This is a genomic window from Streptomyces sp. NPDC021212 (genome assembly GCF_044332925.1).
Classification (GTDB): domain Bacteria; phylum Actinomycetota; class Actinomycetes; order Streptomycetales; family Streptomycetaceae; genus Streptomyces.
The window spans coordinates 168667-212494 of sequence record NZ_JBIRPZ010000015.1; the positions used below are offsets into that span (position 1 = coordinate 168667).

General features: G+C 71.5%; 42 protein-coding genes, 1 pseudogene and 1 riboswitch. Of the genes and pseudogenes, 20 read left to right on the plus strand and 23 right to left on the minus strand.

The features are described from left to right. Positions 1–163 precede the first annotated feature (163 nt). Positions 164–2215: a DHA2 family efflux MFS transporter permease subunit gene (locus tag ACH4SI_RS34025; protein WP_398302617.1), complete on the plus strand. Its 2052-nt coding sequence runs from the start codon at positions 164–166 to the stop codon at positions 2213–2215. 20 nt (positions 2216–2235) lie between these two features. Here the strand turns inward: ACH4SI_RS34025 and ACH4SI_RS34030 are convergent, their stop codons facing one another. Next, positions 2236–2751 carry a GNAT family N-acetyltransferase gene (locus ACH4SI_RS34030; RefSeq protein WP_398302619.1) on the minus strand — a complete coding sequence of 172 codons (516 nt, stop codon included), beginning with the start codon at positions 2749–2751 and terminating at the stop codon, positions 2236–2238. A gap of 132 nt (positions 2752–2883) precedes the next feature. On the opposite strand from ACH4SI_RS34030, the gene ACH4SI_RS34035 reads away from it, so the two are divergent. From ACH4SI_RS34035 to ACH4SI_RS34045, 3 genes are all read left to right on the plus strand, one after another. Continuing rightward, positions 2884–3534, plus strand: a complete 651-nt coding sequence (locus ACH4SI_RS34035) for a hypothetical protein (RefSeq protein ID WP_398302621.1) — start codon at positions 2884–2886, stop codon at positions 3532–3534. Beyond that, a complete protein-coding gene (locus ACH4SI_RS34040; protein ID WP_398302623.1) occupies positions 3531–4076 on the plus strand; it encodes a hypothetical protein in 546 nt (181 codons plus the stop codon). The genes ACH4SI_RS34035 and ACH4SI_RS34040 overlap by 4 nt, the downstream gene beginning before the upstream one ends. A 148-nt stretch (positions 4077–4224) precedes the next feature. Beyond that, a complete protein-coding gene (locus ACH4SI_RS34045; protein WP_398302625.1) occupies positions 4225–4764 on the plus strand; it encodes a GNAT family N-acetyltransferase in 540 nt (179 codons plus the stop codon). Positions 4765–4847: 83 nt separating this feature from the next. Here the strand turns inward: ACH4SI_RS34045 and ACH4SI_RS34050 are convergent, their stop codons facing one another. The 3 genes from ACH4SI_RS34050 to ACH4SI_RS34060 form a co-directional block, all read right to left on the minus strand. Then, on the minus strand, positions 4848–5561 hold the full coding sequence (locus ACH4SI_RS34050; protein ID WP_398302627.1) for a DUF1775 domain-containing protein: 714 nt from the start codon (positions 5559–5561) through the stop codon (positions 4848–4850). Positions 5562–5686: 125 nt separating this feature from the next. Further along, positions 5687–6262 (minus strand): sigma-70 family RNA polymerase sigma factor, encoded by a 576-nt coding sequence (locus tag ACH4SI_RS34055; protein ID WP_398302629.1) that lies wholly within the window; start codon positions 6260–6262, stop codon positions 5687–5689. A gap of 59 nt (positions 6263–6321) precedes the next feature. Next, positions 6322–6984, minus strand: coding sequence for a hypothetical protein (locus tag ACH4SI_RS34060; RefSeq protein WP_398302631.1), 663 nt, complete (start codon positions 6982–6984; stop codon positions 6322–6324). 157 nt (positions 6985–7141) lie between these two features. Here ACH4SI_RS34060 and ACH4SI_RS34065 point away from each other — a divergent pair, with 157 nt between their 5' ends. The 3 genes from ACH4SI_RS34065 (at position 7142) to ACH4SI_RS34075 (ending at position 10500) form a co-directional block, all read left to right on the plus strand. Beyond that, positions 7142–8587 (plus strand): PepSY-associated TM helix domain-containing protein, encoded by a 1446-nt coding sequence (locus ACH4SI_RS34065; RefSeq protein ID WP_398302633.1) that lies wholly within the window; start codon positions 7142–7144, stop codon positions 8585–8587. 270 nt (positions 8588–8857) lie between these two features. Then, the gene (locus ACH4SI_RS34070) at positions 8858–10165 is read left to right on the plus strand and encodes an ammonium transporter (RefSeq protein WP_398302635.1); all 1308 of its coding nucleotides are present in this window, start codon (positions 8858–8860) and stop codon (positions 10163–10165) included. Further along, complete coding sequence (locus tag ACH4SI_RS34075) at positions 10162–10500, plus strand: P-II family nitrogen regulator (RefSeq protein WP_358619393.1); 339 nt, start codon at positions 10162–10164, stop codon at positions 10498–10500. Before ACH4SI_RS34070 ends, ACH4SI_RS34075 begins: the two co-directional genes overlap by 4 nt. A 33-nt stretch (positions 10501–10533) precedes the next feature. On the opposite strand, the gene ACH4SI_RS34080 is transcribed toward ACH4SI_RS34075, so the two are convergent. The 8 genes from ACH4SI_RS34080 to ACH4SI_RS34115 form a co-directional block, all read right to left on the minus strand. Continuing rightward, the gene (locus tag ACH4SI_RS34080) at positions 10534–11739 is read right to left on the minus strand and encodes an NAD(P)/FAD-dependent oxidoreductase (RefSeq protein WP_398302637.1); all 1206 of its coding nucleotides are present in this window, start codon (positions 11737–11739) and stop codon (positions 10534–10536) included. Further along, on the minus strand, positions 11736–11936 hold the full coding sequence (locus ACH4SI_RS34085; RefSeq protein ID WP_398302639.1) for a ferredoxin: 201 nt from the start codon (positions 11934–11936) through the stop codon (positions 11736–11738). The genes ACH4SI_RS34080 and ACH4SI_RS34085 overlap by 4 nt, the downstream gene beginning before the upstream one ends. A 17-nt stretch (positions 11937–11953) precedes the next feature. Beyond that, a complete protein-coding gene (locus tag ACH4SI_RS34090; protein ID WP_398302641.1) occupies positions 11954–13198 on the minus strand; it encodes a cytochrome P450 in 1245 nt (414 codons plus the stop codon). A 100-nt stretch (positions 13199–13298) separates the two neighbouring features. Beyond that, positions 13299–14012 carry a sensor histidine kinase gene (locus ACH4SI_RS34095; RefSeq protein WP_398302643.1) on the minus strand — a complete coding sequence of 238 codons (714 nt, stop codon included), beginning with the start codon at positions 14010–14012 and terminating at the stop codon, positions 13299–13301. 55 nt (positions 14013–14067) lie between these two features. Then, a complete protein-coding gene (locus ACH4SI_RS34100) occupies positions 14068–14808 on the minus strand; it encodes a response regulator transcription factor (protein ID WP_398302645.1) in 741 nt (246 codons plus the stop codon). Positions 14809–14870: 62 nt separating this feature from the next. Beyond that, positions 14871–15221, minus strand: coding sequence for a TetR/AcrR family transcriptional regulator C-terminal domain-containing protein (locus tag ACH4SI_RS34105; RefSeq protein WP_398302647.1), 351 nt, complete (start codon positions 15219–15221; stop codon positions 14871–14873). Positions 15222–15466: 245 nt separating this feature from the next. Next, the gene (locus ACH4SI_RS34110; RefSeq protein WP_398302649.1) at positions 15467–16372 is read right to left on the minus strand and encodes an NADP-dependent oxidoreductase; all 906 of its coding nucleotides are present in this window, start codon (positions 16370–16372) and stop codon (positions 15467–15469) included. A gap of 519 nt (positions 16373–16891) precedes the next feature. Then, complete coding sequence (locus tag ACH4SI_RS34115; RefSeq protein ID WP_398302651.1) at positions 16892–17668, minus strand: alpha/beta fold hydrolase; 777 nt, start codon at positions 17666–17668, stop codon at positions 16892–16894. Positions 17669–17779: 111 nt separating this feature from the next. Here ACH4SI_RS34115 and ACH4SI_RS34120 point away from each other — a divergent pair, with 111 nt between their 5' ends. Then, positions 17780–18607: a helix-turn-helix domain-containing protein gene (locus ACH4SI_RS34120; RefSeq protein ID WP_398302653.1), complete on the plus strand. Its 828-nt coding sequence runs from the start codon at positions 17780–17782 to the stop codon at positions 18605–18607. A gap of 298 nt (positions 18608–18905) precedes the next feature. Here ACH4SI_RS34120 and ACH4SI_RS34125 read toward each other — a convergent pair whose 3' ends face one another. After that, entirely contained in the window at positions 18906–19232 is a 327-nt protein-coding gene (locus ACH4SI_RS34125) for an antibiotic biosynthesis monooxygenase family protein (protein WP_398302655.1), read from the minus strand. A 108-nt stretch (positions 19233–19340) separates the two neighbouring features. Here ACH4SI_RS34125 and ACH4SI_RS34130 point away from each other — a divergent pair, with 108 nt between their 5' ends. Continuing rightward, on the plus strand, positions 19341–20555 hold the full coding sequence (locus ACH4SI_RS34130; protein ID WP_398302657.1) for a helix-turn-helix domain-containing protein: 1215 nt from the start codon (positions 19341–19343) through the stop codon (positions 20553–20555). 583 nt (positions 20556–21138) lie between these two features. On the opposite strand, the gene ACH4SI_RS34135 is transcribed toward ACH4SI_RS34130, so the two are convergent. Further along, positions 21139–21549, minus strand: coding sequence for a DUF2000 family protein (locus tag ACH4SI_RS34135; protein ID WP_398302658.1), 411 nt, complete (start codon positions 21547–21549; stop codon positions 21139–21141). 67 nt (positions 21550–21616) lie between these two features. On the opposite strand from ACH4SI_RS34135, the gene ACH4SI_RS34140 reads away from it, so the two are divergent. The 3 genes from ACH4SI_RS34140 (at position 21617) to ACH4SI_RS34150 (ending at position 25601) form a co-directional block, all read left to right on the plus strand. Further along, positions 21617–22513 (plus strand): AraC family transcriptional regulator, encoded by an 897-nt coding sequence (locus ACH4SI_RS34140; RefSeq protein ID WP_398302659.1) that lies wholly within the window; start codon positions 21617–21619, stop codon positions 22511–22513. A 275-nt stretch (positions 22514–22788) separates the two neighbouring features. After that, a complete protein-coding gene (locus ACH4SI_RS34145; protein ID WP_398302701.1) occupies positions 22789–24852 on the plus strand; it encodes a bifunctional glycosyltransferase 87/phosphatase PAP2 family protein in 2064 nt (687 codons plus the stop codon). A gap of 86 nt (positions 24853–24938) precedes the next feature. Further along, positions 24939–25601, plus strand: a complete 663-nt coding sequence (locus ACH4SI_RS34150; protein WP_398302660.1) for a superoxide dismutase family protein — start codon at positions 24939–24941, stop codon at positions 25599–25601. Between the two features lie 15 nt (positions 25602–25616). Here ACH4SI_RS34150 and ACH4SI_RS34155 read toward each other — a convergent pair whose 3' ends face one another. Next, positions 25617–26849, minus strand: coding sequence for a cytochrome P450 (locus tag ACH4SI_RS34155; RefSeq protein ID WP_398302662.1), 1233 nt, complete (start codon positions 26847–26849; stop codon positions 25617–25619). A 238-nt stretch (positions 26850–27087) separates the two neighbouring features. Here ACH4SI_RS34155 and ACH4SI_RS34160 point away from each other — a divergent pair, with 238 nt between their 5' ends. Together ACH4SI_RS34160 and ACH4SI_RS34165 are read left to right on the plus strand one after the other, a co-directional pair. Then, the gene (locus ACH4SI_RS34160; RefSeq protein ID WP_398302664.1) at positions 27088–28257 is read left to right on the plus strand and encodes a steroid 3-ketoacyl-CoA thiolase; all 1170 of its coding nucleotides are present in this window, start codon (positions 27088–27090) and stop codon (positions 28255–28257) included. 111 nt (positions 28258–28368) lie between these two features. Then, positions 28369–28896 (plus strand): hypothetical protein, encoded by a 528-nt coding sequence (locus ACH4SI_RS34165; protein ID WP_398302666.1) that lies wholly within the window; start codon positions 28369–28371, stop codon positions 28894–28896. Positions 28897–28955: 59 nt separating this feature from the next. Here ACH4SI_RS34165 and ACH4SI_RS34170 read toward each other — a convergent pair whose 3' ends face one another. From ACH4SI_RS34170 to ACH4SI_RS34190, 5 genes are all read right to left on the minus strand, one after another. Continuing rightward, positions 28956–29777 carry an ECF transporter S component gene (locus ACH4SI_RS34170; protein WP_398302668.1) on the minus strand — a complete coding sequence of 274 codons (822 nt, stop codon included), beginning with the start codon at positions 29775–29777 and terminating at the stop codon, positions 28956–28958. Then, a complete protein-coding gene (locus tag ACH4SI_RS34175) occupies positions 29774–31402 on the minus strand; it encodes an ABC transporter ATP-binding protein (RefSeq protein ID WP_398302670.1) in 1629 nt (542 codons plus the stop codon). The genes ACH4SI_RS34170 and ACH4SI_RS34175 overlap by 4 nt, the downstream gene beginning before the upstream one ends. After that, positions 31399–32514 carry a CbiQ family ECF transporter T component gene (locus ACH4SI_RS34180; RefSeq protein ID WP_398302703.1) on the minus strand — a complete coding sequence of 372 codons (1116 nt, stop codon included), beginning with the start codon at positions 32512–32514 and terminating at the stop codon, positions 31399–31401. The genes ACH4SI_RS34175 and ACH4SI_RS34180 overlap by 4 nt, the downstream gene beginning before the upstream one ends. A gap of 281 nt (positions 32515–32795) precedes the next feature. After that, positions 32796–33434 (minus strand): SCO2322 family protein, encoded by a 639-nt coding sequence (locus ACH4SI_RS34185; protein ID WP_398302672.1) that lies wholly within the window; start codon positions 33432–33434, stop codon positions 32796–32798. Next, positions 33434–34681, minus strand: a complete 1248-nt coding sequence (locus tag ACH4SI_RS34190) for a prenyltransferase/squalene oxidase repeat-containing protein (RefSeq protein WP_398302674.1) — start codon at positions 34679–34681, stop codon at positions 33434–33436. Before ACH4SI_RS34190 ends, ACH4SI_RS34185 begins: the two co-directional genes overlap by 1 nt. A gap of 165 nt (positions 34682–34846) precedes the next feature. Continuing rightward, positions 34847–34925, minus strand: a riboswitch (cobalamin riboswitch). A 377-nt stretch (positions 34926–35302) separates the two neighbouring features. Between ACH4SI_RS34190 and ACH4SI_RS34195 the strand changes: the two genes are divergently transcribed. Together ACH4SI_RS34195 and ACH4SI_RS34200 are read left to right on the plus strand one after the other, a co-directional pair. Then, positions 35303–35557, plus strand: coding sequence for a hypothetical protein (locus tag ACH4SI_RS34195; RefSeq protein ID WP_398302676.1), 255 nt, complete (start codon positions 35303–35305; stop codon positions 35555–35557). A gap of 362 nt (positions 35558–35919) precedes the next feature. Beyond that, positions 35920–37047, plus strand: coding sequence for an LCP family protein (locus ACH4SI_RS34200; RefSeq protein WP_398302678.1), 1128 nt, complete (start codon positions 35920–35922; stop codon positions 37045–37047). 88 nt (positions 37048–37135) lie between these two features. Here the strand turns inward: ACH4SI_RS34200 and ACH4SI_RS34205 are convergent, their stop codons facing one another. Then, positions 37136–37531, minus strand: coding sequence for a nitroreductase/quinone reductase family protein (locus ACH4SI_RS34205; protein WP_398302680.1), 396 nt, complete (start codon positions 37529–37531; stop codon positions 37136–37138). Positions 37532–37631: 100 nt separating this feature from the next. On the opposite strand from ACH4SI_RS34205, the gene aac(3) reads away from it, so the two are divergent. Further along, positions 37632–38480, plus strand: a complete 849-nt coding sequence (gene aac(3), locus ACH4SI_RS34210; protein WP_398302682.1) for an aminoglycoside 3-N-acetyltransferase — start codon at positions 37632–37634, stop codon at positions 38478–38480. 7 nt (positions 38481–38487) lie between these two features. Here aac(3) and ACH4SI_RS34215 read toward each other — a convergent pair whose 3' ends face one another. Further along, on the minus strand, positions 38488–39531 hold the full coding sequence (locus tag ACH4SI_RS34215) for an MBL fold metallo-hydrolase (RefSeq protein WP_398302684.1): 1044 nt from the start codon (positions 39529–39531) through the stop codon (positions 38488–38490). A gap of 132 nt (positions 39532–39663) precedes the next feature. On the opposite strand from ACH4SI_RS34215, the gene ACH4SI_RS34220 reads away from it, so the two are divergent. Together ACH4SI_RS34220 and ACH4SI_RS34225 are read left to right on the plus strand one after the other, a co-directional pair. Next, complete coding sequence (locus ACH4SI_RS34220; RefSeq protein WP_398302686.1) at positions 39664–41130, plus strand: aldehyde dehydrogenase; 1467 nt, start codon at positions 39664–39666, stop codon at positions 41128–41130. After that, positions 41130–41387, plus strand: coding sequence for a ferredoxin (locus tag ACH4SI_RS34225; RefSeq protein ID WP_398302688.1), 258 nt, complete (start codon positions 41130–41132; stop codon positions 41385–41387). The genes ACH4SI_RS34220 and ACH4SI_RS34225 overlap by 1 nt, the downstream gene beginning before the upstream one ends. A gap of 97 nt (positions 41388–41484) precedes the next feature. Here ACH4SI_RS34225 and ACH4SI_RS34230 read toward each other — a convergent pair whose 3' ends face one another. Continuing rightward, the gene (locus tag ACH4SI_RS34230) at positions 41485–42111 is read right to left on the minus strand and encodes a response regulator transcription factor (RefSeq protein WP_398302690.1); all 627 of its coding nucleotides are present in this window, start codon (positions 42109–42111) and stop codon (positions 41485–41487) included. 429 nt (positions 42112–42540) lie between these two features. Here ACH4SI_RS34230 and ACH4SI_RS34235 point away from each other — a divergent pair. Then, positions 42541–43750, plus strand: a pseudogene (locus tag ACH4SI_RS34235) (IS200/IS605 family accessory protein TnpB-related protein); the annotation flags it as partial. Positions 43751–43828 lie beyond the last annotated feature (78 nt).

Here is a 43828-nt window from a genome sequence, read left to right on the forward strand (position 1 = left end):
AGCGATTATGCGCATCTGATCGCCTTCCGCGCATGCGTTCGCCGTCAGGAGGGATGCCGTGTACGTCACGGGACGAACCGGCCCGGACGACCGTAACAGGGCATAAAGGGTGTCTTGGGGAGAGGATGGGAGGGCGAGCAGCCGAGGAGTCCGAGGAGTCGTCATGGCGCAGGACGCCGGCCGCCCCACTCCGGTTCCGGACCCCGTGGTCGCGGGCCCCGAGGAGGGGCGGCCGAAGCGCACGGTCCTGGTGGCCATCGGCGCGCTGCTGCTCGGAATGCTGCTCGCGGCGCTCGACCAGACCATCGTCTCCACCGCGCTGCCGACCATCGTCAGCGACCTCGGCGGCCTTGACCACCTGTCCTGGGTGGTGACCGCGTATCTGCTCGCCTCCACCGCCGCCACCCCGCTGTGGGGCAAGCTCGGCGACCAGTACGGGCGCAAGAAGCTCTTCCAGGCCGCGATCGTCCTCTTCCTGGCCGGCTCGGCGCTGTGCGGGCTCGCCCAGAACATGGGCCAGCTGATCGCGTTCCGAGGGCTGCAGGGGCTGGGCGGCGGCGGGTTGATCGTGCTGTCGATGGCCATCGTCGGCGATATCGTCCCGCCCCGTGAACGCGGCCGCTACCAGGGCCTCTTCGGCGCCGTCTTCAGCACCACCAGCGTGCTGGGGCCGCTGCTCGGCGGGCTCCTGGTCGACCAGCTCAGCTGGCGCTGGGTGTTCTACGTCAACCTGCCCGTCGGCGTCGTCGCGCTCCTCGTCATCGCCTCCGTCCTGCACATCCCGGTCAGCCGCACCCCGCACACCATCGACTACCTCGGCACCGGCCTCATCGCCGGGGTGGCCGCCACCCTGGTGCTGATGGCCTCGCTCGGCGGCGTCAGCTTCGGCTGGGGATCCTGGCAGATCCTCGGGCTCGCGGCGCTCGGCGCCGTCCTGCTGATCGCCTTCGTACGGGTGGAGCGGCGGGCCGCCGAACCGGTGCTGCCGCTGAAGCTCTTCCACAGCCGCACCTTCACGCTCTGCGCGGTCATCGGCTTCGTCGTCGGCTTCGCGATGTTCGGCAGCATGATCTACCTGCCGACCTTCCTCCAGGTCGTCCAGGGCGTCTCGCCGACCCTCTCCGGCGTGCACATGCTGCCGATGGTCCTCGGCATGCTGCTGTGCTCCACCGTCTCCGGCGAACTGGTGAGCCGCACCGGCCGCTACAAGGTCTTCCCGATCCTGGGCACCGCCGTGACCGGTATCGGGCTGCTGCTCCTGCACCAGCTGCGCGAGACCAGCGGGGTCGTCGAGACCAGCGCCTACTTCTTCGTCTTCGGCTGCGGACTCGGACTGGTCATCCAGGTGCTGGTGCTGATCGTGCAGAACTCGGTGAGCTACCAGGACCTGGGCGTCGCCACCTCCGGCGCGACCTTCTTCCGCTCCATCGGCGCCTCCTTCGGCGTCTCCGTCTTCGGCTCGATCTTCGCGGGCAACCTCACCCCCAAGATCGCCGACGCGCTCGCCGGACGGCCCCTGCCGCCGGGCGTCACCCCCGCCGGGCTCGCCGCCGACCACCGCGTCCTCGGGCGGCTGCCACCGGGCGACCGGGCCGGGGTGGTGCACGCGTACGCCCTCTCCATCACCGACGTGTTCCTCTACGCGGTCCCGGTCGTGCTGCTCGCCTTCGTCCTCGCCTGGTTCCTGCGGGAGGAGCCGCTGCGCGGCAGCGTCACCGCGCCCGAGGCCAGCGAGGTGCTGGCCAGCAACCCCGTCGAACGCTCCTCGTACGACGAATGCGCGCGGGCCCTGTCGCTGCTGGGCTGCCGCGAGGGCCGCCGGAAGATCTACGTCGACATCACCCGGCGGGCCGGGCTCGATCTGCTCCCGGCCGCAAGCTGGATGCTGCTGCGCATCCGCCACTACGGCTCGGTCGAGCCCGCCGTCCTGGCCACACGCACCCCCGTACCGCTGCGGGCCATCACCGGCGCGGCGCGCCAGATCGAGGAACGCGGGCTCGGCACGCGGTACGGGCTCGACCTGACCCTGACCCCCAAGGGCCGGGAGGTCGCGGACCGCCTCTTCCGGGCGCGCGAGGCGTCGCTGGCCGAGCTGCTGGGCGACTGGTGGTCACCGGACCGGCCGACGGATCTGGTCGAGCTGGTGGACGAGCTGACGCGGGAGATGTGCGGTTCCGACGCCGAGCGCCCCTGGCGCCGGGAGCCGCCCCGGTGAGCCGTGCCGGTCCGGGTGGGTCATACGAGGTCCTTGGCCATCCACACCTCGGCGTACGGCCCCTCGCTGAACGCCGGTACGTTCCGGTAGCCGTGGCGTGCGTACAGCGCCCGCGCCTCGACCAGGTCGCGCCGGGTGTCCAGCACGATCCGTGACGCGCCCAGCCCGGCCGCGGCCGTATCGACGGCGGCGAGCAGCGCGGCGCCCCCGCCGAGCCCGCGCTTGCCGGGGCGCAGGAACACCCGCTTCAGCTCGGCGGTGCGGTCGGCGCGCACGCCCCGCCGCCGCAGCCCCGCGCAGCCGGCCACGTCGCCGCCGTGCCGGGCCACCAGCAGCACCCCGTCCGGCGGGGCCAGGTCGTCGCTGGGCATCTCCCGCAGCGCCCGCTCGACCTCCTCGGACGTCGCGTCGCGCCCCTCGTGGAGCCGGTAGTAGCGGTCGGCCACGTCGGTCATGTACTCGCGCAACAGCGTGGCCGCGACCGGGTCGGTGACGGGATGTGCGACGACGGTCCAGGGGGACGGGCTCACGGGCATGAGCGGCATCCTGACACCCGCCCGTCGTCGGCCGCATCCGGATTTGACGCAGTTTGAGCGCGGGGGAGCGGGCTACCCGGCGCCGTAGAGCCCCCGAACAGGGGGGCACCTGCGGGAAGGCAGAAGCAGACCATGTCAACTGGCGCGATCATCATTGTGGTTGTCGCTGCGGTCCTCGTCGTGGCCGTGCTCGCCGCGGGCATCGTCGTACGTGCGCGTGGGGGCGGCGGGAAGAATGCTCTGCGACGCCACTTCGGACCCGAGTACGACCTGAACGTCGCCGAGCACGCGGGCGACATCAGGGCGGCGGAGCGCGAACTCGACGAGCGGCTGCAGCTGTACGGAGACCTCAAGACCGAGCCCCTCTCCGGGGAGCTGCGCGAGCGCTATCTGGCCGAATGGGTGGGCACCCAGGAGCAGTTCATCGAGTCGCCGGAGTACGCGGTGGCCGGGGCGGACCAACTGCTCGCCCGCCTCGCGCGGGACCGGGGCTATCCGTCCGACCGGTACGAGGAGCAGGTCGCGGCCCTGTCCGTGCATCACGCGGACTCTGTGCAGGGCTACCGGCAGCTCCACGTCGCGGCCGCCCGCGCCCGTGAGGGCCGGGCCGACACCGAGGAGCTGCGCGAGGCCGTGGTGCACGCCCGGCCCTTCTTCGAGGAGCTGGTGAAACCGCCCCACCACGCGCCCGACGGGCACCAGGGGCATCACGGGCACCATGGGCACGCCGGCAGGGGTGGCAGGAAGACCCATGCCTGGCACATCGGGAAGGCCGGTGCATGATGACGGACCACGGCCCGGAGCGGAAACGCGGTCTGGACGCGAACCGCGGCGTGGAAGCGAACCGCGGACCGGACGCGAACCGCGGACTGGAAACGAACCGCGGACCGGAGTGGAGCGGCGGCCTGGAGGCGGACTACGGCGCGGACCACGGCCCCGAGCACAACAACGGCCACCGCCGGCACGGCCTGGAGAAGCACGAAGTGCCGCCCCCCGGCGCCGTGCCGATGGGCGACGTCACGGATCGGACGACCACCCCGGACGGCCCCAGCTTCCCCGTCCTGCCGACGAGCGAGCACGACAAGCTGAACCAGCGTCTGCGGTACGCGGTCAGCAGCTTCGTGGACGCCCCGCGCGGCTCGGTGGAAGAGGCGGACGCCCTCCTCGAAGAGATGTCGGCCCGGCTGGTCGATCTCCTCGCCGAACGCCGCCGCACCCTCCGCGCCGCCTGGCACGAAGGCGCCGCGGGCACCGCGGAGACGGAGGAGCTGCGCCTGGCCATGCGCGGCTACCGCAACGTTCTGGAGCGGCTGCTCGCCGTCTGAGCCCTCCGCCTCCCCTCCCGGCCGCCACCCGGACCTCGCTCCGGGTGGCGGCCTTCTTCGCGTTCGGGCGCGGCCGGCCTGCGATGATGCGGCGGTCAGTCACGACGTCGCGCCGGACGCACGCCGGTTCCGGGAGAGGAAGCCCGCCATGCCGCCGATAGACCTCCTGTCCGCCGAGACGTTCCCCGACAGCGTCAAGGGCCTCGCCGAGGTCCTGGCCGACGCCGTCGACGACAGCTCCTCCATGGGCTTCCTCGCCCCCTTCGGCCACGGCGACGCCGCCGCGTGGTGGCACGCCCAGGCGCCCGCGGTGGCCGACGGCAGTCTGCTCGTCTGGGTCTGCCGCGACCCGCAGAGCGGGGGCGGCATCGTCGGCACCGTCAGCCTGGCCATGCCCCACAAGCCCAACGGCCGTCACCGCGCCGAGGTCCTCAAGCTGGCCGTCCACCGCGCCGCCCGCGGCCGGGGTGTGGCCCGGGCGCTGCTGGCCACCGCGGAGGCGGCCGCCCGAGCCGCCGGCGTCACGCTCCTGATGCTGGACACCGTCACCGGCAGTCCGGCCGAACGCGTCTACCTCGCCGAGGGCTGGACCCGCTACGGCATCGTCCCCGACTACGCCGCCGACCCGGGCGGCTCCCTGGAGGACTGCAGCTTCTTCTACAAGCGGCTGACGAACCCCGGTTGCTAGGCCCTGTCCCAGGGGCCCGCACTCCTCGGGCACCGATCCCGGCACCAGGTAGCCCCCGAGTCACCCCGGGGGCTGCTGCTCCGTCAGCTCTGGCGGCGCTGTTTGAACACCCACAGGCCCGCGCCCGCGACGACCAGGACACCGACGCTGATGCCTATCGCGGTCGCGGCGCCCGCGTTGCCGTTCTTGTCCTCGTCCGCCTTCTGCTCAGTCTTGCCGCTCTCGCCGGACGCCTTGTCCGATGCCTCGTCGGACGTCCGGTCGGCGTCCTTCGACGGAGGGGGCGAGGACTCCGACGGCTTGGATCCGGCGACCGCCGCCTTCAGTTCGAGGACCGGCGCGGGCTCCTCCGGCTCCGGGCCGTCGCCGGGCAGTTCGATCCACCGCGAGACCTTGCCGTCGCTGTAGGTCTCGATGGTCTTGAAGGCCAGCGCCTTCGCGTCGGGCAACTGCCGCACCTTGACCTTGTGGACGGCGTTCGTCCCCACGGCCAGCTTCGGCCCGCTGATGGTGTAGCCGTCCTTGGTGGGCTTCATCTTCCAGCCTTTGGGCGCCTCGTCCAGCGAGACGTCCCCCGGCGCGATGCCGTCGGGCAGCACCACGCGCACCTCGGTGAAGCCGCCGGACTCCGACTCGGCCTCGCCCGTGAAGGTGAGGACGACGTCCTTGGCCAGCGCCCGGGCGTTGGAGGCCGTGACTTCCGCATGGGCGGACGCGGGGCCGGCGAAGGCGATCGTCGCGGCGATCGCGGCGGCGCTCACGCCACCGAGACGGCGCATCGTACGCATGGTTGACATCGGTGAGACTCCTCAAAACGGATGACAGATAGTGAAATGTGTCAGCGGCTAGCTGTTATCGGTCAGCTGATATCGACTAGCTGATACTGACTAGCTGTTACCGGTCAGTCGATACGGGTCAGCTGCTATCGGTCAGCTGTCCGCAGCAGCGCGGTCATGTGCTCGCGGGCGCGGGACACCCGGGACCGTACGGTCCCCACCGGGCAGCCCGTGGCCGAGGCGGCGTCGGCGTAGGGGAGGCCCAGGAGCTGGGTGAGGATGAACGCCTCGCGGCGCGGGGCGTCCAGCGTCGCCAGCAGTTCGAGCAGCGCCACCCCCTCCTCGAAGCCGGGCAGCCCGACGGGCTGCGCCCGTTCGGCGACCGCCCGCCAGTCGGTCGTGTCGGCGATACGGGGGCGGGCGGCCGCGGCGCGGTAGCGGTCGGCGACCGCACGACGGGCGATCGACAGCAGCCAGGTGCGTGCGCAGGAGCGCCCGGCGAACCGGGGCAGCCCGGCCAGCGCCCGCAGATAGGTCTCCTGGGTCAGGTCGTCGGCGCCGTGCACATCGCCGCTCAAGTGGACGACGAAGCGCCAGACGTCGAGATGGGTGGCGCGGATGAAGTGCTCGACCGCGTCCGCGTCGCCGTCGCGGGCGGCCAGCGCCCATGCGGTGATCTGCTGATCGCGGTCCTGGCGATCCTGTATGAGAGCAGGGGTCATCGCCTGATGTCCTCCGGAAGTGATGGGCTTTCCGCCCATCACCGGTCGGGACAGGCGGGTCAGATGCGCACCAGTCCCTCGGGGGGACCTCTCCGGGCGACGACGTAGTGCAGCAGCGCCGTGCGCAGCGCCCGCACGGCTCCCGGCCGCGCCGGAAGGCGGCGGACGGGCAGCGGCAGGGCGTCCGCGCCCAGCAGCCGCAGGACCAGGCGCAGCGGTACGAAGACGGCGGCCGCGAGCGTACGGCCCAGCCGGAACGCGGCGGCCTCGCCGCACCACAGCCACAGCCCGCACACCAGCGCGGCCAGCGCGTGGGCCAGCAGCATGCCGGGGGTGATGCCGTGCGCCGCCGACGCCATGTGCGCGTCGGCCATCCCGGCCATGCCGTCCGTACCGGAGCCGCCGCTCACGCCCCCACTGCCGTGCGCGCCGTGCGCCATGGGAGTCTGCGTGAGCCGCGAGGACTGCGAGAAGTGGAACAGCAGGTGCAGCACGAGCTGCGCCCCCACCGTCGCCCCGGTCACGACCGCGCCCCCGCGCTGTCGCCCCGTCAGCCACCATGCCGCGGAGGCGGTGGCGAGAAACGCCGCACCCAGCATCCACCCCGGCACGATCCCGCCGGACATCACCGCGTGACCCAGGGCCGCCATCACCACGCACACCACCGCGAAGATCGCGGCACGTGCGGTGCGGAGGGCCGGGCCGGGTGTCATGCCGGTCATCGTGCCACCCACCTCGGATGACGGTGTGAACTCGTCCCAAGTTGATAAAACGCGATGCCTATGACGCAGGCCACAAAACACGTCGGAACTCAACCCCCCTCCGCCCCGACTACTGGACGAGCACGCCTCGTACCACCCCCGAACCAGGAGGGCCGCCATGTCCACCGACGAACACGTCGCCCCGGCCGCCGACGCCTCCGGCGCCGCCGATGACGATGTGGCCGACCGGGACACCCCTGCCCGCTCGGCCTGGTCCGTGCTGCGCCCCCTGGTGCTGCGGCTGCACTTCTACGCCGGTGTCCTCGTCGCCCCGTTCCTGCTGATCGCGGCCACCACGGGACTGCTGTACGCGGGCTCCTACCAGGCCGAGAAGTTCGTATACGACCACGAGCTACGCGTCCCGGCCGGTGACACCAAGCTGCCCCTCTCCCTGCAGATCGACGCCGCCCGCAAGGCGTACCCGCAGGGCACGATCAGCGCGGTGCGCCCGTCGCCGGACGACACCGCCACCACCCGGGTCCTGCTCTCCGGCGTGAAGGGGGTCGCCGAGGGCCACACCCGCGCCGTCTTCGTCGACCCGTACACCGCGAAGGTGCGCGGCGCGCTCGAGAGTTACGGCAGCACCGGCGCCCTGCCGCTGCGCACCTGGATCGACGAGTTCCACCGCGATCTGCACCTCGGCGAGAGCGGCCGCCTCTACAGCGAACTCGCCGCCAGCTGGCTGTGGGTGATCACCGGTGGCGGGCTGCTGCTCTGGTTCGCCCGCCGCCGTAACCGCCGCGCGACCGCAGCCTCCGCCGACTCCACCGCGGCCACTGCCCCCACCACCGGCCGCCGCCGCACCCTCGCCCTGCACAGCGGCGTCGGCGTCTGGGTGGCGGCGGGGCTGTTCTTCCTGTCCGCCACCGGCCTCACGTGGTCCACATACGCCGGGGCGAACGTCACCGACCTGCGCGCCGCGGTCGGCCAGTCCACCCCGGCCGTGTCCTCGGGGCTCACCGGTGAACACGCCGGCCACGGCTCGATGCCGGGGATGGACATGGGCCATTCGGGCGGCGGACACGGCGCCACCGACGTCGGCTACAACACCGTGCTGCGGGCCGCCCAGGCGAAGGGCCTCGACGACCCGGTGGAGATCGTGCCGCCCTCCGGCCCGAGCGCCGCGTACACGGTCAGCCAGATCCAGCGCAGCTGGCCGGAGAAGCAGGACGCGGTCGCCGTCGCCCCGGCCACCGGCGAGGTCACCGACACCGTGCGGTTCGCCGACTACCCGCTGCTGGCCAAGCTGAGCCGTTGGGGCATCGACCTCCATACCGGAATCCTCTTCGGCATCGTCAACCAACTCGCCCTCGCGGCACTCGCCCTCTCCTTGATCCTGCTCATCGTGTGGGGCTACCGCATGTGGTGGCAGCGCGGCCGCACCGGCGCCTTCGGCCGCCCCCTCCCGCGCGGCGCCTGGCGCCAGGTGCCGGTGTACGTCCTGATCCCGCCGGCCGTCGGGATCTGCGTGGTGGGCTACTACCTGCCCCTGCTGGGCATTCCGCTGGCCGCGTTCCTGGCCGTGGATGCCGCGCTGGGGGCGATCGCCGCCAGGCGCGCCTGAACTCGACGCGGAGGCCGCCGCCCGCGACCCACACCGCTACTTCGAACACCACGTCAAACTGCTGCTCCCAGCCGGGTACGACCGCTGGGCCCGCTGGCTCGCCCTCGGCGATCTCCGCGAGCGGTGAAGGAAGCGAAACGCCGACGCAACACGAAACATCGAGGAAACACGTCCGTGCGCGAGTGGTAACGACCGGACGTGAACCTTCCCTGGTGGCCATCGAGCACCCGTCGATGCGCGCCACGCCGACTGGGAAGGTGACGTATCGACATGCCGACCGGATTTGATGCCGGCGACACCGCCTGGCTGCTGGCCAGTACCGCGCTCGTGCTGCTCATGACGCCCGGACTCGCCCTGTTCTACGGCGGCATGGTGCGGGCCAAGAGCGCGCTGAACATGCTGATGATGAGCTTCGTCGCCATCGCCGTCGTCACCGTGATCTGGCTGCTCGTCGGCTACAGCCTCGCCTTCGGCAAGGACCTCGGCGGCGCCGGGCTGCTCGGTGGCCTCGAATACGCGGGGATGCGCGGGATCGCTCCGACGGACCTGACCGGAAGCGTTCCGACGTTCCTCCACGCCACCTTCCAGCTCACCTTCGCGATCATCACGGCCGCGCTGATCAGCGGGGCCATCGCGGACCGGGCGCGGTTCGGGGCGTGGGTGGCGTTCGTCGCGGTGTGGACGCTGCTCGTATACGTTCCGGTGGCGCACTGGGTGTTCGCGCCGGGGGGCTGGATCCTGGACAAGCTGGGGGCGCTGGACTTCGCGGGCGGCACCGTCGTGGAGGTCAACTGCGGGGCCTCCGGGCTGGCGCTGGCGCTGCTGCTCGGGCCGCGTATCGGCTTCAAGAAGGAGGCCATGCGGCCGCACAACCTGCCGCTGGTGCTGCTCGGCGCCGGGCTGCTGTGGTTCGGATGGTTCGGCTTCAACGCCGGGTCGGCGCTGGGGGCGAACGGCATGGCGGCCGCCGCGTTCATCAACACCCAGGCGGCGGGCTGCACCGGGCTGCTGGGCTGGCTCGTGGTCGAGAAGCTCCGCGACGGCCACGCCACCACCCTCGGCGCCGCCTCCGGCGCGGTCGCCGGGCTGGTCGCGATCACCCCGTCGTGCGGTTCCGTGGGCGTCGCCGGGGCGCTGCTGATCGGGCTCGCGGCCGGGGTGCTGTGCTCGTACGCGGTGAGCTGGAAGTTCCGCTTCGGCTACGACGATTCGCTCGACGTCGTCGGCGTCCACCTGGTGGCCGGGATCGTCGGCACCGTGCTGATCGGCGTGTTCGCCACCTCCGTGATGACCGGCGGCCCGGCCGGGCTGTTGTCCGGCGGCGGCGCGGGACAGCTGGGCAAGCAGATCGTGGCGGTGCTGGCGGTGGGCGCTTACGCGTTCGTCATGACCTACGGCATCGGGAAGGCCATCGACCGGATCATGGGCTTCCGGGCGGCCGAGGAGGACGAACGGTCCGGGCTCGACCTCGCCGTCCACGCCGAGAGCGCCTATGATCACGGGGTTCTGGGCCACGGTGTGCCGCAGAACGCCGCCCATCGCCCGCCGCATCACCCCGACAGGACCCCGACCCCATGAAGCTGATCACCGCGATCGTCAAGCCGTTCAAGCTGGACGATGTGAAGACGGCGCTGCTGGAGATCGGTGTGCAGGGCCTCACCGTCACCGAGGCCAGTGGCTTCGGCCGGCAGCGCGGCCACACCGAGGTCTACCGCGGCGCCGAGTACCGCATCGACTACGTGCCCAAGGCGCGCATTGAGGTGGTCGTGGAGGACGCCGAGGCCGACGCCGTCATGGACGCCATCGTGACCGCCGCCCGCACCGGGCGGATCGGCGACGGCAAGGTGTGGGCCGTCCCGGTGGACGACTTCGTGCGCGTACGTACGGGGGAGCGGGGACCGGACGCGGTCTGACCCGCCGTCCGCCCCCGCCGCCGCCCCCCGCGATTACGCCGCCGTCGTGGCCCGGTCCACCGCGTCCGCCCACCGCGCCCCGGCGGCGATCGACTGCCGCCAGGTACGCAGTACCCGGGGCGATACGCCCACGGCCAGCACCCCGGTCAGCCGGTCCCCGCGGCGGTACGCGGCCAGGAACGCCCCCTCGTTCAGGGATCCTTCCACCACGGCCACCTCGTCATGGCCGCGCAGATATCCGTACGCCTGGATCCGCAACCCGTACTGGTCCGACCAGAAGTACGGCACCGGCTGATACGGCCGACGCGCCCCCGGCGCCGGGGCGAGCAGGTTGCGGGCCGCCGCCATGCCCTGCTCGGTGGCGTTCGTACGGTGCTCGATCCGCATGGCCGTACCGAACAGCGGGTTGTGCCAGCACGCGACGTCCCCCGCGCCATAGACACCGGATGAGGCTGCCACACCGGGCGCGGCGGCGCTGAACTCGTCACACTCCAGCCCGTTGCCCAAGGAGAGGCCGCTGCCCTCCAGCCACTCGGTGTTGGGTACGGAACCGACGGCGACCAGCACCTCGTCCGCCGCGACCCGGCCGCCGTCCGCCAGGCGCACCCCACCGCCGGTCACCTCCGTCACCGTGACGCCGGTGCGCAGGTCCACGCCGTGGTCGAGGTGCGCCCGCGACAGCACCCGGCCGACATCCTCGCCGACCGCGGGCGCCAGCGGCACCGGCGCCGGTTCCAGCAGGGTCACCTCCGCACCCAGCCCGCGCGCCACGGCGGCCGCCTCGGCGCCGAGGAACCCGGCGCCGACCACCACCAGCCGCGTGCCCGCCGCCAGCCGGTCCCGCAGCGCCAGCGCGTCGTCCAGGGTGCGCAGCACATGCGCGCCCTCGTCCCCGGGCAGTCGCCGTGGCCGTACGCCGGTGGCGATGACCAGCCCGTCGTACGGCACCTCGGCCCCATCGGCGAGCGCGACCGTACGCCCGGCCGGGTCGAGCCCGGTCGCGGCGACGCCGAGCCGCAGGTCGAGCCCGAGCGCATCCAACTCGTCCCGGCCGCGCAGGGGCAGCCGTCCGGCATCCCACCGCCCGCCGAGGATCTGCTTGGACAGCGGCGGCCGGTCGTACGGCGGCTGCGGTTCGTCGCCGACGAGGGTGACGGCGCCGTCGTACCCCTCCCGGCGCAGCGTCTCCGCCGCCGCGAGCCCGGCGGCGGAGGCGCCGACCACGACGACGCGCCTCACTCCTGCTCCACCACGCGGATCGCCGCCGCCGGGCAGATCATCGCGGACTCCCGTACGTCGGCGTGGAGTTCGGCAGCGGGCCGGTCGTCCAGCAGCACGACCACCCCGTCCTCCTCCCGCTGGTCGAACACATCGGGCGCGATCATCACGCACTGGCCGGACGCGACACACTTGGGAACATCGACTTCGACTCGCATGGTGACTCCTCCTTCGTTCACGACGACCAGGTGACGGGCAGCTCGTAGACGCCGTACACCAGGCCGTCGTGCTTGAACGGCAGCTGGTCGACGCCGGTCGCCAGCCGCAGGGTGGGGATGCGACGGTAGAGCGTGCCGTAGACCACCTGCAGCTCCACCCGGGCGAGCGGCTGGCCCAGGCACTGGTGGACGCCGAAGCCGAACGCCATGTGACGGCGGGCGTCCCGGCCGATGTCCAGCCGGTCGGGGTCGGGGAAGACCTCCGCGTCCCGGTTGCCGGTGCCGGTGTAGACGATGATGCCGTCCCCGGCGCGGATGGTCTCGCCGCCGATCTCGATGTCCTCCAGCGCGACCCGGCTGCGCCCGTTGTGCACGATCGTCAGGTAGCGCAGCAGCTCCTCGACGGCCCCCGCGACCACCTTCGGATCGTCGGTCTCCCGCAGGACGGCGAGCTGGTCGGGGTGCTCCAGCAGGGCGACCGTGCCGAGGGCGATCATGTTGGCGGTGGTCTCATGGCCCGCGACCAGCAGCAGGAGGCCCATGTTGGCGGCCTCGCGCCGGGTCAGCTCGCCGGACCTGACCCGGGCGGCCAGCTCGGAGAGCATGTCGTCGGCTGGTGTGGCGAGTTTGGCGCCGACCAGCTCGTCCAGATAGTCGGTCAGCGCGTCGTTGGCGGCGACCACGTCCTCGGCCGACGAGTGCCGGTTGATCATGAGCGAGCTCTTCTGCTGGAAGAACTCGTGGTCCTCGTACGGCACCCCGAGGAGCGTGCAGATCACCAGGGACGGCAGCGGCAGCGCGAGCGACCGCACCAGATCGGCCGGTTCGGGCCCGGCCAGCATCGTGTCGATCAGATCGTCGGTGATCTTCTGGATGGCGGGCCGCATCGCCTCGATCCGCTTGATGGCGAACGGGGCGGTGACCATGCGGCGGATCCGCGCGTGCTCGGGGTCGTCCATGGCGATGAAGGACCGCCGCCGTGAGGCGTTCTCGCGGAAGCCCGCGTTCGGGTGCGGAAAGCCGGGCAGTGTGGCCTGGGAGCTGACGCGCGGATCGGCGAGCAGGGCGCGGGCGTCGGCGTACCGGGTCACCAGCCACGGCGTGTTGCCGTCCCACATCCGCACCTTCGCGACCGGCCGTTCGGCGTGCAGCGCCTGCGCGGCCGGCGGCGGGTCGAAGGGGCATCCGGCCGCGCGCGGCATCGGGTACTCGGGAATCTGCTCTTCCGACTGGGGCGTGTTCTCTGCCAGCGTCTCGGTCATGTCTCTCCTCGGGTGGGGGATTCCGACAGGAGCGGAGCGTGTACCTGTGTGCACCGGGGACGTGATGACCAGCGAACCTCCCCCACCTGACGCCGCCCGGTCAGTTGCCTGACGAAACGCTGACTGTGGGCAAGGCCACAGTGACCGTCGTACCGCGGTCCGGTGCGCTGCTCACGGTCACCTCGCCGCCGTGCCGTTCGACCACCCGCCGCACGATGGTGAGCCCGAGGCCGCCGCCCGGCTCGCCGCCGTCGCTCTCGCGGTACGGCGTGGTCAGCCGGGCGATCGCCCGCGGATCCATGCCCGGCCCCCGGTCGCCGACCGACAGCTCGACCCACGGCTCCCCGTCGGGCCCGCGCACCGGACCGCGCACGGCCACCGTCACCGGGGAGCCGGCGGGGGTGTGCTGCAGCGCGTTGCCCAGCAGGTTGCGGACGGCGTGCCGCAACATCCGGTTGTCGGCGACGAGGGCCGTCCGGCCGGAGTTCTCGCGGGTGATGGGCCGTTCCGGATCGAGCACCCCCAGGTCCGCGACCGCCTCGTCGGCCACGTCCCGCAGATCCACCGGCTCCAGGTGCGACGGGTGTTCCCAGGAGTCGTCGGAGCGGGGAAACACCCGCTGGATCGCCCCGTACATGTGGTCGGCCTCGTCCTGGATCCGCCGCAGGGCGCGCACCATCAGCTCGGGGTCGTCGCTGAGCCCCTGGAGCGGCAGTTCGGCCCAGCCGCGGATGGTCGTCAGGGAGGTGCGCAGCTCGTGCAGCAGCACCTCCACGCGCCGTTGGCGCTCGTCGTCGTCCATGGCGCCTTTCATGCAGTGGCTCATAGGCAGCTCATACGGCGGCTCATACGGCGGCTCATACGGCGGCTCATACGGCGGCGACCCGACCGAGCCAATAGCCGAAGCCACGACGGGTATGGATCAGCGCCGGGTCCTCCTCGTCGACCTTGTGCCGCAGCCGGGAGACCAGCTTCTCGATCGCGTTGTCCCCGTAGCTCCGGTGGTCCTTGAACCACAGGTGCTCGCCGATCTGCTCCTTGGACACCACCCGCCCGGCGTTCACCAGCAGATAGCGCAACAGCCGGTACTCGGCGGGCGTGAGGTCCAGCGCCCGGCGGCCCCGCCGGGCCTGCCGGGTCGTATCGTCCAGCACCAGATCCGCGTACCGCGGCGGCGCCTCCTCCCGCGCACCTCGCCGCTTCCTCCCGCGCAGCAGCACCTGCACCCGGGCCAGCACCTCGGCGATCCGGAACGGCTTGGTGACGTAGTCGTTCGCACCGATGCCGAGCCCCGTGACCAGCGAATCCAGCGAGTCGCGGGCGGTGAGGAAGAGAACGGGCGGATGGTCCTCATCGGCGGCCACCAGCCGCCGGCACACGGTGAACCCGTCCAGATCGGGCAGCATCACATCCAGAATCACCAGATCCGGCCGCTCCCGCCCCACCCGGTCCAGCGCCTCACCCCCGGTGGCCGCGGTGCCGACCTGATAACCGGCCAGCTCCAGGGTGGTCGAGAGCAGTTCGGCAATCCTGGACTCGTCGTCCACGACCAGAATGCGCTGTCCGTCCCCGCGGGCGGGCACCGGCTTCTCGCTGACACTCCCGTACACAAGCCGACCCTAGATGAACCCCCCGTTCCGCGGCACCAGGGCCCTGACCCCCACCGATGAGTTCAGGACAGGGGGCGAACAGCCGGCCCGGAGGGGGACTGCCCCTTGCCCAGGAGTGCGGCGAGGCCGTCGAGGAGGCGTTGGAGGCCGAAGTCGTAGAGTTCGTCGAGGTCGAGGTCGTAACCATCCGTGGCGAGGCGGGACAGTATCGGGAACCGGCCGGTGGCCAGGATCCCTTGGAGGGCCGGCTCCTGGGTGTCCATCCACTCCTCGCTGTCGAGGCCGCTGAGCGCCTCCGCTTCCCGTTCCGTCTCCAGGTTGACGGCGATGCCACGGGCGTAGTTGAGCAGCATGAGATGTGCGGTGAAGGCGGTCGAGAGGTCGAGACCCCGCGCGTGCAGGGCGGCGAGCATCCACTCGCGACCAGGCCCAGGAACTGCCGCCGGGCGGCGTCTCCGGCTACCCGCCCTCGGGCCGGCTCGGCATCCGCCTGCGTGACCTCTCGATGCGGTCGATGACCCGCTGGCCGATGCGGAACCTGCTCGCCGCGCAATTCGCCAAGGCCGGGGACATCGCGTTGCCGGACTACGGCCCGGCAACGGTGCCCGATGACCACACCGAGCCTCGCTGACGACCCGCCCTCGCCCTCATCTCCTGCTCAGACGCAGACCGCGATCTTCCCCCGCGTGTGTCCGCGCTCGGCGTATGCGTGCGCTTCCGCGATCCGTTCGAGCGGGTAGGTCCGCTCGATGCGCGGTGTGTAGCGGCCTTGCCGGCCGAGTTCGCCCGCTTCGGCGAGGAGCGTGGGGTCGTTCTCCGCGCTGACCAGACGCACACCCAGGCGCTGCGCGTTGGTGTAGTCGGCGATCGTCGACACGCGCGCAGGGTCGCCCACGATCGCGATGAGATCAGCCAGCGATCCGGAGGCCGCGGTGTCGAGCGCGATGTCGACTCCGTCCGGAGCCAGGGTGGCGAGGCGCTCCGCGAGGCCGGGGCCGTAGGTGGTGGGAACGGCTCCGAGAGAGGTGAGGAACTCGTGGTTGCGCTCACTGGCCGTCCCGATCACGGTGGCGCCCCGAGCCACCGCGATCTCGACCGCGGCACTGCCCACGCCTCCGGCGGCGCCCTCGATGAGAAGGGTGCGCCCCCGCAGGGGACCGAGCGCCTTCAGCCCGCCCATCGCGGTCACGGAGGCCAGACCGGCGCCGGCGGCCTCCTCGTCGGTCCATGTGGTGGGCGCGTGGGCCCAGGCCGAGAGCACGGCCAGCTCCGCTGTCGCGCCGGTGACGCCGCCCAGCCCGAAGACGCGGTCGCCGATGGTCACCCCCTGCACGCCCGCACCGGTCTCGTCGACCACGCCGACGGCATCACGCCCGGGAATCGCGGGCAGGTCCACGGGGAGTACCTCGCGCACCGCACCGGAACGCACCTTCCAGTCGATGGGATTGACGCCGGCCGCCGCGACGCGGATGCGGATCTCGCCGGGCCCGGGACGCGGGTCCGGCACCTGCTCGACCACGAGGGTCTCCACACCGCCGTACTCGTGATAGCGGACTGCGCGCATGGCGTTCTGCCTTTCCAGGGGGTGAACGTTCGGCGAGTGCCGACGTCCACGACGCTAGAACCTGACGTAGACGTCAGGTGCAAGTCGGGCGGACTGCCTGGACAGAAGAGGCCCGGCGCGCATCGGCGAGGTCGCCGACAAGGCGGGAGTGAGCGTCCGGGCGCTGCGCTACTGAGGGAGCAGCCCAGGGGGGTGCCGTGCGCGCATAGTGGATCACCCCGCCGGGGACGGCAGGGGGAGCCGCCATCGGTGATGCGGTGCACGGAGCCGAAGCCGGGGGCCGTCAGCGTGACGAACAGGTGGGACGGGGGGCGACTGGTGCGTGACGGGCGCCTCTCACCGCGTTGCCCGGGCCCGGGCGGCTGGCTCGGGGAACAGGTCGTCCACGATGCGGTGCCGGCCGCTGTGCGGTCGGTGTACAAGCAGATCTGTCGGGTGCGGTGCAAGGCGGCAGGGCCTGCCCCGGCCCCCGTGGGCGGGTGATCAGGGGCACAGCCCGTCGTCGGGCCGCGGGGACGGTCAGGCTGCCGGCGCGAATGCGGTGATGGCGTCGACGAGGTCGGCCGGGGCTTCCAGCGGGATCAGGTGACCGGTGTGGGGGACCACCACGAAGTCGGCTTGGGAGAGGTAGGGCACCAGGTTGTCGCGGAGCACGCCGACGGGCTCCACCTGGTCGTGTTCCCCGGCGACGACGAGAGCGGGCACGCTGACCATAAGCGTGTGCTCGGTGATGTCCTGCGCGATGCCGCGCAGCGGCCACTCGGTGCGGGCGGCGTCGGTGACGGTCCGCGAATCGGTCACGAGCTGCGCCTTGACCGGAGCGGGCAGCTCGGTCGCGGTGAGGACGTGATCCCGTGCCCCGGCCACGGACTCGGCGGAGTCGTAGGCGTGCGACAGGGCTTCCTGGTACTCGGGAGTGACCTGTGCGGCGGGCTTCGCCGGGCCGGAGCCGACGAGAACGACGCCGCGCAGGCCGACGGGCCGGGTGGCCGCGACCAGCTGTGCGACCTTACCCCCCATCGAATGCCCCACCAGGACGTAGTCGGTGACCCCCGCATCCGCGAGCACGGCGAGCGTGTCGTCGGCGAGCTGACCGAGCGTATAGGGACCGGGCAGAGCGCTCGACCGGCTCCACCCGCGGAAGTCGACCGTGAGCACGTCACGGCCCGCCAGGCGGTCGACGACGAGGTCCCAGGTGCGGGCAGAACCACCCCAATAGTGCAGGAACACCAGAGTCGGCCCGGTCCCCGGCCGATGGTCGTAAGCGGGCAGAAGCGTCTGCTGCGTCGTGTTCATGATGGCTCTTCCGATCGATGCCCTAGGCGATTGCCCTGTGTATTCAGTGAAACTTCCGCACCCGGACGGGGCATCGGCGCGACTGGTCGCCCGATGGTGAAAACTGGACACGTGAGCGTGATCCGGCAGATGACCTACCAGCCCGCAGGACGCCGCGCCGCCTCGGTCGAGACGATGACGTTCGGCCGCCTTCGCGAGCTGAACGACGGCAGCACGCAGCGCGCCGACTTCCACGTCCTTGCCGTCATCGACGCCGGACCCGGCTCAGTCACGGTCGATTTCCACCTCCACCCGCTCCAAGATCGATCCGCGGTGTGGATTCCACCCGGCGCGGTGCACCGGTGGGACGACATCGCCGAAGTGGCAGGGCACCTCGTGCTGTTCGTGCCGACCGCGCCGGTCACCCACAACACCCGAGAACTCGTCGCCTCCCCGGACCTGGCCGCGCACTGGAGCATCCCCGACGCCGACTGGCCCTTCGTCGACACGGCGCGCAGCCATCTCCTCCTCGAAGCATCCGTTCCACCCAGTGACTCCTCGACGGAGCTGCCCGAAATCCTGCTCTCCGCGCTCATCACCCGGCTGCACCCACCGCACGCCGAAGCACGGCTCACACATCCGGTGTTCCGGTTGTTCCGCTCCAGCGTCGAAGCGCACTTCCGGCAACACCACGACGCCGGCTACTACGCCCGTGCGCTGGGTTACGCACCCCGCACCCTCTCGCGAGCGGTGCAGCAGGCCACCGGCCGCACCGCGAAGGCGTACATCGTCGAACGGATCACCCTGGAAGCCAAACGGCTCCTCGCACACGACCGCCTCACCGCCGCCCGCTGTGCCGACATACTCGGCTTCCCCGACGCATCCAACTTCTCGGTGTTCTTCCACAAAGCCACAGGCAAACGCCCGGGCGCGTGGCAGGCGACGGTGGCCGCCGAGTGAGGAGGTGCCACAAGAACACTCAGTCAATCACCCGTGCAGTGCGACGTATGCCGTGATCTCCTGCGACAGCAAGCGCACTGGAACGCCGTCGGGGACTGTTCCAAGGCGGTGGATTGCGTTGTCGTACTCCAGCGGCACCACGCGGGCCCGCGTCACAGGGGCGCAGACCGGTGAGGCGCCGCGCGATGATGACGCTGCGGGTGTCTCGCGGACGGTGCCTACGACGACGCGTGAAAACACGGCACCGCGAGCCCTCTGGCAGAGTCGCAGAGGGCTCGCCACGTGGGCGGGCCCGTGCTCAGCCCTGCTTGGGTCCGGTCTGCTGGACGACCTCGAAGGACCACAGGGTGGAGCCGGACGCGGCGGGCTTCTGCTGCGGGGCGTCCTCGCCGCCTCGCTGATGGGCGGCCTTCATCGGACCTTCCATCCAGGCCTGGAAGTCTTCTTCGCTGCGCCACCTCGTGTAGACGAGGTAGGTGTCAGTCCCTTCGATGGGACGGAGCAGTTCAAACCACTCGAAGCCGTCGGAGTTCTCCACGGTCCCGGCGCGGGAGGCGAAGCGCTTCTCCAGCACCTCGCGCTGCTCCTCGGGAACGGTCAGCACATTGATCTTCACGATGCTCATGGGGCCATCCTGCCCTAGCCGCTGCGGCGGACGGTGACCGGTACTCATCCGCGTGCCGTGAGCCCTTTCGTCGGGTATCCGTGCGCATGCCCGGAGTAGCGTGGACGCATGGCAACGGAGTTTCTGGGGGACCGTGTCAAGCGCCTGCGCCAGATGGCCGAGCTGACACAGGAGGGCCTGGCCGAGCGGTCCGGTGCTTCCGTCGACACCGTCCGGCGGCTGGAGCAGAAGCCGCAGAGTTCGGTCACGCTGCCGACCATGCACGCGCTCGCCGCAGGCCTTGGTGTCGAACTGACGAGCCTCTTGGGGGACCCGCCGGGTGCGCCGTCCACAGGGGAATCCGACTCGCCTCAGATGGTGGCCGTACGGCGCGCCATCATGCCGCCCCTGTTCGCCCCGCCGGCCCCGCCCGGCGACCTGGAGACACTTTCCCTGGAGCGGATTCGGCGCGACGTGGCGGGCGGGTGGACGCTTTACCATGCGGCGGAGTTCGACAAGTTGCTGAACGTACTTCCAGGGCTGATCACGGACGCCCGCTTCGCGGCCACGGTCGGGGACACCGATCAGCGGGCAGTCGGTCAGGCGGTGCTCGGCAAGGCGCTGCAACTCGGCGGTCATCTGGCCATCCGTATGGGGAAGACGGACCTCGCGCTGTCCGCGCTGGAGCGCGCCATAGCGGCCGCTGACGCCTCGTCGGACCCGTTACTTGCTCCTATGATCTCCAACTCCGTCGCCTGGGCCTATCAGCGCCAGGCGCGCTTGGATGACGCCAAGTACCTGGCCGTCCATGCAGCTGACGGGGTCGAGCAGGAGCACAGAAGCACGCCCGAGGGGCTTCGGGTGTGGGGCGGCCTCTTGATGTCGGCGGCTACCAGCCACGCGCGGAGTGGGGACTACGCGCGTGCGAACGACATGATGGTGACGGCGGAGAAGGCCGCGGGTTGGCTGGCCAAGATGCCGACGCCCGAAGACGGCAAACTGCTGAGCGTCTTCAGCAAGTCATCCGTTCGGATCGAACGCGTCCGCTTGGCGGTCCAGCACGAACGGCCGAACGAGGCCCTGGCCCTCGCGCGCGGAATGCGTCTGTCGAAGGACACGCCGCCGTCGTGGCGCACCTGGCTGCTGCTGGATGTGGCCCGTGCGCACACCGACTTGGGCAACGCCGAAGGTGCCGTGAAGGCGCTTGAGTCTCTGAAGCGACATGCACCCGCGTGGATGCGGCACCACACGCTCGCCGTGGCCATCGTCACCGATCTTCGGAACGGACCGTCGCGCCCCCCGGGACTGCGGGCGCTTGCCGAGTTCCTGGGTATCGCCTCATAGCATGCTGAAACTGGGTAATGCGTTCACTGTAGCCGCGGCCTGAGAGCCGTCAGGCTCGGCCTATGAGGACCCCCGCGACGCGCCACACGTCCGGGGGCATGGCCGACGCCGAACAGGAGCGCCAGCATGCTCGACCCTAAGCCGGTACCTCAGACCCCGGACAGCCCGCCCAGCGATGAGTGCGACGTGTGCGCGGCGTTACGTCGCCAGCAGGCAGCGTGGCGCCGTCTCGGGAACCATAGCCGGGCGACGGACTGTGCGGTGGAACTACAGCGGCACCACGACGGGGACACGCACAAGGGCGAGGCCCGGTGAAGCGCCGCGCCAGGATGACCATGCGTGTGTCACGGGACGGCGGGCGTACGTACGGGCCGATGCGCGTGGTCACGCTGGCCGGGCCGCTGATGCCGATGGAATCGTCGGTGTGGCCACCGTGCCAGTGCCTTCGCTGTTGGCCGAGGGGAGCTGTCGGCCGACCAGGGGCGATCGTGAACAGCGGATGATCCACACCTAGCCGACCGCGCGGAGCGCCCCGCCCTAACTCGGGACGGGCGTGGTCCGCGCCGGTCGGGCCAGGTGCCGTTCAGCGGTGCGGCCGCAGGCCCCTGGTCACCTTGTCCACCTGGGTGCGCGGGCCGTAGAGGGCGAGGCCGACCAGGTTGAGGTCGGGGGCCTCCACGGTGCGGACCGTGGCGCGGTTGTCGTCCTCGTTGTCGGTGCCGAACAGTTCCTCGGTGTAGAGGGCCGTCGGGAGGCCGCGGGTGAGGGCGCGGGTGTGGGTGCGGAAGAGGCCGGGGGCGTCGGCGGCGTAGACGAGGACCGGTTCGCGGAACATCGGGAGGTACGTGTTTCCCGAGGCGTCTTCGTACGGTTTGCCGACGATGTCGTCGGTGGCGTGGGAGAGTCCGCTGGAGAGGAAGGCCGTCACGTTCAGCTTCTGCCAGTCGGCGAGGTCGTCCCGGACGATGACGGCGATCTTGGTGTCGAATCGCATGCCGTCACCTTCGCGCGGGCGGTGAGGCCCCGTATTGAACGCTGGTGCGAGACGGCAGAATGGGGTGATGGGTGTGGGAGGCACGGAGGTTGGCGGGGGGCCGGGCGACTGGGCTCGGTACTGGCGTGACCCGGAGCGGTCCGTCGAGGCCATGCACGCGCACTTCTTCAGCCATCGTTTTCATCCGCACAGCCACGACACCTATTCCTTCGCCGTCACCGAGATCGGCGCGCAGCGCTTCCGCTGCCGGGGCGCGCTGCGCACCAGCGGGGCGGGGATGGTGATGGTGTTCAACCCGGACGATCCGCATGACGGGGAAGCGGCCGCCGAACTGGGCTACAAGTACCGCATCACGCACATGGGGCTCGACGTGGTGCGGGATGTCCTCGCGGACGTGCGGGGCAGCGCGGACGGGGAGGTGCCGCTGCCGCTGTTCGACCAGCCCGTGCTGGACGACCCGGTGCTGGGGCGCGCCCTGTTACGGCTGCACACCGCCCTGATCGGCGGCGCCGGTCCGCTCGTCCGCGACGAGCGGCTGACCGCGGCCGTCGGCGCGATGGTGCGGCGCAGCGCGACCCGCCCGGTGCGGGCCAGGGCGCTGTCGGCCGGGGGGAGCGAGCAGGCGTGGGCCGCGCGGCGGGCGCGGGCGCTGCTGGAGGAGGAGTACGGGACGGAGATCTCGGCGGAGCGGCTGGCGGAGGCGGCGGGGTGCAGCCGGTTCGCCCTGTACCGGGCGTTCCGGGCGGAGTACGGGATGGCGCCGAGCGACTTCCAGCGGCAGCTGAGGCTGCGCCAGGCGCGCGGACTGCTGCTGGCGGGCTGTACGGCGGCGGAGGCGGCGGCCGCGGCGGGGTTCGCCGACCAGAGTCACTTCCACCGCTGGTTCGTACGGTGTTTCGGAATCACCCCGGGGACGTTTCAGCATGCGGCGGGTCCCGATTCGCGGCGCACCCCACAGCCCTGATGAAATTGGGCCGGACCGTACCGAGTCCGTCCGTACAGACGCACTCCCGCCAAAGTCTGACAGCTTTCGGCCAACCATGGACGACTGTCAGGTGAAGAGGGGATGTGGAGCGTCTGAGTAATGGGCTCAGTAGGGTCTCCAACATTCCGAACAGGTGAAGAGGGCGAGTGGGGGAGCGGCAGGGCGTGTCGAACGCGGAGCGAAGCGGGCTGCGGAGTACCCCGGGTGCGGGGGCGGGTTCCGGTGCCTTCGGGGCACGGACGTCACGGACGATGATGGTGCTCGGCGCCCTCTGGCTGCTGGCCGGCCTGCTCGCCGTCCGGCAGGCGGCGGCGGTGCTGCGGCTGCCCCCGGACGAGCGGCTGACCGATCTGGAGACCTGGATCGGCGAGCAGGGTGTCCTCCATGTGGGCGGTTCGCTGTACGACGGGGACGCGTTCACCGGCACCCCGTTCTCCGGTCTTGTGCTCAAGCCGCTGACCCGGGCCGCCGAGCAGAGCCTGGGCGTCGCCTGGACGTTCGGCACCCTGCTGCTGGTCGTCGTCCTCGGGCTGACCGCCGCGCGCGCCCTGCCGGGGCCGGTCTCCCGCCGTACCTCGCTGCTGGCCGCGCCGCTGGCGCTGTGCCTGCTGACGCTGTCCCTTCCGGTCCGTAACACCTTCACCCTCGGCCAGACCAGCATCATCCCGGTGCTGCTGGTCGTGCTCACCGTGCTGCCCCGCACCTCCGGCCGGCAGGCAGGCGTTCTCATCGGCGTGGCCGCCGCCCTCCAGCCCGCGCTGCTGCTGTTCGGCGTCGTCCTGTGGCTGCTGGGGCGGCGGCGCTCGGCGGCGCTGGCGGGCGCGACGTTCACCACGTGCACCGCGCTGGCCTGGGCGGTCATGCCGCGCGACTCCGGGTCGTACTGGGTCCACCACCTCGGCGGCGCCGGGCTCGGCGAGCCCGCCGACAGCCTGGCCAACCAGTCGCTGCACGGGCTGCTGCTGCGCATCGGTCTTGAGGGCCCGGTCGAGCTGGCGCTGCTCGCGGTCCTGGCGGTGGCGGTCGCGGTCGTCGGCCTGCGGCGGGCGGTGCGGTACGCGCGGGACGGGCAGTTGCTGCTGGCCGCGGCGATCACCGGGTGCGTGGCGCTGGCGGTCTCGCCCACCTCCTGGCAGTACCAGCAGCTGTGGATCCTGCTCGCGGTCGTCGGCCGGGTGGGCCGCCGGGCCGCCGACCGGCTGGTGTGGCCGGTGCTGGTGGTGCTGGTGATGACGCTGAGCCGTACCGCGCTGCTGCCGGACCTCAAGATCGCCGGACACATCGGCTACAACGCGCCGCTGCTGGCCGCGCTCGCCGCCGCCTGCCTGGTGCCGTTCGTCTCCCGGACCTCCCCGCGGTGGGACAGCCCGGAGCCGACACCCGTTCAGGAGTCGCACCGGGGCCGCTCCGCCTGGGTGCCGCTGCTGCGCTTCGTACGGCGGCCGCTGTCCCGGCCGAACCTGCTGCTGGAGCTGATGTTCATCCGCGTCGGCTACTTCGCGTACTCGTGGATCCGGGCCCACGCGCCCGACGAGCGCAGCGTCGCCGAGGGCCACGGCCACCAGGTGCTGTCCCTCGAGAGCTTCCTGCACATCGACATCGAGCACTGGTTCAACCGGCTGGTCGCGGACACCCCGTGGCTGAGGGACGGCATGAACTGGTACTACAGCACCTTCCACTTCCTCGTCCCGCTGTCCCTGCTGGGCTGGCTCTATCTGCGCCGCCCCGCGACCTACCGCTGGGCCCGCACCCCGCTCGCCTTCGGCACGATGCTCGCGCTGGTCGGCTTCTGGCTCTACCCGCTGGCCCCGCCGCGGCTGATGGGCCTCGGGTACGTCGACACCGCGCACGGCCCGCAGGACCTGAACAACCCGGACTTCGGCGCGCTCACCAAGCTCTCCAACCAGTACGCGGCCATGCCGTCGCTGCACGTCGGCTGGTCCCTGTGGTGCGGGGTGGTCATCGCACTGGTGGCGCCGTACCTCTGGATGAAGATCCTCGGCATGCTGTACCCGCTGCTCACGGTCGCGGTGATCGTCGGCACGGCGAACCACTATGTGCTGGACGCGGTCGGCGGCGCGGCCGTCGTCGCGGCCGGATTCGGTCTGCAGTACGTGCTGCTCGGGGTCGGCCGGAAGCCCGCGGAGGAGCCGAACGGCCCGGTCACCGAGATGCTGTCGGCGGGCGCCCGGGGCGTACGGGAGCGCGTCCGGGCGCTGGTACGGAGGACACGCGCCGGGGAGCCGGGTGCAACGTCCGAGGTGGCGGGGATCCCCCATCCGACGGAGGCCGCGGAACGGGCCGATGCCTCGCGTTGAAGGGTCCGGTGCACCGGTCTAGCGTGGGGAAAAGCGGTACAAACGCCAGGAAGACTCGGGGGTCCCGACCGAGGAGGGATCTGAGGATGTCCCTGGTAACGGCGGCCGCCGCAGCGCTGGCCGCATCGATGGCCGTCATCTCGCCCGCGGTCGCCGCGCCGAGCGCCACGACCGAGGACCATTCGCCGAATCCCACGGCGTTCGTCCTGGAGAAGTTCCGGCCCGCTTCGGAGGCCCACGGCACCAGTGGCGCGGTGACGTACGACAAGAAGCTCGTGCCCACGTCCGCCGTGGTGCTCGTGGCGGAGCTGCGGCTTCCGGGGAAGTGGCACGGCGAGATGCACGAGCACGGGATGCACGGGGAGCACTGGAAGCACGGGATGCCGCCGCGCGGCACGTTCGTCTTCCTGGCCCTGCGCGGGGTCGCACCGAACCACCACTTCGGGATACACGTGCACACCAGGTCGTGTGGCACCAAGCCCGATTCGTCCGGCCCGCACTACCAGGACGTGAAGGACCCGAAGCAGCCCTCCACGAATCCCAAGTACGCCAACCCGCGCAATGAGATGTGGCTCGGCACCACCACCAACAGCAGTGGGGATGCCCGTGCCAAGTCCCTGGTGAAGTGGCACTTCAGGCCCGGTGAGGCGCGCTCGGTGGTGATCCACGAGCATGCCACGGCCACGAACATGGGGCACGCGGGTATGGCGGGGAACCGGGTGGCCTGCATCAACGTCCCGTTCAAGTAGCGCGGGCGGTGACGGCTATGCGTAGCTCACCCGCAGCTCCTTGATCCCGTTCAGCCAGGCCGACCGCAGCCGCCGCGGGGCGCCGGTGAGGCGGATGCCGGGGAGGGTGTCCGCGATGGCGTTGAAGATCAGCCGGATCTCCAGTTCGGCGAGGCTCTTGCCGAGGCAGAAGTGCGGTCCGCCGCCGCCGAAGCCGAGGTGGGGGTTGGGGTCGCGGGTGATGTCGAAGACCTCGGGGCGGTCGAAGACCTCGGGGTCGTTGTTGGCGGAGGAGTAGAACACGCCGACCCGCTCGCCCGCCCGGATGGACTGTCCGCCGAGGGCGGTGTCCTGGGTGGCGGTGCGCTGGAAGGACATCACGGGGGTGGCCCACCGGACGATCTCGTCGGCGGCGGTGGCGGGGCGCTCGCGCTTGAACAGCTCCCACTGCTCGGGGTGGGTGAGGAAGGCGTGCATGCCGTGGCTGATGGCGTTGCGGGTGGTCTCGTTGCCCGCGACGGCCAGCAGCAGGACGAAGAAGCCGAACTCGTCGGAGCCCAGGTTGCCCTGGTCCTCGGCGGCGACCAGGGCGCTGACGATGTCCTTGGCGGGGCACTGCTTGCGGTCGGAGGCCAGGTTCATGGCGTACGAGATCAGCTCCATGGCCGACTCGGCGCCGATCTCCTCGGTGATGGCCAGCTCCGGGTCGTCGTACGCGACCATCTTGTTGGACCAGTCGAAGATCTTGGACCGGTCCTGCTGGGGGATGCCGATCAGCTCGGCGATGGCCTGGAGGGGGAGTTCGCAGGCGATGTCGGTGACGAAGTCGCCGGTGCCGTTCTCCTTGGCTTCGGCCACGATGCGTACGGCGCGGTCGTGGACGGCGTCCTCCAGGGAGCGGATCGCGCGCGGGGTGAAACCCCGCTGGACGATCTGGCGGACCCGGGTGTGTTCGGGCGGGTCCATGTTGAGCATGATCAGCTTCTGGACCTCGATCTGGTCGCGCTGGATGTGCTCGTTGAAGCGGATGATCGCGGTGTTGCGGTGCGAGGAGAAGATCTCGGGCCGGGTCGAGACCTCCTTGACGTCGGCGTTCCGGGTGACGGCCCAGTAGCCGTCGTCGTCGAAACCGGCCACGCCGTGCCGCTGCGGGATCCATGACACGGGGGCCGTCTGCCGCAGCTGGGCGAACTCGGGGAGTGGCACCCGGTGCTGATGGAGGTCGGGGTCGGTGAAGTCGAAGCCTTCGGGGAGCGCTGGACAGGGCATCGGCCACTCCAGATCTGACGGCCTATCAGAAAGTGTTCAGAAGGTAGTAACGGGTTCTATAACTAGCAAGGTCCATGCCGGGCCTTCTTGAGGCGGACGCCTCAACTCGCCCTGTGCACAACCCTTGCGCCGTCAGGGCGGGGCTCAGCAGACTGAGCGAAGAACTAGAACGCGTACTAGTTCTGACGCGGGCGCGCTGCCGGGAGCCCCGCGGACGCGATGGAGAAGAGGACGAGTCATGGCCGCGGAACCCGTCATCGTCGAAGCCGTACGCACCCCCATCGGAAAGCGCGGAGGGGCGCTCGCCAATCTCCATCCCGCGTACCTCCTCGGGGAAACCTACCGCGAACTCCTCGCCCGCACCGGCATCCAGCCCGACTGCGTCGAGCAGATTGTCGGCGGCACGGTCACCCACGCGGGAGAGCAGTCCATGAACCCCGCGCGCAACGCCTGGCTGGCCGTGGGCCTTCCGTACGAGACGGCGGCGACGACCGTGGACTGCCAGTGCGGGTCCTCCCAGCAGGCCAACCACATGGTGGCCACGATGGTCGCCACCGGCGTCATCGACGTCGGCATCGGCTGTGGCGTCGAGGCCATGTCGCGGGTGCCGCTCGGCAGCGGCTCCAAGCACGGTCCTGGCAAGCCGTTCCCCGACGAGTGGAACGTCGACCTCCCCAACCAGTTCGAGGCCGCCGAGCGGATCGCCCGGCGGCGCGGGATCACCCGGGAGCACGTCGACACCCTCGGCCTTTTCTCCCAGGAGCGCGCGGCGCGGGCCTGGGCCGAGGAGCGCTTCAAGCGCGAGATCTTCGCGGTGCAGGTGCCCACCACCGAGGAGGAGCAGGCGGCCGGAGAGGGCATGTGGCGGGCCGTCGACCGGGACGAGGGGCTGCGCGACACCAGCATGGAGGCGCTCGGCGGGCTCAAGCCCATCATGCCGACCGCCGTGCACACGGCGGGCAACTCCTCCCAGATCTCGGACGGCGCGTGCGCGGTGCTGTGGGCGTCCAAGCGGATGGCCCGCGCGCTGAAGCTGCGGCCCCGTGCCCGGATCGTGGCCCAGGCCCTGGTCGGCACCGATCCGCACTACCACCTCGACGGTCCGATCGACGCGACACGGGCGGTGCTGGGGAAGGCCGGGATGACGCTCAAGGACATCGACGTGATCGAGATCAACGAGGCGTTCGCGTCGGTCGTGCTGTCCTGGGCGCGGGTCTTCGAACAGGATCTGGAAAAGGTGAACGTCAACGGCGGCGCCATCGCGCTCGGCCACCCGGTGGGGGCCACGGGAGCGCGGCTGATCACCACGGCGCTGCACGAACTGGAGCGGGCGGACAAGGAGTTCGCGCTGATCACGATGTGCGCGGGCGGGGCGCTGGCGACGGGGACGATCATTCAGCGGCTGTAGCGATACGGAGCGTTTCGGCGCGCTTCGGGCTTCGGCGCTTCGAGCGATGCTCGACCGGTGGGCGACATGATGCGGCACGTCATGCGGTCGGAGTCGAAGGGAAGCGACGACATGTCAGCTCGCCGAATGCTCACCGGTACGTTCCTGGGGCTCGGAGCCCTGTTCATGGCACAGGCCGCGGTCGCCCCGGCCGCCAGTGCCGCGCCCGTCCCCGTGACCACCCTCAACTGCGATGGTGACACCTACAAGTGCACGGCCGGGCTGCGGTTCGGTGACGGCAGGTGGTTCGCGGACTGGAGCGCGAACGTGTTCCACCAGAGCGCGGCCCGGGCGGCGTCCACCCAGGCCGCCACGTCGGTGCGGGCGCCGGTCCCGGTGACGACCCTCAACTGTGACGGTGACACCTACAAGTGCACGGCCGGGCTGCGCTTCGGCGACGGCAGGTGGTTCGCGCAGTGGGACGCGCGGATCTTCCACCAGGGGGGAGCGCAGGCGATGAAGGCGCCGCGGGGCGAGGCCGCGCCCGTACCGGTGACGGCCCTGAACTGTGATGGTGACACCTACAAGTGCACGGCCAATCTCCAGTTCGGTGACGGCAGGTGGGTCGCGCAGTGGGACGCGAGGATCTTCCACCAGTAAGGGCATGTGAGGGCGGGCCCGGTGCGTCACACGGCGCACCGGGCCCGCCTCGTTGTACGTCAGCTGCGCTCGAACGTCACCGGCGCCTCGAACGCCGCCCGGCGCGTGGCGCGCCGCAGCGCCCGCAGGATCGGCCCGCCGAGGGTGAGGGTCAGCACCACCGTCACCACCGCGCGCGGCAGGTCCCAGCCGAGCGAGGTCGCCAGGCAGTACGCGACGAAGCGGGCCAGGTTCGCGCCGACCGGATCGCCCGGCACGTAAGCGATCCCCGAGGACATCCCCTGCATCAGCGTCCAGCCCTGGAGGTTCATGGCCGTCCCGTACGCCACGGACGCGACGGCCCCGTACCCCGCGAGCAGCGCCACCTCGCGGCGGCCGCGCAGCCGCCCGCCGCCGGGCAGCAGCCCCGCGCCCAGCGCGACCCACCCCATCGCCAGCATCTGGTACGGCATCCAGGGCCCGACGCCGCCCGTGAGCAGCGCCGACGCGAACATCGTCACCGCGCCGAGCACGAATCCGAACCCGGGGCCGAGCACCCGCCCCGAGATCACCATCAGGAAGAACATCGGCTCGATGCCCGCCGTGCCCGCGCCCAGCGGCCGCAGCGCCGCGCCCGAGGCCGCCAGCACCCCGATCATCGCGATGGCCTTCGCGTCAAGACCGGTGTCGGCGATCGTCGCCACGACCACGGCGAGCAGCAGCGGCAGCAGCGCGGCGAACAGCCAGGGCGCGTCGGCGGCGTGGGCGGCGACGCCGGAGTGGGCGGGCGCGAGGAGCGGCCAGGCGAAGGCGGCGACGCCGACCGCGGAGACGAGGGCGAGGGCGACGACCGAGCGCGGCCCGAGCCGGACGGCCCGTACCCGGAAAACCTGAGACGTCATCGCGCCCCCTCCAGCGCCTCGCGCACCTGCGGCACGGTCAGCCACGGCAGCGGCGCGAGGATCTTCGCGACCTGCGGGGCGAAGGCGGGGGAGGACATGACGACCTCCGCCGTCGGCCCGTCCGCGACCACCTCGCCGTCGGCCAGGATGACGACCCGGTGGGCGAGTTCGGCCGCCAGCTCCACGTCGTGCGTGGCCAGCACGATGGCGTGGCCGTCCGCCGCCAGCCCGCGCAGCACCCGCGTCAGCCGTGCCTTCGCCGCGTAGTCCAGTCCGCGCGTCGGCTCGTCCAGCAGCAGGAGCGGCGGGCGGGCGGTGAGGATGACGGACAGCGCGAGGGCGAGCCGCTGCCCCTCGGACAGATCGCGCGGATGGGTGTCGTCCGCCACCTCGGGCAGCAGGTTGCCGACCAGCGCCCGGCAGGTGCCGGGCGCAGCCCCCGCGTCCACGTCGGCGGCCGCGCACTCGGCCGCCACGGTGTCCGCGTACAGCAGGTCGCGCGGCTCCTGCGGTACGAGCCCTACGTGGCGCAGGAGTTCGGCGGGGCGGGTGCGGTGCGGTACGAGGGGTTCCGCCCCGACGCGCAGGGTTCCGGCGGCCGGTTCGTGCATCCCGACGAACGCGGCGAGGAGCGTCGACTTCCCGGCCCCGTTGCGGCCCATCAGCGCCACCGTCTCACCGGGCCGCACCGACAGGCTGACGTCGCGCAGCGCCTCGACGCGCCCGTGCCGTACGGAGAGCCGCTCGGCGTGGCCGGCCGGTGCTCCGCCCGGCGCTTCGCGCGGCAGCGGTGCGGGCGGTGTGAGCGGCGCCAGCCGCTCCCGCAGCGCCCCCGCCCTGCGGCGGGCGTCCCGTACGGACAGGGGGACGGGGGCCGTCCACCCCGCGAGGCCGCCCAGCGCCACGACCGGCGGCTGTACGGGCGAGACCGGCATGATCTCGGCCGGTTCGCCGACGACCGGGGCCGCGCCGGGGGCGGGCAGCAGGATCACCTGGTCCGCGTACTGCACCACCCGCTCCAGCCGGTGTTCGGCCATCAGCACGGTCGTGCCCAGGTCGTGCACCAGCCGCTGCAACACGGCCAGCACCTCTTCCGCGGCGGCGGGGTCGAGCGCCGAGGTGGGCTCGTCCAGGACCAGCACCCGGGGGTGCGGGGTGAGCACCGACCCGATCGCGACCCGCTGCCGCTGCCCGCCGGAGAGGGTCGCGATGGGCCGGTCGCGCAGCTCGGCGAGGCCGAGGAGGTCGAGGGTCTCCTCGACGCGGCGGCGCATCGTGTCGGGCGGCAGGCCCAGCGACTCCATCCCGTAGGCGAGTTCGTCCTCGACGGTGTCGGTGACGAAGTGCGCGAGGGGGTCCTGGCCCACGGTGCCGACGACATCGGCCAGTTCGCGGGGCTTGTGGGTACGGGTGTCCCGCCCCGCGACCGTGACCCGGCCGCGCAGGGTGCCCCCGCTGAAGTGCGGCACCAGCCCGGAGACGGCGCCCAGAAGTGTCGACTTGCCGACTCCGGAGGGGCCGACGAGCAGGGCCAGCTCGCCTTCCGGGACGGTGAGTTCCACCCCGTGGAGGGCGGGCCGGGCGGCGCCGTCGTAGGTGACGGACACCTGCTCGAAGCGGATCACTGCGTGGCCTCCTCGGTTTCGTACGACACGGGTGGGGCCGGGGCGACGACTGCCGGGAGCAGGCCCAGCAGGACGCCCGCCGCCGGCCACAGCGGCAGGTCCGGTGCGGTGAGCGGAACGGCGGGCGGGTTCAGGGACTCCGGTGTGTACGAGGCGGCCCAGATCATCAGCGCCGCGACCGCCACCCCCGACCCCGACACCAGCCAGGCCCGCACGCCCCAGCGGTCCGGCCGGTAGCGGCTGCGGACCGACCGCCGCCCGCCCAGCCACAGCCCGCCCAGCGCGGCGGCGAGCCCGGCCAGCAGCAGCGGCAAGCCGTACACCGCACCCTCCGAGGCCAGCAGTCCGTACGTACCGCAGCAGACCCCGAGCAGCCCGCCCAGCGTCAGCGCGGCCGTCGTGCGGCGCACGGCGGGCGGCACCTGCGCGGTGCGGCCGTAACCACGCGCGTCCATCGCCGCCGCCAGCGCCACGGACCGCTCCAACGCGCCCTCCAGCACCGGCAGCCCCACCTGGAGCAGCGCCTTCACCCCGCGGTCGGGGCGGCCCCGCAGCCGCCGCGCCGCGCGCAGCCGCCTGACGTCGGCCACCAGATGCGGAGCGAAGGTCATCGCCACGACCACCGCCACCCCCGCCTCGTACAGCGCGCCCGGCAGCGACTTGAGCAGCCGCGCCGGGCCGGCCAGCGCGTTCGCCGCGCCGACGCACACCAGCAGCGTGGCCAGCTTCAGCCCCTCGTACAGCGCGAACACCAGCCCCTCGGCCGTGACCCGCCCCCCGATCCGCACCCCCTGCGCCCAGTCGGGCAGCGGCACCTCGGGCAGCGTGAACAGCACGCGTGTGCTGGGGATCGGCGAGCCGAAGAACAACGCGAAGAGGAGCCGGATCGCGAGCACGACCAGCCCGAGCCTCAGGAACGCGCCGTACGAGCGCGCCCACGGCGCGTCGGTGCGCCGCACGGCCACGACATAGCCCGCGACGGCGACGATCAGCCCGAGCAGCAGGGGGTTGGTCGTGCGGGACGCGGCCGTACCCAGCCCCAGCGCCCACACCCACCACGCCCCGGCGTGCAATGCGCCCCCGCGGCGCGGGGTGGGGGCCCCATGCCGGATGACGCGGCCGCCCCCACGGCGGCCGGTACGGATCGGGGCCGGGGCGCTGTCGGCGCCGACGGGGCGCGCCGCGCGGCGCCACAGGGCGCTCGCCGTCTCGGTGCCCCACGCCCCTGCCGCTTTCACGCCCGGCGGTGGCGCGTCGGCGCGGTCGGTGTGGTGCGGGAGCGGGACGCTGCCCGCGCCGGTGGGGCGCGCTGCACGGCCGCCCGCTGCCCGCGCCCGCAGCGCGGCGAGGGCCGTCTCGCGCGGCAGCCCGTTCGCCCCCGTGCCCACCGCGGTCACGCCCGGCGGCGGCGTGTCTGCCACACCGCCGCGGCGCCGAGGGCGAGCACGACGGCCGTGCCGCCGATCAGCCCGGCCGAGGGGCCTCCGTCACCCGTGTCATCGTCCTTCTGCGCGGCCACCGCCTCCCCGCAGCCCGACTTCGGGTAGGCCGCGATGGCGCACAGCAACGCGGAGGAGTTGTAGCGCAGCGGCTTCGCCACCGCCGCAAGCGCCTCACCGGCCGTCGCGTCCGCGCCCACCCGCGCGCATGCGGTACGGGACTTCGGCGGCGTACGGCCGTCCGGCGCGTCCTGCGCGGTGCCGAAGTCGAGGACGACCGCGATCCGCTTCGTGCCGCGCTTGGCGGGCGAATCCGCGCCGCAGATCGCGTCGAAGCGGGCCGTGCCCCGCGGCCGGGCGGCGTCGCGGGAGTCCTCGCTGACGGCGAAGCGGAAGCCGATCATGTCGCCGTCGCCGGGCCGGGCCGCGGAGGGGCCCTGCGCCGCGTACGTCCAGCCGCCGCCGTCGCCGCCCCGCTGCCAGAACGACCAGTAGCGGTACCCCTCGGCCTGGGCGGGCGCGGCACCGGCGAGTACGGCGACGAGCGGGAGCAGCACCACGGGCAGCAGCCGGATCACCGAGCGGCCGACCATCAAAGCTGCTGCCTCTTACGGCCGCTGAGCAGGAAACCTATGCCCATACCGGCCACCGCGCAGCTTCCCACGATCCACCAGACGCTGCCCGTTCCGCCGTCGTCCTTCTTGTCCTCCTTGCCCTCCTTCTCCGAAGCCTGCTCCTCGGCAGGCTTCGGGCCGGTGGCGTTGAGCTGCTCCACGAGGTCGGCGTCGCCGAAGTGCCGGGGGTCCCCGCCGGCCGCGTGCGCCGCGAGCACCAGCTTGGCCAGCGCGCCCGGGTCGCCCTTCGCCCAGGCCGCCGCGCCGCTGTCCTTGCCCTGGAGCCACTGCAGCGGCCTGGCCGCGGCCGCGCTGTGCTCACCCGCGGCGAGCGCCATGACCGCGTCGGCGGTGGCGCCGAAGTCCGGCTGGTCCTTGGATGCGCCGGGCGTCGCGGACTTCAGGTGCATGCCGTTGCCGGACATGGTGGTGGAGAGGTAGGCGAGCGCGGCCTCGGAGGCGTCCTCCGGCGTACGGTCCGCGCCGCCCTTCCCCTCACACGCCAGCGGCTCGGGGCTCTTGCCGTCGTCCTTGCCGGCCGGGTCGAAGGCGAAGCCCGAGCCCCGGGTGGCCAGCGCCGCGCTCACGGTGGCCAGGTCGTTGGCGGCGGGCTCGCCCTTGCCGGAGGTGTACGCGAACGCCCCCCGCTGCCCCGCCTTCGCCGAACAGCCCAGCTGAAGCCCGAGCAGCGCGTCGTACGGGGTCTTGCCGCTCGCCGCGGCCGCGACCTCCACCGGATCCAGACCGGTCGCGGCGAGCGCGCCGACCGCGGCCGAGGTGGAGTTGGCGTCGCTCGTGCCGCCGGGGTTCATGCCCCAGCCGCCGTCCTCGTTCTGGCTCCGCTTGAGCCAGCCGACGCCCTTCTCCACCGCCGCCGACCGGCCGCCCACCGCGGCCAGCGCCTGTATCGCGGCCGAGGTCGCGTCCGTGAACTCGCCCTTCTTCGGATCGCACGCCGTGCCGGTGTCCGCCCGGTACGCGGCGAAGCCGCCGTCCGCGCACTGCTGCCCGGCGAGCCAGTCGACGGCCGACTTGGCCGGTTTCACCCCCACCGCGTCCTGGGCGAGCAGCGCGAGGGACTGCCGCCACACCCCGTCGAACTTGGGGTCCTTCGTGCCGTACAGCCCCTCCGGACGCTTGCCGTCGTCGCCATGAGCGGCGGGTGCGGCGGTCGCGCACAGGGCGGCGGAGATGGCCAGAGCCGCGACGCTGCGGCGTACGTTCATGGCTGGGGTGCCTCTCGATCAGGGGCGTGACGCAGCCACGCACGGCAGCCCACCCACGTACGGAACACGTCCCCCACGCGGTGGCACCGGGCTCAGCTCCGCATCCCACGACGGTGCCGCCGCCGGACACCCGGACGGCGGGAGCCTCCTGCGTCGCGCCCGCCCAGGTGCTCCGGCTCGCACGGCCCGCCGGGGCGCGTGCTCACGGTTGCGGGTCAGCGCCGGACTTCCACCGACTTCCCCTGCCCGAACGCGGATGAAGTTCTCCCGCCCACTTTAACCGGACGCTTCACCCGCTGACGACGCCGCGGTCCCGTCCGGCCCGCCCGGCCTGTCCCCGGTAACTCCAATGCGGAATAGCCAAGTTGAAAAATCGGGTCGCCATCCCGTGAACGGAATTGGTAACGCAACGAAAACATCGTTGTGAAACGAGCGTGAAGGCGGTTTCGGCAGGTTCGGCCCGGCAAGGAGAGGCCCATGAGCAACCCCCATGGCCACATAGCGGATAACGCTTCTCCGTACCAGCACGACCCGAATGCTCCCTACCAGGGAGATCCCGGTCCTCCCGCCCCTCGACGCCGAGCAGGCAATTCGAGTGGTCGCGGGGCGGATCGGACAGCCTTGATCATTCACAGCCTCGCGGACATCGCCGCCGTTTTCCTTGGGCTGTGGCTCCTGCTGTACCTGCTCGACGCCAACGAGGCGAATGTCTTTGTCGACTTCGTGCACGGTGTGGCGGACTGGCTCGCCTGGTGGTCGCAGGACATCTTCACCATGGAGCCCGAAGGCGTGCGCGTCTTCTTCAACTACGCCCTGCCTGGGGTGATTTACCTCGCTATCGGCCACGGAGCCGCGGCGTGGGTGCGGCGGCTCTGACCTCGCGCCCGCTGGGGCAACCCCCGCCCGTCGGGGGTGCCCCGTAGTCCCCCGTAGCCCCCGGGTAACACTTTCCGGCCGGTCGGCGCTGACGACGATGAGGCTGCCTCGAGGCAAATCCGGCAGCGTAATCACATGACCACCGGAGGGTCACCGAACACGCGGAAGAACGGAAGATCGCAGACGTGCTCGCGATGCGCGAAGATCACGCTGCTTTCTTCCGTGGGCAGTCACGAAAAGGAATCGCACCGCAACCCAGAGATGATGCCTCTGGCGATGCGGCGATATTTTTCTTGCCCTGATGAGGATGCTGTTCTCATCGACTTGCATTTACTCCCCATGAGTAATGCAGACTGCCGGGCATGCGCCCATACGACAGCAGAAACGATGGTTACCAGAACCCCGCCACGCGTGTGATGCCGCAGGGTGGGGGTCCCGGCGTCCAGCCCCAGTACGGCGTCCCGTCCGACTACGACGACGGCTACGACGATGAACCGTACCGACGCCCCCGCCGCCGCGGCCGGACGGTGAAACGCGTCCTGGTCACCCTGGTCGTCGTCCTGCTGGTCGCTTCGGTCGCCACGTACTTCTGGGCCGACTCCAAGCTCCGCAAGGAGGTCGACCTCAGCCAGGTGATCGACCGCCCCCAGGCGGGCGACGGCACCAACTACCTGATCGTCGGCTCCGACAGCCGCGAGGGCATGTCCGACCAGCAGAAGAAGGACCTGCACACGGGCTCCGCCGACGGCAAGCGCACGGACTCCATGATGATCCTGCACGACGGATCCTCCGGCCCGACGCTCATATCCCTGCCGCGCGACTCGAACGTGACCATCCCGAAGTTCCGCGGCTCCGAGTCCGGGAAGATCAAGGGCCCCATGGGCGCCACCAAGCTGAACGCCGCGTACGCCATGGACGGCCCGCAGCTGCTCGTCCGCACTGTCGAGGCCAACACCGGCCTGCACATCGACCACTACGCCGAGGTCGGCTTCTCCGGCTTCGCCAACATCGTGGACGCCATCGGCGGCGTCGACATGGACCTCTCCAAGGGCTTCAAGGACAAGCAGGCCGGCGCCGACTTCCAGGCGGGCGAGCAGACGATGAACGGGCAGCAGGCCCTCGCGTTCGTCCGCAGCCGGCACGCGTTCGCCGCCAGTGACCTGGAGCGCACGAAGAACCAGCAGAAGTTCCTGTCCGCCCTCGCCTCCCAGACCGCGGCGCCCGGCACGCTGCTGAACCCCTTCAAGCTCTACCCCGCCATGGGCGCCGGGCTGGACACCCTGATCGTCGACAAGGACATGAACCCGTACTACCTGGCCCAGATGTTCCTCGCGATGAAGGACGTCACCAGCAACGGGGGCAAGTCGCTGAACATGCCGACCTCGGGCAGCGTCGGCGGCAACCTCCAGTGGGACCAGGCCAAGGTCAAGCAGCTCGTGCAGCAGCTCAACAACGACGAGCCGGTCACCGTCACCGACAACACCCCCTGACGCCACCCCTCCGCGCGCGAGCCCCCGCCCCTCGCGCGCGGAGACCGCCGCCGCGCTACTCGCACTTGGCAACCCCTTGGGGGGTCGCTCAGTCGCTGAGGTCGACGCGCACGGTCAGCAGGTCGTTGCCGAGGGTGCGGACCGCGGCGCTGTTGTAGCGGGGGAGGGACTTGAGGCGGGCGCGGGGGTCGTCCTCGGGGAGGGGGTGGGCGGTGCCGGTGTGCCAGGTTCCCTTGATGCGGACCCGGACCCTGGGGTCGGCCCGGAGGTTCCGTACGTACTGCGACCTGTCGCCGAACTCCGAGACGAACCAGAACGCGTTGCCGACGCGGCGTCCGCCGACGGGGGTGCGCCGGGGCAGGCCGGAGACCCGGCCGGTGGTCTCCAGGAGGGTCTGGAACGGCAGCCGGGAGAGGACCGGGTTGCCGACGCGCCGCTGGAAGGTCGTGACGACGCGGTGCTTGAGCTCGTGGTGGCGGGACATCGCGGCCCTCTCGTTCGTAGGTCGGTCCAGATAGGCCCATGGTGCACGGTCCGGGGGAAAAGCGGGTGCCGGGGACTCGCGGGTTTGCTTGGGTGGCGGCATGGACGAATGGGGACTTCTGGAGCGTTCCGGCGGACCGGTGACACGGAGCCGGTTGGCGGGGGATCTACGGGCGCTGGGGGTGGAAGAGGGCGATGTCGTCATGTTCCACACCCGGTTGTCCGCCCTCGGTTATGTGGCGGGCGGGCCGCGGACCGTGATCGGGGCGCTGCTGGACGCCGTGGGGGAGGGCGGCACGCTCATGGCCTACTGCGGCTGGAACGACGCGCTGCCGTACGACTTCGCCACCTGGCCCGCGGAGTGGCAGGAGGCCGTACGCGCGGAGCATCCCGCGTACGATCTGGCGCTCAGCGAGGCAGAACACGCCAACGGCCGGTTGCCGGAGGCGTTGCGGCGCCGGCCGGGGGCGGTGCGCAGTCGGCATCCCGATGTGAGCTTCGCCGCGGTCGGCGCGGAGGCGGAGTCGTTGACGGCCGGCCATCCGTGGGACCACCCGCATGGGCCGGGCAGCCCGCTCGCCCGGCTGGTCGAGGCGGGCGGCAAGGTGCTGCTGCTGGGGGCTCCGCTGGACACGCTGACGATCCTGCACCACGCCGAGGCGGTCGCGGACGCGCCCGGTAAGCGGTTCGTCGAGTACGAGCAGCCGGTCCTGGTCGACGGGCGGCGGGTGTGGCGGCGGTTCCGTGACATCGACACCGAGGACGGGGCGTACGACTACTCTCCGGTCGTTCCCGAGGGCACCTGCCCGTTCACGGTGATCGCGCGGGACATGCTGGACGCGGGCATCGGCACCCGGGGCGAGGTCGGGGCCGCCGAGTGTCATCTGTTCGACGCGGCGGAGACGGTGCGCTTCGGAGTGGAGTGGATCGAGGGGAGACTGCGGCGCTGAGCCGGGCTCAGCGGGCCTGGTAGGCGATGGGGTCGGTGCCGGGGACGGGTTCGGCTTGGTTCAGGTTGACCAGGCGGCGGAGGTGGGCTTCGGCCTCGGATACGGCGATGTTGCGGGAGCCGTAGGGGATGTCGGGCCAGGGGCGGTTCCACTCCATGCGCTCGGCGAGCTGCCAGGGGGTGAGCGGCGTGGCGAGGAGGGCGCGGAGGCCCGCGAGGCGGGTCTCGTGGTGGTCGAGGAGGGCGCGGACACGGGCGGAGGCGTCGGTGAAGGCGTGCTGGTGGGCGGGGAGGACTTCGGCCGGGTCGAGGGTGGCGACCCGCCGCAGGGAGGTGAGGTAGTCGCCGAGGGGGTCGGTGCGGTTCGCGTCGGTCGGGTCCTCGTACAGGCCGATGTGCGGGCTGATCTCGGGGAGGAGGTGGTCGCCGGAGAAGAGCCGGCCGTGGCCGTTGAGGGCCGCGGGGTGGGCCTCTTCCAGGTGGAGGCAGATGTGGCCGGGGGTGTGGCCCGGTGTCCAGATGGCGCGGAGCCGGCGGCCGGGGAGGTCGAGGAGTTCGCCGGGGGCGATCTCGCGGTCGGGGAGGGCGGCCCGTTGTCCCGGGAGGTTCGTGCGCCCCTCGGCGCGGGCGGCGCGCAGCGGGGCGAGGTGGTCCTCGGGGGCGCCGGCGGCGGCGAGCTTTTCGGTGAGGTAGTCGAGCCAGAGCGTGGGGTCGGCCTCGCGGGTGCGGCGTACGACGTGGGCGTCGGCGCCGTGCATCGCGATCCACGCCCCGGAAGCCTCCCGGACCTGGCCGGAGAGGCCGTGGTGGTCGGGGTGGTGGTGGGTGACGAGGACGCCGTGGATCTCGGAGACAGCGGTGCCGCAGGCGGCCAGCCCGGCGGTGAGGGTGTCCCAGGCGGTCGGGTCGTCCCAGCCGGTGTCGATGAGCACCGGCCCGCGGTCGGTGTCGAGGAGGTGGACGAGGGTGTGGCCGAGCGGGTTGTCCGGGATGGGGACGGGGATGCTCCACACCCCGCCGCCGTGGTCGGTGACGTCGGTCGCCTCGGGCACGGGTCCCCCTTTCCGCGCGTGCGGCCGGGCCGCAGCAGCGCATGCATTGCTGACTATAACGGGAACTGGTATCAGTTCTGATGCAGCGTCAGATACTCACCATGCGGCGGTCTTCGGCAGGAGGCATCAGCGATGGGCGACCTCATCGAGTACGGGCAGCTCTTCATCGGCGGGGCGCTGGTCGATCCGGCCGGGGCGGAGACCATCGAGGTCGTCTCGCCGCATACGGAACAGGTCATCGGGCGGGTGCCGCACGCCGCACGGGCCGATGTGGACCGGGCGGTCGCGGCGGCGCGGCGGGCGTTCGACCAGGGGGAGTGGCCGCGTATCCCGCTGGAGGAGCGGATCGCCGTCGTCACGCGGATCAAGGACGCGATCGCCGTACGGCACGAGGAGATCGCGAAGGTCATCAGCGCGCAGAACGGCTCGCCGTACTCCTGGAGCGTCCTGGCCCAGGCGCTCGGCGCGATGATGGTGTGGGACTCGGCGATCACGGTGGCGCGCGACTTCACGTTCGAGGAGCGGCGCGCCGGGGTGCTCGGGCCGCTGCTGGTGCGGCGGGAGCCGGTCGGGGTGGTGGCGGCCGTCGTGCCGTGGAACGTGCCGCAGTTCGTGGCGGCGGCGAAGCTGGCGCCGGCGCTGCTGGCGGGCTGTTCGGTGATCCTCAAGCCGTCGCCGGAGACGCCGCTGGACGCGTATCTGCTGGCGGAGATCGCGACCGAGGCGGGGCTGCCGGAGGGGGTGCTGTCGATCCTTCCGGCGGACCGGGAGGTCAGCGAGTACCTGGTCGGGCACCCGGGCGTCGACAAGGTGTCGTTCACGGGGTCGGTGACGGCGGGCAAGCGCGTGATGGAGGTGGCCTCGCGCCATCTGACCCGGGTGACGCTGGAGCTGGGCGGCAAGTCGGCCGCGGTGATCCTGCCGGACGCGGACCTGGAGGCGGCGGTCGCGGGCATCGTGCCCAACGCGTGGATGAACAACGGGCAGGCGTGCGTCGCCCAGACCCGCATCCTCGCCCCGCGCAGCCACTACGACGAGCTGGCCGAGCGTTTCGCGGCCGCCGCCTCGGCCCTGGTGGTCGGCGATCCGCTGGACCCGGCGACCCAGGTCGGCCCGCTGGTGGCGCGGCGGCAGCAGCGGCGCTCGCTGGACTACATCGCGCTCGGGCAGCGCGAGGGCGCCAAGGTGCTGACCGGCGGTGGGCGCCCCGAGGCGCAGGAGACGGGGTGGTACGTGGAGCCGACGCTGTTCGGGGACGTCGGCACGGCGATGCGCATCGCCCAGGAAGAGATCTTCGGCCCGGTCATCTGCCTGCTGCCGTACGGGGACGAGGAGGAGGCGGCCCGGATCGCCAACGACTCCGACTACGGGCTGTCGGGAAGCGTGTGGACGGCGGACGTGGCGCACGGCATCGACTTCGCGCGGCGCATCCGCACCGGTACGTACTCCGTGAACACCTTCAGCCTGGACATGCTCGGGCCGTTCGGCGGCTACAAGAACTCCGGCCTGGGGCGGGAGTTCGGCCCCGAGGGGCTGTCGGCGTATCTGGAGCACAAGATGATCCACCTGCCGCAGGGGTGGGACGGGGAGCAGGGCTGATGGGGGACCGCTGGCGGGTCGAGGTCGACCGCGGCGTCTGCATCGGCTCGGGGTTCTGCGTGAGCAGCGCGCCCGGCGGATTCCGACTGGACGCGGCGCGCCAGTCGCATCCGGTGGAGCCGGAGGCGGACGCGTCCGAGGCGGTGCTGGTGGCGGCCGAGGGGTGCCCGGTCGAGGCCATCGCGATCCGGCTGCTCGAAAGCGGTGAACAGATCTTTCCGCCCGATGAGGAGAGCCGGGATGAGGAAAGCCCGTAGGAGCCCATGAGGAGTGGACGCGCCCGACGAGAGCGGTCATGCCGCTTCGGCGGGCGCTGGTCCCTCAAATGACGTACGTCTTTTGGTACACGGGCCGTCAGACCCAGCCCTCACACCGTGAGATGCGGATGGCGTCCACCCGGTTCCGCGCCCCGGTCTTCCGGGTGATCGCGGCCAGGTAGTTGCGTATCGTCCCGTTGGACAGATGCAGGGTCCGGGCGATCTCCGCGATGGAGGCGCCGTCGGCCGCCAGCGACAGGACGCCCAACTCGCGCTCGGTCAGCGGGATCTCGGCCGCCTTGAGGAAGCCGTAGCCCAGTGAGTCGTCGATGAACCGCTCCTGCTTGGCCACGTGTCGGATGCCGTCCAGCAGGCGCTGGGGCGGGGCGTTCTTGTCGATGTACCCGAGGGCCCGGGCCTTGTGCGCGCGGCGCAATTGGCCGGGGCGCCCGGCGTTGGCCAGTACGAGCAGTCCGGACTCGGGGGCGCACTCCGCCGCCGGGGCCTCGGCCATGAGCTTGCCCAACTCGCCCTTGCGCGCGGCCTTGTCGGAGCCCGGGCAGTCCGTGTCGACGACGCAGACGTGCGGCCGTAACGAGCGTGCTCTGCTACGCGCGTCACGCCATGCGGCGGAATCCACCTCGAACTCAGGTTCGGCTTGTATCAGTGCGGCCAACGCGGACCGCAGCAGGTAAGAATCATGTACCAGAAGAACCCGAATCACGGAGTTCTTCACCCCCTGTAAACGTTGATCCGTCGCACGCGGTCGTCGCTCTGTCGCGCGCCGTTCATGAATACCGGGATAGCCCTACCCGTGAACGCGAAATTTGCGCCAAAGGGGGGCGTGCAGGCGCACCTCATTCTGCCTGTGCGCGCCCCCAGGGCGCATCGTGCGCCTCTTGCGCCCCTTCCGCGCCCGTTACCGAGACCCGCGACGGGGTGGCGAGCTGTTGCCGGTTGGACGCGCTTGGGTGCGTTGTAGTGCGCGTGAGTGAGTATCGACGATCAGGCGAGGAGCCATGGAAGGGAACGGGAGTTCTTGTGTCGTATGCGTGACCTGTTGCGGTGTGTGCTCGTTGGGTGTGGTGAGGAATCTTCGAGCCGGGCAGGACGAAAAGGTCCTGCGCCTGATCGGTGACCTGCTGGGCTCCAGCGGCTGTCGCTGCCGGTCGAGGCGAAGGGCTCTCACGGGATGCCGGGTGGTTACCGCTCCCGGCGGGAGTGGTTCGCCAAGTCCCGCCGCCTGCGCCTGCTGCAGGACCGGCTGGAGCGGGAGCGGGCCGACCGTGAGGCCGGGCGGGTGCGGGTGGTGCGGGGTGGAGGGAAGCTGCTGCGCCACCGGCACAACCTCACCGCCGCACAGCTGACCGAAGCCGAGTGGCGTGGGCGGTGGGAGGCGGAGCGCTGGTTCCTCGCCGCCGACGGCGAGTCCGGGAAGACTTACGGGAACGAGACGATCCGGGTCAGCCCCGGTGGTGAGGTGAGCATCAAGCTCCCCGCGCCGCTGGCCGGGCTGGCGAACGCACCCCATGGCCGGTATGTGCTGGCGTGCCGGGTCGGCTTCCGACACCGGGGTGAGCAGTGGGCCGACCGTATCGCGGCGAACCGTGCTGTGGCCTACCGCATCCACTACGACACCGACCGGGACCGCTGGTATCCGACCGCCTCCTGGCAGATCCCATCCGTACGGAAAGCACCCCTGGAGGCAGTCCAATCCGCAGGGCTGATCGGCGTCGACACCAACGCCGATCACCTGGCTCACCGGCTGCGCAGCGCACCGCGGGATGCGCAGGTGCGACATGCGCTGATCCGCCTGCTGCACTGGGCAAGACGCCACGGGGTGGCGATCGCGGTCGAGGACCTCGATTTCGCAGCGGAGAAGACGCGCGAGAAGCACGGGCGCAAGAAGCGGTTCCGCAAGCTGATCTCCGGTATGCCCACCGCCAGGCTGCGGGCACGGCTGGTGGCGATGGCCGCCGAACTCGGCATCACCGTCGTCGCCGGTCGATCCCGCCTACACCAGCCGCTGGGGCGCCCATCACTGGCAAAAACCGCTGACCAGAAAGAGGAGGGAGCCCTCTCGCCATCACGCGGCAGTGGTGGCGATCGGCAGGCGCGCCCTTGGGTACCCGGTCCGGCGACGGACGCCACCGCCCCCACAGCACCGGAGCGATGCTGTGGGGCATCGGAGCGTCCAGGCCGCACCGGGTGTCCCGGGGCGTGAGGAAACCCGCCCCCGCGTTCCCGGACCACGGACACGATCCGTCGGCGCCGGACGCGGAGCGAAAGCGGGCGACCAGGGTGTCCACAACCGTTCGGGGCACCCGGCTGAGCACGGGTCCTGGTACCAGGACTCACAGTGATGATTGCGGTGGCACCGCCTGGAGACCTGACTCGAGGACTCACTGGCGCTTCGGCTGTCTTTCGGGAGAACCGTCGGT

Bases quoted from the DNA above. Each gene is read 5' to 3' on its own strand.
- ACH4SI_RS34115 (WP_398302651.1), bottom strand. From the start codon at position 17,668: ATGAACACGACGCAGCAGACGCTTCTGCCCGCTTACGACCATCGGCCG.
- ACH4SI_RS34095 (WP_398302643.1), bottom strand. From the start codon at position 14,012: ATGAAAGGCGCCATGGACGACGACGAGCGCCAACGGCGCGTGGAGGTG.
- ACH4SI_RS34040 (WP_398302623.1), top strand. From the start codon at position 3,531: ATGATGACGGACCACGGCCCGGAGCGGAAACGCGGTCTGGACGCGAAC.
- ACH4SI_RS34190 (WP_398302674.1), bottom strand. From the start codon at position 34,681: ATGAACGTACGCCGCAGCGTCGCGGCTCTGGCCATCTCCGCCGCCCTG.
- ACH4SI_RS34055 (WP_398302629.1), bottom strand. From the start codon at position 6,262: ATGACCCCTGCTCTCATACAGGATCGCCAGGACCGCGATCAGCAGATC.
- ACH4SI_RS34030 (WP_398302619.1), bottom strand. From the start codon at position 2,751: ATGCCCGTGAGCCCGTCCCCCTGGACCGTCGTCGCACATCCCGTCACC.
- ACH4SI_RS34130 (WP_398302657.1), top strand. From the start codon at position 19,341: ATGGCAACGGAGTTTCTGGGGGACCGTGTCAAGCGCCTGCGCCAGATG.
- ACH4SI_RS34200 (WP_398302678.1), top strand. From the start codon at position 35,920: ATGCGCCCATACGACAGCAGAAACGATGGTTACCAGAACCCCGCCACG.
- ACH4SI_RS34185 (WP_398302672.1), bottom strand. From the start codon at position 33,434: ATGGTCGGCCGCTCGGTGATCCGGCTGCTGCCCGTGGTGCTGCTCCCG.
- ACH4SI_RS34125 (WP_398302655.1), bottom strand. From the start codon at position 19,232: ATGAGCATCGTGAAGATCAATGTGCTGACCGTTCCCGAGGAGCAGCGC.
- ACH4SI_RS34085 (WP_398302639.1), bottom strand. From the start codon at position 11,936: ATGCGAGTCGAAGTCGATGTTCCCAAGTGTGTCGCGTCCGGCCAGTGC.
- ACH4SI_RS34070 (WP_398302635.1), top strand. From the start codon at position 8,858: ATGCCGACCGGATTTGATGCCGGCGACACCGCCTGGCTGCTGGCCAGT.
- ACH4SI_RS34135 (WP_398302658.1), bottom strand. From the start codon at position 21,549: ATGCGATTCGACACCAAGATCGCCGTCATCGTCCGGGACGACCTCGCC.
- ACH4SI_RS34075 (WP_358619393.1), top strand. From the start codon at position 10,162: ATGAAGCTGATCACCGCGATCGTCAAGCCGTTCAAGCTGGACGATGTG.
- ACH4SI_RS34205 (WP_398302680.1), bottom strand. From the start codon at position 37,531: ATGTCCCGCCACCACGAGCTCAAGCACCGCGTCGTCACGACCTTCCAG.
- ACH4SI_RS34025 (WP_398302617.1), top strand. From the start codon at position 164: ATGGCGCAGGACGCCGGCCGCCCCACTCCGGTTCCGGACCCCGTGGTC.
- ACH4SI_RS34170 (WP_398302668.1), bottom strand. From the start codon at position 29,777: ATGACGTCTCAGGTTTTCCGGGTACGGGCCGTCCGGCTCGGGCCGCGC.
- ACH4SI_RS34150 (WP_398302660.1), top strand. From the start codon at position 24,939: ATGTCCCTGGTAACGGCGGCCGCCGCAGCGCTGGCCGCATCGATGGCC.
- ACH4SI_RS34155 (WP_398302662.1), bottom strand. From the start codon at position 26,849: ATGCCCTGTCCAGCGCTCCCCGAAGGCTTCGACTTCACCGACCCCGAC.
- ACH4SI_RS34035 (WP_398302621.1), top strand. From the start codon at position 2,884: ATGTCAACTGGCGCGATCATCATTGTGGTTGTCGCTGCGGTCCTCGTC.
- ACH4SI_RS34225 (WP_398302688.1), top strand. From the start codon at position 41,130: ATGGGGGACCGCTGGCGGGTCGAGGTCGACCGCGGCGTCTGCATCGGC.
- ACH4SI_RS34060 (WP_398302631.1), bottom strand. From the start codon at position 6,984: ATGACCGGCATGACACCCGGCCCGGCCCTCCGCACCGCACGTGCCGCG.
- ACH4SI_RS34160 (WP_398302664.1), top strand. From the start codon at position 27,088: ATGGCCGCGGAACCCGTCATCGTCGAAGCCGTACGCACCCCCATCGGA.
- ACH4SI_RS34065 (WP_398302633.1), top strand. From the start codon at position 7,142: ATGTCCACCGACGAACACGTCGCCCCGGCCGCCGACGCCTCCGGCGCC.
- ACH4SI_RS34145 (WP_398302701.1), top strand. From the start codon at position 22,789: ATGGTGCTCGGCGCCCTCTGGCTGCTGGCCGGCCTGCTCGCCGTCCGG.
- ACH4SI_RS34050 (WP_398302627.1), bottom strand. From the start codon at position 5,561: ATGTCAACCATGCGTACGATGCGCCGTCTCGGTGGCGTGAGCGCCGCC.
- ACH4SI_RS34045 (WP_398302625.1), top strand. From the start codon at position 4,225: ATGCCGCCGATAGACCTCCTGTCCGCCGAGACGTTCCCCGACAGCGTC.
- ACH4SI_RS34165 (WP_398302666.1), top strand. From the start codon at position 28,369: ATGTCAGCTCGCCGAATGCTCACCGGTACGTTCCTGGGGCTCGGAGCC.
- ACH4SI_RS34140 (WP_398302659.1), top strand. From the start codon at position 21,617: ATGGGTGTGGGAGGCACGGAGGTTGGCGGGGGGCCGGGCGACTGGGCT.
- ACH4SI_RS34105 (WP_398302647.1), bottom strand. From the start codon at position 15,221: ATGCTCGCCGCCCTGCACGCGCGGGGTCTCGACCTCTCGACCGCCTTC.
- ACH4SI_RS34090 (WP_398302641.1), bottom strand. From the start codon at position 13,198: ATGACCGAGACGCTGGCAGAGAACACGCCCCAGTCGGAAGAGCAGATT.
- ACH4SI_RS34220 (WP_398302686.1), top strand. From the start codon at position 39,664: ATGGGCGACCTCATCGAGTACGGGCAGCTCTTCATCGGCGGGGCGCTG.
- ACH4SI_RS34110 (WP_398302649.1), bottom strand. From the start codon at position 16,372: ATGCGCGCAGTCCGCTATCACGAGTACGGCGGTGTGGAGACCCTCGTG.